Source organism: Streptomyces sp. NPDC039462, from assembly GCF_055639375.1.
This window is the reverse complement of record NZ_JBVKAO010000008.1, coordinates 341,854-396,837: the sequence shown is the minus strand read 5'-3', so window position 1 is coordinate 396,837 and position 54,984 is coordinate 341,854. Positions and strand designations below refer to the sequence as shown.

Annotated in this window: 50 protein-coding genes and 1 pseudogene (2 of these 51 cut by a window edge); 27 read left to right on the top strand and 24 right to left on the bottom strand. The window is 72.9% G+C overall.

The features are described 5' to 3' along the window. The 3 genes in view from ACZ7LU_RS34960 to ACZ7LU_RS34950 are tightly spaced (each overlapping or abutting the next) and all read left to right on the top strand, a layout consistent with a single transcriptional unit that may run on beyond the window. Positions 1–304, top strand: partial view of an efflux RND transporter periplasmic adaptor subunit gene (locus ACZ7LU_RS34960; protein ID WP_471919041.1) — the 3' portion only. 767 nt of this gene lie to the left of the window's left edge; only the last 304 of its 1,071 coding nucleotides appear in the window; its start codon lies beyond the left edge, outside the window; the stop codon is at positions 302–304. Continuing rightward, positions 301–1,044, top strand: coding sequence for an ABC transporter ATP-binding protein (locus ACZ7LU_RS34955; RefSeq protein ID WP_471919040.1), 744 nt, complete (start codon positions 301–303; stop codon positions 1,042–1,044). The genes ACZ7LU_RS34960 and ACZ7LU_RS34955 overlap by 4 nt, the downstream gene beginning before the upstream one ends. Further along, entirely contained in the window at positions 1,041–2,261 is a 1,221-nt protein-coding gene (locus ACZ7LU_RS34950; protein ID WP_471919039.1) for an ABC transporter permease, read from the top strand. Before ACZ7LU_RS34955 ends, ACZ7LU_RS34950 begins: the two co-directional genes overlap by 4 nt. Positions 2,262–2,488: 227 nt before the next feature. On the opposite strand, the gene ACZ7LU_RS34945 is transcribed toward ACZ7LU_RS34950, so the two are convergent. The 4 genes from ACZ7LU_RS34945 to ACZ7LU_RS34930 all read right to left on the bottom strand — a co-directional run bounded on the left by ACZ7LU_RS34945 (position 2,489) and on the right by ACZ7LU_RS34930 (position 7,446). Then, the gene (locus ACZ7LU_RS34945) at positions 2,489–3,910 is read right to left on the bottom strand and encodes a PAS domain-containing protein (RefSeq protein ID WP_471919038.1); all 1,422 of its coding nucleotides are present in this window, start codon (positions 3,908–3,910) and stop codon (positions 2,489–2,491) included. 406 nt (positions 3,911–4,316) lie between these two features. Further along, positions 4,317–5,942 carry a transporter gene (locus tag ACZ7LU_RS34940; RefSeq protein ID WP_471919037.1) on the bottom strand — a complete coding sequence of 542 codons (1,626 nt, stop codon included), beginning with the start codon at positions 5,940–5,942 and terminating at the stop codon, positions 4,317–4,319. Then, positions 5,939–6,715 carry an ABC transporter ATP-binding protein gene (locus ACZ7LU_RS34935; RefSeq protein ID WP_468086998.1) on the bottom strand — a complete coding sequence of 259 codons (777 nt, stop codon included), beginning with the start codon at positions 6,713–6,715 and terminating at the stop codon, positions 5,939–5,941. The genes ACZ7LU_RS34940 and ACZ7LU_RS34935 overlap by 4 nt, the downstream gene beginning before the upstream one ends. A 71-nt stretch (positions 6,716–6,786) precedes the next feature. Continuing rightward, entirely contained in the window at positions 6,787–7,446 is a 660-nt protein-coding gene (locus ACZ7LU_RS34930; protein ID WP_398303106.1) for a bifunctional DNA primase/polymerase, read from the bottom strand. Positions 7,447–7,761: 315 nt separating this feature from the next. Between ACZ7LU_RS34930 and ACZ7LU_RS34925 the strand changes: the two genes are divergently transcribed. After that, a complete protein-coding gene (locus tag ACZ7LU_RS34925) occupies positions 7,762–9,150 on the top strand; it encodes a transcriptional regulator (RefSeq protein WP_471919036.1) in 1,389 nt (462 codons plus the stop codon). Positions 9,151–10,093: 943 nt separating this feature from the next. Here the strand turns inward: ACZ7LU_RS34925 and ACZ7LU_RS34920 are convergent. Then, a complete protein-coding gene (locus ACZ7LU_RS34920) occupies positions 10,094–10,618 on the bottom strand; it encodes a hypothetical protein (protein ID WP_471919035.1) in 525 nt (174 codons plus the stop codon). A gap of 276 nt (positions 10,619–10,894) precedes the next feature. Between ACZ7LU_RS34920 and ACZ7LU_RS34915 the strand changes: the two genes are divergently transcribed. Continuing rightward, positions 10,895–11,932: a hypothetical protein gene (locus ACZ7LU_RS34915; RefSeq protein WP_471919034.1), complete on the top strand. Its 1,038-nt coding sequence runs from the start codon at positions 10,895–10,897 to the stop codon at positions 11,930–11,932. A gap of 38 nt (positions 11,933–11,970) precedes the next feature. Here the strand turns inward: ACZ7LU_RS34915 and ACZ7LU_RS34910 are convergent, their stop codons facing one another. Then, entirely contained in the window at positions 11,971–13,245 is a 1,275-nt protein-coding gene (locus ACZ7LU_RS34910; protein WP_398303112.1) for an ABC transporter substrate-binding protein, read from the bottom strand. A gap of 118 nt (positions 13,246–13,363) precedes the next feature. Here ACZ7LU_RS34910 and ACZ7LU_RS34905 point away from each other — a divergent pair, with 118 nt between their 5' ends. Together ACZ7LU_RS34905 and purU are read left to right on the top strand one after the other, a co-directional pair. Continuing rightward, a complete protein-coding gene (locus ACZ7LU_RS34905) occupies positions 13,364–13,864 on the top strand; it encodes an SCO4402 family protein (RefSeq protein WP_398303114.1) in 501 nt (166 codons plus the stop codon). 91 nt (positions 13,865–13,955) lie between these two features. Next, positions 13,956–14,837, top strand: a complete 882-nt coding sequence (gene purU, locus ACZ7LU_RS34900; protein ID WP_398303116.1) for a formyltetrahydrofolate deformylase — start codon at positions 13,956–13,958, stop codon at positions 14,835–14,837. An 18-nt stretch (positions 14,838–14,855) separates the two neighbouring features. Here the strand turns inward: purU and ACZ7LU_RS34895 are convergent, their stop codons facing one another. Further along, entirely contained in the window at positions 14,856–16,196 is a 1,341-nt protein-coding gene (locus ACZ7LU_RS34895; protein ID WP_471919033.1) for a zf-HC2 domain-containing protein, read from the bottom strand. Beyond that, positions 16,193–16,789 carry a sigma-70 family RNA polymerase sigma factor gene (locus tag ACZ7LU_RS34890; protein WP_468305069.1) on the bottom strand — a complete coding sequence of 199 codons (597 nt, stop codon included), beginning with the start codon at positions 16,787–16,789 and terminating at the stop codon, positions 16,193–16,195. The genes ACZ7LU_RS34895 and ACZ7LU_RS34890 overlap by 4 nt, the downstream gene beginning before the upstream one ends. 338 nt (positions 16,790–17,127) lie before the next feature. On the opposite strand from ACZ7LU_RS34890, the gene ACZ7LU_RS34885 reads away from it, so the two are divergent. Further along, entirely contained in the window at positions 17,128–17,487 is a 360-nt protein-coding gene (locus tag ACZ7LU_RS34885; RefSeq protein WP_471919091.1) for an STAS domain-containing protein, read from the top strand. Positions 17,488–17,506: 19 nt separating this feature from the next. Here ACZ7LU_RS34885 and ACZ7LU_RS34880 read toward each other — a convergent pair whose 3' ends face one another. Beyond that, entirely contained in the window at positions 17,507–17,938 is a 432-nt protein-coding gene (locus tag ACZ7LU_RS34880) for a hypothetical protein (RefSeq protein WP_398303124.1), read from the bottom strand. Positions 17,939–18,142: 204 nt separating this feature from the next. Here ACZ7LU_RS34880 and ACZ7LU_RS34875 point away from each other — a divergent pair, with 204 nt between their 5' ends. After that, positions 18,143–18,655: an EF-hand domain-containing protein gene (locus ACZ7LU_RS34875; protein ID WP_398303126.1), complete on the top strand. Its 513-nt coding sequence runs from the start codon at positions 18,143–18,145 to the stop codon at positions 18,653–18,655. A 43-nt stretch (positions 18,656–18,698) separates the two neighbouring features. Here the strand turns inward: ACZ7LU_RS34875 and ACZ7LU_RS34870 are convergent, their stop codons facing one another. Continuing rightward, entirely contained in the window at positions 18,699–20,276 is a 1,578-nt protein-coding gene (locus tag ACZ7LU_RS34870) for a class I adenylate-forming enzyme family protein (RefSeq protein ID WP_471919032.1), read from the bottom strand. A 160-nt stretch (positions 20,277–20,436) separates the two neighbouring features. Between ACZ7LU_RS34870 and ACZ7LU_RS34865 the strand changes: the two genes are divergently transcribed. From ACZ7LU_RS34865 to ACZ7LU_RS34855, 3 genes and pseudogenes are all read left to right on the top strand, one after another. After that, positions 20,437–21,579, top strand: coding sequence for an acyl-CoA dehydrogenase family protein (locus ACZ7LU_RS34865; protein WP_468305063.1), 1,143 nt, complete (start codon positions 20,437–20,439; stop codon positions 21,577–21,579). 8 nt (positions 21,580–21,587) lie between these two features. Next, entirely contained in the window at positions 21,588–22,445 is an 858-nt protein-coding gene (locus ACZ7LU_RS34860; protein WP_471919031.1) for an acyl-CoA dehydrogenase family protein, read from the top strand. A 477-nt stretch (positions 22,446–22,922) separates the two neighbouring features. Continuing rightward, a pseudogene (locus ACZ7LU_RS34855) lies at positions 22,923–23,348 on the top strand (ATP-binding protein); the annotation flags it as partial. A gap of 698 nt (positions 23,349–24,046) precedes the next feature. On the opposite strand, the gene ACZ7LU_RS34850 reads toward ACZ7LU_RS34855, so the two are convergent. Continuing rightward, positions 24,047–24,991, bottom strand: a complete 945-nt coding sequence (locus ACZ7LU_RS34850; RefSeq protein ID WP_471919030.1) for a cyclase family protein — start codon at positions 24,989–24,991, stop codon at positions 24,047–24,049. 83 nt (positions 24,992–25,074) lie between these two features. Here ACZ7LU_RS34850 and ACZ7LU_RS34845 point away from each other — a divergent pair, with 83 nt between their 5' ends. From ACZ7LU_RS34845 to ACZ7LU_RS34830, 4 genes are all read left to right on the top strand, one after another. Further along, on the top strand, positions 25,075–25,998 hold the full coding sequence (locus ACZ7LU_RS34845; protein WP_468555588.1) for an SDR family NAD(P)-dependent oxidoreductase: 924 nt from the start codon (positions 25,075–25,077) through the stop codon (positions 25,996–25,998). A 32-nt stretch (positions 25,999–26,030) separates the two neighbouring features. Then, positions 26,031–27,254 carry an acyl-CoA dehydrogenase family protein gene (locus ACZ7LU_RS34840; protein WP_471919029.1) on the top strand — a complete coding sequence of 408 codons (1,224 nt, stop codon included), beginning with the start codon at positions 26,031–26,033 and terminating at the stop codon, positions 27,252–27,254. A 12-nt stretch (positions 27,255–27,266) separates the two neighbouring features. Further along, entirely contained in the window at positions 27,267–28,316 is a 1,050-nt protein-coding gene (locus ACZ7LU_RS34835) for a Zn-dependent alcohol dehydrogenase (RefSeq protein WP_471919028.1), read from the top strand. Positions 28,317–28,848: 532 nt separating this feature from the next. After that, the gene (locus ACZ7LU_RS34830; RefSeq protein ID WP_471919027.1) at positions 28,849–30,084 is read left to right on the top strand and encodes an MFS transporter; all 1,236 of its coding nucleotides are present in this window, start codon (positions 28,849–28,851) and stop codon (positions 30,082–30,084) included. Here ACZ7LU_RS34830 and ACZ7LU_RS34825 read toward each other — a convergent pair. Beyond that, positions 30,016–31,005: a GlxA family transcriptional regulator gene (locus tag ACZ7LU_RS34825; RefSeq protein ID WP_398303142.1), complete on the bottom strand. Its 990-nt coding sequence runs from the start codon at positions 31,003–31,005 to the stop codon at positions 30,016–30,018. The two genes, ACZ7LU_RS34830 and ACZ7LU_RS34825, sit on opposite strands and share 69 nt — an antisense overlap. Positions 31,006–31,076: 71 nt before the next feature. On the opposite strand from ACZ7LU_RS34825, the gene ACZ7LU_RS34820 reads away from it, so the two are divergent. Beyond that, entirely contained in the window at positions 31,077–32,393 is a 1,317-nt protein-coding gene (locus tag ACZ7LU_RS34820; protein WP_468555598.1) for an MFS transporter, read from the top strand. Positions 32,394–32,408: 15 nt separating this feature from the next. Here ACZ7LU_RS34820 and ACZ7LU_RS34815 read toward each other — a convergent pair whose 3' ends face one another. Continuing rightward, positions 32,409–33,059, bottom strand: a complete 651-nt coding sequence (locus ACZ7LU_RS34815) for a flavin reductase family protein (RefSeq protein ID WP_471919026.1) — start codon at positions 33,057–33,059, stop codon at positions 32,409–32,411. Between the two features lie 83 nt (positions 33,060–33,142). Here ACZ7LU_RS34815 and ACZ7LU_RS34810 point away from each other — a divergent pair, with 83 nt between their 5' ends. Beyond that, positions 33,143–34,012, top strand: coding sequence for a hypothetical protein (locus tag ACZ7LU_RS34810; protein WP_471919025.1), 870 nt, complete (start codon positions 33,143–33,145; stop codon positions 34,010–34,012). 39 nt (positions 34,013–34,051) lie between these two features. Here the strand turns inward: ACZ7LU_RS34810 and ACZ7LU_RS34805 are convergent, their stop codons facing one another. From ACZ7LU_RS34805 to ACZ7LU_RS34795, 3 genes are all read right to left on the bottom strand, one after another. Continuing rightward, on the bottom strand, positions 34,052–34,951 hold the full coding sequence (locus ACZ7LU_RS34805) for an enoyl-CoA hydratase/isomerase family protein (protein ID WP_471919024.1): 900 nt from the start codon (positions 34,949–34,951) through the stop codon (positions 34,052–34,054). Between the two features lie 112 nt (positions 34,952–35,063). Continuing rightward, a complete protein-coding gene (locus tag ACZ7LU_RS34800; protein ID WP_471919023.1) occupies positions 35,064–37,289 on the bottom strand; it encodes an acetate--CoA ligase family protein in 2,226 nt (741 codons plus the stop codon). A gap of 627 nt (positions 37,290–37,916) precedes the next feature. Further along, a complete protein-coding gene (locus ACZ7LU_RS34795) occupies positions 37,917–39,083 on the bottom strand; it encodes a flavin-containing monooxygenase (RefSeq protein ID WP_471919022.1) in 1,167 nt (388 codons plus the stop codon). 380 nt (positions 39,084–39,463) lie between these two features. Here ACZ7LU_RS34795 and ACZ7LU_RS34790 point away from each other — a divergent pair, with 380 nt between their 5' ends. Together ACZ7LU_RS34790 and ACZ7LU_RS34785 are read left to right on the top strand one after the other, a co-directional pair. Next, complete coding sequence (locus ACZ7LU_RS34790; RefSeq protein WP_471919021.1) at positions 39,464–39,907, top strand: Zn-ribbon domain-containing OB-fold protein; 444 nt, start codon at positions 39,464–39,466, stop codon at positions 39,905–39,907. Positions 39,908–39,994: 87 nt separating this feature from the next. After that, positions 39,995–40,912: a GNAT family N-acetyltransferase gene (locus ACZ7LU_RS34785; RefSeq protein WP_471919020.1), complete on the top strand. Its 918-nt coding sequence runs from the start codon at positions 39,995–39,997 to the stop codon at positions 40,910–40,912. Between the two features lie 3 nt (positions 40,913–40,915). On the opposite strand, the gene ACZ7LU_RS34780 is transcribed toward ACZ7LU_RS34785, so the two are convergent. Together ACZ7LU_RS34780 and ACZ7LU_RS34775 are read right to left on the bottom strand one after the other, a co-directional pair. Then, on the bottom strand, positions 40,916–41,596 hold the full coding sequence (locus ACZ7LU_RS34780) for a pyridoxine/pyridoxamine 5'-phosphate oxidase (protein WP_471919019.1): 681 nt from the start codon (positions 41,594–41,596) through the stop codon (positions 40,916–40,918). 57 nt (positions 41,597–41,653) lie between these two features. Beyond that, positions 41,654–42,061: a hypothetical protein gene (locus ACZ7LU_RS34775; RefSeq protein WP_471919018.1), complete on the bottom strand. Its 408-nt coding sequence runs from the start codon at positions 42,059–42,061 to the stop codon at positions 41,654–41,656. 89 nt (positions 42,062–42,150) lie between these two features. Between ACZ7LU_RS34775 and ACZ7LU_RS34770 the strand changes: the two genes are divergently transcribed. Together ACZ7LU_RS34770 and ACZ7LU_RS34765 are read left to right on the top strand one after the other, a co-directional pair. Then, complete coding sequence (locus ACZ7LU_RS34770; RefSeq protein WP_471919017.1) at positions 42,151–42,990, top strand: helix-turn-helix domain-containing protein; 840 nt, start codon at positions 42,151–42,153, stop codon at positions 42,988–42,990. Further along, positions 42,987–43,244 (top strand): DUF397 domain-containing protein, encoded by a 258-nt coding sequence (locus tag ACZ7LU_RS34765; RefSeq protein WP_471919016.1) that lies wholly within the window; start codon positions 42,987–42,989, stop codon positions 43,242–43,244. The genes ACZ7LU_RS34770 and ACZ7LU_RS34765 overlap by 4 nt, the downstream gene beginning before the upstream one ends. On the opposite strand, the gene ACZ7LU_RS34760 is transcribed toward ACZ7LU_RS34765, so the two are convergent. Then, positions 43,218–44,405, bottom strand: coding sequence for a thiolase C-terminal domain-containing protein (locus tag ACZ7LU_RS34760; protein WP_471919015.1), 1,188 nt, complete (start codon positions 44,403–44,405; stop codon positions 43,218–43,220). The two genes, ACZ7LU_RS34765 and ACZ7LU_RS34760, sit on opposite strands and share 27 nt — an antisense overlap. 151 nt (positions 44,406–44,556) lie before the next feature. Here ACZ7LU_RS34760 and ACZ7LU_RS34755 point away from each other — a divergent pair, with 151 nt between their 5' ends. Beyond that, positions 44,557–45,774, top strand: coding sequence for an acyl-CoA dehydrogenase family protein (locus ACZ7LU_RS34755; protein ID WP_471919014.1), 1,218 nt, complete (start codon positions 44,557–44,559; stop codon positions 45,772–45,774). After that, positions 45,774–46,301 (top strand): nitroreductase/quinone reductase family protein, encoded by a 528-nt coding sequence (locus ACZ7LU_RS34750; protein ID WP_471919013.1) that lies wholly within the window; start codon positions 45,774–45,776, stop codon positions 46,299–46,301. The genes ACZ7LU_RS34755 and ACZ7LU_RS34750 overlap by 1 nt, the downstream gene beginning before the upstream one ends. Positions 46,302–46,364: 63 nt before the next feature. On the opposite strand, the gene ACZ7LU_RS34745 is transcribed toward ACZ7LU_RS34750, so the two are convergent. Further along, positions 46,365–47,012, bottom strand: coding sequence for a TetR/AcrR family transcriptional regulator (locus tag ACZ7LU_RS34745; protein WP_398303174.1), 648 nt, complete (start codon positions 47,010–47,012; stop codon positions 46,365–46,367). A gap of 179 nt (positions 47,013–47,191) precedes the next feature. On the opposite strand from ACZ7LU_RS34745, the gene ACZ7LU_RS34740 reads away from it, so the two are divergent. Together ACZ7LU_RS34740 and afsK are read left to right on the top strand one after the other, a co-directional pair. After that, positions 47,192–47,983, top strand: a complete 792-nt coding sequence (locus tag ACZ7LU_RS34740; RefSeq protein ID WP_398303176.1) for a VOC family protein — start codon at positions 47,192–47,194, stop codon at positions 47,981–47,983. Positions 47,984–48,177: 194 nt separating this feature from the next. Beyond that, on the top strand, positions 48,178–50,571 hold the full coding sequence (afsK, locus tag ACZ7LU_RS34735) for a protein serine/threonine kinase AfsK (protein WP_468305007.1): 2,394 nt from the start codon (positions 48,178–48,180) through the stop codon (positions 50,569–50,571). 13 nt (positions 50,572–50,584) lie between these two features. Here afsK and ACZ7LU_RS34730 read toward each other — a convergent pair whose 3' ends face one another. The 4 genes from ACZ7LU_RS34730 to ACZ7LU_RS34715 all read right to left on the bottom strand — a co-directional run bounded on the left by ACZ7LU_RS34730 (position 50,585) and on the right by ACZ7LU_RS34715 (position 53,876). Beyond that, entirely contained in the window at positions 50,585–51,271 is a 687-nt protein-coding gene (locus ACZ7LU_RS34730) for a hypothetical protein (RefSeq protein ID WP_471919012.1), read from the bottom strand. Between the two features lie 126 nt (positions 51,272–51,397). Beyond that, on the bottom strand, positions 51,398–52,189 hold the full coding sequence (locus ACZ7LU_RS34725) for an enoyl-CoA hydratase/isomerase family protein (protein WP_471919011.1): 792 nt from the start codon (positions 52,187–52,189) through the stop codon (positions 51,398–51,400). Further along, on the bottom strand, positions 52,186–52,635 hold the full coding sequence (locus ACZ7LU_RS34720; RefSeq protein ID WP_471919010.1) for a Zn-ribbon domain-containing OB-fold protein: 450 nt from the start codon (positions 52,633–52,635) through the stop codon (positions 52,186–52,188). Before ACZ7LU_RS34720 ends, ACZ7LU_RS34725 begins: the two co-directional genes overlap by 4 nt. A gap of 89 nt (positions 52,636–52,724) precedes the next feature. Beyond that, positions 52,725–53,876: a lipid-transfer protein gene (locus ACZ7LU_RS34715; RefSeq protein ID WP_471919009.1), complete on the bottom strand. Its 1,152-nt coding sequence runs from the start codon at positions 53,874–53,876 to the stop codon at positions 52,725–52,727. Positions 53,877–53,989: 113 nt separating this feature from the next. Here ACZ7LU_RS34715 and ACZ7LU_RS34710 point away from each other — a divergent pair, with 113 nt between their 5' ends. Next, positions 53,990–54,984 carry the 5' portion of a FadD3 family acyl-CoA ligase gene (locus tag ACZ7LU_RS34710; RefSeq protein ID WP_471919008.1) on the top strand. 634 nt of this gene lie beyond the right edge of the window, so 995 of the gene's 1,629 nt are visible here — the first part of the coding sequence; it begins with the start codon at positions 53,990–53,992; its stop codon lies beyond the right edge, outside the window.

Sequence of the window (54,984 nt, the reverse complement as noted above, 5' to 3'; positions counted from 1 at the left end):
CGACCCGTCCGACAAGACCCCCAAGATCCCCGTCACCGTCACCTTCGACGACCCGCGCAAGGTCGGCGGCTTCGACCAGTCGCCGGTCACCGTGCACCTCACCGGCGAGACCCGCGAGGACGTCCTGTCCGTCCCCGTCAACGCGCTCCTCGCGCTGCCGGGCGGCGGGTTCGGCGTCCAGGTCGTCGACGGCGGCCGCACCCGGGAGGTCGAGGTCGAGCTCGGCATGTTCGGGCAGGGCAGGGTCGAGGTGCGCGGCGGCGGGCTGCGGGAGGGCGCGAAGGTCGGGGTGCCGAAGACATGAGCACCCTCCAGGACACACCCCAGGGCGCATCCCAGGGCGCACCCGAGGACGCACCCCCTGTCGTGGCGCTGGCCGGCGTCACCAAGGAGTACCCGGGCGGGGTCGCTGCCCTCCGCGGCATCGACCTGACCGTCGCCGCCGGTGAACTCCTCGCCATCGTCGGGCCCTCCGGATCCGGCAAGTCCACCCTCCTGCACATCGTCGGCACCCTCGACCGCCCCACCGCCGGCTCCGTCGCCATCGCGGGACACGACGTCGCCGCGCTCAGCGACCGCAGCCTCTCCGCGCTGCGCGCCCGGCACATCGGCTTCGTCTTCCAGGCGTTCCACCTGGTCCCCGGCGTCAGCGCCCGCGACAACGTCGCCGAGGGCCTGCTGTACTCCGGCCTCTCGCGCGCCGAACGGCGCCGCAGGGCCGCGTACGCCCTGGAGCGCGTCGGGCTCGCCGACCGCATGGGGCACCGGCCGCACGAACTCTCCGGCGGGCAGAAACAGCGCGTCGCCATCGCCCGCGCGGTCGTCGGCGAACCCGACCTGCTCCTCGCCGACGAACCCACCGGCGCGCTCGACACCGAGTCCGGCGAGACCGTCATGGCCCTGCTCCACGACCTCAACGCGGAGGGCGCGACCATCGCCGTCATCACCCACGACACGGAGATCGCCGGACGCCTGCCCCGGCAGGTGCGGATCAGGGACGGGCGGCTCGTCGCGGACACGCGGGGCGCGGAGGTCGCGGCGTGAGGGCGGGGAAGCGTGCGAAGGGGCACGTCCTGAAGGCGGCGCGGCTCGGCCCCCGCGACGTCCTGCACGTCGGCTCCGCGGGGCTGCGCAGCCGTCCCGTGCGGGTCGTCCTCTCCGCGCTCGGCATCGCCATCGGCATCGCGACGATGGTCGCGGTGGTGGGCATCTCGTCCTCCAGCAAGGCCCAGCTCATCAGGGAACTCGACGCGCTGGGCACGAACATGCTGGTGGCGTCGCCCGGTGAGGCGATGTTCTCCGGGGAGCAGGTGACGCTGCCGCCCGACGCGGCGGGCCGGGTCGCACGGGTCGACGGAGTCCAGGACGTCGGCGCCACCGGCGACCTCGCGGAGCGGTCCGTGCGGCGCAGCGAGAAGATCCCGGAGGACGAGACGGGCGGCATCTCCGTGAAGGCCTCCACGGAGGGGCTGCTGAAGGTGCTGCGGGGGCGCATGGCACACGGCAGCTGGTTCAACGCGGCGAACAGCCGCTACCCGTCCGTGGTCCTCGGCCACGTCGCGGCCGCGCGGCTCGGCATCACCTCGCCGGGGCAGCAGGTCTGGATCGACGACCGGTACTACACCGTCATCGGCATCCTCGACGCCCTGCCGCTCGCCCCCGACATCGAACGGTCGGCGCTGACCGGCTGGTCCGCGTCGAAGAAGCTGCTCGGCTTCGACGGCCGTCCGACATCGGTGTACGAACGCTCCACGGACGCCTCCGTCGACACGGTCCGCAAGCTGCTCGCGGCCTCCATCGACCCGGCGAACCCGCGCAACGTCCAGGTGACGGACCCGTCGTCGGCGCTCCGGGCGAAGGCGGCGACGGAGGGGGCGTTCTCCACGCTGCTGCTCGGCCTGGGCGGGATCGCGCTGCTGGTGGGCGGGGTCGGCGTCGCCAACACCATGATCATCTCGGTCCTGGAGCGGCGCTACGAGATCGGCCTGCGCCGCTCCCTGGGCGCCACGCGGGGCCAGATCCGCGTCCAGTTCGTCACCGAGTCCCTGATGCTGTCGGGCCTCGGCGGCGCGGCGGGCGTGGCGCTCGGCGCGGCCGCGACGGCGGCGTACGCGGTCTCCGGCGGCCTGCCGTGGGTGGTACCTCCCTGGTCGATGGCGGGCGGCTTCGCGGCCACCCTGGCCATCGGCACGGCAGCGGGCCTGTACCCGGCGATCCGAGCGGCCCGCCTCTCCCCGACGCTGGCACTCCACGCGACGTAATGCCGCTTGCGGCGGCACGGCTATCAGGCCGCCGGGGGCTGCCCCGGGCGACCGGGAGGCGCGGCGCTCTCCGCGTACTCAGGGTGCCAAGGCCTGCGCCAGGTGACCGGGGGCGCGGCGCTCTTGGCGTGCGTGGCGTCCCCGCGATCGGACTCCCCACGGGCCGCCCCCCGGGAGGCGGGGGGCATGCCCGGCTCGCCTGCGGTGGCAGGGGTTCCCGGAGGCCCTCAGGGCGCCAAGGCCTGCGCCAAGTCCAGGGATGCGGCGACGCGGGAGGCGACGCTTTCCGCGTATGTCGCGTCGCCCCGGTCGAACTGTCCGCGCGCCGCGCCCCGCAGGAAGGTCAGCACGCCCAGGGTGCGGCCCCGGCTTCGGAGGACCACACACAGTGCGTGGACCGCCTCCTCGGGCCACTGGCGGACCGTCGCCCACTGGCGCGCCCGCTCCGGCGCGGCCGCCGCCCCCGCGCTGGCCCGCACCGAGCCGGTGCGCTCCACGCACTGGGGGGCGGGGTGCCCCTCGGGGTAGCGGACGGGGACGCCCGCCGTGGCGACCGGCAGGCAAGGGCCCGGCGGCCCCGCGGGCGTCGCCGCGACCCGCACGAGCCGCACCGGGTCCCCGCCGGCCACCAGGTCCACCAGGGCGTGGTCGGCGAACCCGGCGAGCGCGAAGTCGAGCTGGACCGTCGCCGCCTCCATGGGGTTCTCGCACTCCGCGGTGGCCCGCGCCGCCCGGTGCAGCTGCTGGGAGCGGAACCGCAGCTGCGCGGCCTCCTGCTCCGCCTGCTTGGCCTCGGTCACGTCGAGGAAGAGCCAGCCGACGCCGAGCGGCACGGGCTCCTCCGCGAGCGGCGAGGCAAGGCGCAGGAAGCCGCTGCGCCAGCAGCGCCGTTCACCTCCGCCCTCCTGGCCGGCCCCGGACTGCCCGGCTCCCGACTGACCCGCACCGGACTGCCCCGCACTGGCCCGCAGCGACACCCACATCTCGGCGGGCGCGGGCGGCGTGCCCTCGGCCAGGACATGGGTCAGCGCGCTCTCCAGCTCCTCGACGCCCGTCCCGAGCAGATCGGCGAGCGGCCGCCCGAGGACGGCGGCGGGGCCCACCCCGAAGGCGCGGGCCGCGTGTTCGTTCACCACGGCGGGCCGCAGGTCCGCGTCGACGAGCACCACACCCCACGAGGCGCTCTCGAAGAGGGCCTCGCTGAGGGCGATGGACCGCTCCAGGTCTATCTGCGCGTGGACCTCGCTGAACGCGCAGTACACCCCCGAGGGCTTGCCGTCACCGCCCCGCACGGACGCCGACTGCATCCGCACCAGCACCCGCCCGCCGTCCTTCGTCACGAGCGCGAACTCGTGCACCTGCCGCCCCGGCGCGTCCATCGCGGACAGCAGCCGCTCCTCGACCTCCCCGGCGTCCGCGGCGCGCACCGCCCACCCCGCGAAGCCGCGCCGCCCGACGGCCTCCGCCGCCGACCACCCGAGGATCCGCTCGGCCTCGCGGTTCCAGTGCGTCACCACACCGTCGGCGTCGAACGCGCACAGGGCCGCGTCCATCCCGTCGAGCAGTGCCGCGAGCAACTCGGCTCCGCCGGGCTCGGGTTCTTCAGGACCCAGTTCGTCAGTGGTTCCGCTCTGCCGCGAAGCACTCACGTGGCACCCCCTACAGGCCGCCTGCCTGTACCGCATGTCAGATCATTCAACTGGAACGTGACGCACCCCACAGGAAGTTCCCGGAAGTCGGACAGAAAATCGTGCGGGGAAATTCGGTTGTGCGGCCCGCGGGGCGGTTCCTAGGGTGGCGTGCACACGAGAAGGGAGGTGGTTCGGCAGATGTATGGAAACCGGACGCGTGAGGTGACTGCGGGCTAGCGGCCCGTCGTCGCAACTCGAATTCGGCGCCGGACCAGCGCGTGTGATGTGCGCGCAGCCGGCCCTATTCCCAAGCAGTCACCCGACCCGCGAGCCGCCGGTACGTCCGGCCGGCTTCCTCCGCCCCGGCGGCAGGAACCACGGCTCGCGGGTCGCCTGCGTTCTGGGGGCGGGCGGCCGCAGCCGTTCAGCCCTTGCTCACCGCCGTGAGGATCTCCGGCAGGCGCCGCGCGACCCGCGGGGCGGCGAGCCGCGTGCCCAGCTCCGTGACCACCGCGCCGTACGCCGCGCCGAGCGGGAGCAGCACCCAGCTCCACGACGACGCGCCCGAGGCGTGCAGCCAGATCGCGAGAGCCAGGACGGGCGCACAGAGCAGGGCCGCCGCGACCATGCCGCCGAGGATGGAGATCCACGCGAGTCCCGCCTGGCCGGGCGCGACGTTCTTGTAGCCCTCCTGCGGGATCGAGTAGGGGAAGCGGGCCGAGGACCACGCGCCCGTGGCCAGCATCGCGCCGAGCAGCGCGAAGGACAGGCCGAGGACCTCCGGCAGGGCGGGCCAGTCGCCGAGCAGCGCGGTGGTGAGGACGGTGACAAGGGTGGCGTACGGAAGGGTGATGAGGAGCAGCGCGAGGGCCCGGCCGCGCAGCTCCACGTACGCGTCGCGCGTCGAAGAGATCGTCATCGCCACCATCCAGAACGCCGACGTGTCCTGGCCGAACTGGTTGTACATGAGGATGCCGAGCATCCCCGCGGCGAAGCACGCGAAGTAGACGGACCCTGTGCCCTGCAGGGCGTTGAAGAGCGGCACGATCAGGCCGATGGCCAGGGACGTCACCCAGGCCGCCTTGGTCTTCGGGTCGCGCCACACATAGCGCAGGCTGCGCTCCATGACGGTGCCGGTGCGGCCGGGGGGAAGCAGTGCGCCGAGGGCGCCGGAGGCGCGGGAGGTGCCCTTGTCCGGTTCCGCCGCGGCGAGCGTGGAGCCGTCCGGTGTCGTCATCAGACGGGTGAGGCTGCGCTGCCAGAGGGCGAGGAGCGCCAGCAGAGCGGCCGCGGACAGGGCGAGTTGGGCCGCCGCCGTCCCGTACGCGCCCCCGCTCACCGAGTCCACCGCGCCGAGCGCCGCGGCGGGCGGGATCCAGCGCACGACGTCCGCCGCCGGGTCGAGCGTGTCGAGGCCGGACGAACCGAGCTTCTGTGCCCCAAAGTTGACGACCTGTGCGCCGACGGCGATGACGAGGCCGCTGAGGACCGCCAGGTCGCGCCCTTTGCGGCTGGTGAGGAGCCGGATGTTGGCGGCGGCGACCGCGCGGGCCAGCGCCACGCAGAGGAGGAGGGCGAGGGCGGTGGCGACGACACCGGTGAGGGCCGCCGCCGCGCCGTGGGCCAGGGCGACCGTCGCACCGGCCGCGAGGCAGAGGGTGAACAGGGGGCCGATGCCGACGAGGGACGCGACGAGGAGTGCCCGTACGAGCGGGCGGGGGCGCAGCGGCAGCATCACCAGGCGCGTCGGGTCGAGCGTCTCGTCGCCGCTGGGGAAGAAGAGCGGCATGACGGCCCAGCCGAGGGCGAGCAAGCCGACGAGCAGGACGCAGACGGTGGCGGCGTGGGCGTTGCCGCGCAGCGCGACGAGGCCGAGCAGCTGGAGCGCGGCGAAGAGGAGCGAGACGGCGACGGACGCGATGTAGGCGGCGCGGCGGCCCGCCGACTGGCGCAGGCCGTTGCGCAGGAGGGACAGCTTGAGCGATACGAGAACGGAGGTGACGGGGGTGACGGAGGTGACGGGGGTGGTGGTCGCGGGCGGTGTGGTCATCGGAGGCCGCCGCCCAGCCAGTCGAGGTCGGAGCTCGCGTCGCGGCTGTTCGCGCCGACGAGTTCGAGGAAGGCCTGTTGCAGCGAGGGGGCGTCGCCCCGCACCTCCGCGAGGGTGCCGTGGGCGCGGATGCGGCCTGCGGCCATGACCGCGACCCAGTCGCAGAGCGACTCGACGAGCTCCATGACGTGCGAGGAGAAGACGACGGTGGCGCCGGATGCGGTGTAGCGCTCCAGGACGCCGCGGATGGTCTGCGCGGAGACGGGGTCGACGCCTTCGAACGGCTCGTCGAGGAAGAGGACTTCGGGGTTGTGGAGCAGCGCCGCGGCGAGGCCGGTCTTCTTGCGCATGCCGGTCGAGTAGTCGACGACCAGTTTGTGCTGGGCGCCCGCGAGATCGAGTACGTCGAGGAGCTGGGTGGCGCGCTTGTCGACCTCGGCGCCCGGCAGGCCGCGCAGCCGTCCGGTGTACGCGAGGAGTTCGCGCCCCGAGAGCCGCTCGAAGAGGCGCAGGCCCTCGGGCAGGACACCGATGCGGGCCTTGACCTCGACGGGGTCGCGCCACACGTCGTGGCCGACGACCTCGACGGTGCCGTGGTCGGGCCTGAGGAGGCCGGTGACCATGGAGAGTGTGGTGGTCTTGCCCGCGCCGTTGGGGCCGACCAGACCGATGAACTTGCCCGCGGGGAGGGTGAGATCGATGCCGGCCACCGCGACCTGCTCGCCGAACCGCTTCCAGAGTCCCTGGATCCGTACCGCCGCCGCCTCGGTCACCGTGCCGCCCTTCGCCGCTTCCGCCGTGTCCGCACGATACGTCGGTGGCGGTCCCGGGGGCGGTCAGCCGGTCAGCGGCGCGCTTCCCTGCCGCACGCGTACGCCAGCGGGGAGATGATCTCCTCGGCGTCGGGCAGCCAGCGGTTGGCGGCGGTGGGGCGGCAGGCCCACTGGACCGCGCCGGAGGTGCCGAAGCGGGTCGGGGGCGCGGCCACATAGGTGCCCTCGCCGAGCGGGACGAGGTCGATGGCGGCGGGCGGCCAGCCCAGCTTGCGGACCAGGTCGGGGACCTTGGCGGTGGCGCCGGGCAGCACGAAGAACTGCATGCGGCGGTCGGGCGAGCGGGTCACGGGGCCGAGCGTGAGCTCCATGCGCTCCATGCGGGCGAGGGCGAGGAAGCCGGCCGTCTCGGGCACGTCGATCGCGTCGAACGTACGCCCCGTGGGGAGCAGGATCGACGCCTTGGGCTGCTTCTGCCAGAGCCGTCGGGCGACCGTCGCGCTGCCGGTGGCCTGGGTCGCCCAGTCCTCCCTGGCGGGGTGTGCGCCGGGCGCATCGCACGGGATCTCCCCGCACGAGCACTGCTCGACCCCTTCGACGGACTCGAGCCAGGTCCCCGGAAACACGTCCCAGTGACGCTCCTCCGCGTACCGCACGGCCGTGTCCAGCAAGGCTTCTCCGCGCTGCTTCGGGATCTGCGCGGCTGACGTGACTCCGATGGTCTCTTCCACGGAGTTCTCAACTCCCGGTGCCACCGCGGGTTACGGGCGCACGCGAGGGCGGGGGAGGAGCATCGATCCTGCGGCTGGGGCGCATGGGTGCATGGGTGGGGGCGCGCAGGAGGAATGGCTCCCGGGTGCGGGTAACCAGGTCACGGCAGACAGAGAACGCCTCGGAGAAGCATTTGTAGTTCTTATAGTTCTTTATGCCTTCTTTTGCTTCTTTTGTGGCGCATCTTCGCCTCGCCTCAAGGGCATTGATCATCGTGAGGCGGCCCATGGCGGCCGACCGATCCGATGGTCCACGGTGCACACAGGGGGTACGCCATGGCCGCAAGGCCGCTCGTCGCGCGACAGCCCAACGAAAGGCTGCAGGCGCTCATCCAGGAAGCCGGCTGCTCCAACGCCGGACTGGCCCGCAGGGTCAACATGTGCGGTGCGGAACACGGTCTCGACCTGCGGTACGACAAGACGTCCGTGGCCCGCTGGCTGCGCGGGCAACAGCCGCGCGGCCGGGCACCCGGCATCATCGCCGAGGCACTCGGCCGCAAGCTGGGCCGCACCGTCACCATCGACGAGATCGGCATGGCGAACGGCAAGAACCTCGCCTCCGGCGTGGGGCTGCAGTTCTCGCCGACCGTTCTCGGCGCCATCGAGCAGGTCTGCGAGCTGTGGCGCAGCGACGTGGGCCGCAGGGACTTCCTCTCCGGGTCGTCCGTGGCCGCGTCCGCGCTCGTCGAACCCAGCCGTGACTGGCTGATCTCGTCGCCCGACTCGCAGGTCGGCCGGGCCGCGGGGCCGCGCGTCGGCATGGCGGACGTGGCGGCGGTCAAGGCGATGACGGAGGCGCTGACCAAGCTGGACCACCAGTTCGGCAGCGGTCACGTGCGGCCGGTCGTCGTCCACTACCTCAACTCCGTGGTCTCCGGGCTGCTCGCGGGCTCCTACCGGGAAGCGGTCGGACGCGAACTGTTCGCCGCCGTAGCGCGGTTGACCGAACTCGCGGGGTACATGGCCGTCGACACGGGCCAGCCCGGACTCGCCCAGCGCTACTACATCCAGGCGCTCCGCCTGGCCCAGGCGGCGGGCGACCGGGGGTACGGCGGGTACGTGCTCGCGGCGTCGATGAGCCACCTCGCCGCCCAGCTCGGGAACCCGCGCGAGATCGCGCAGTTGGCGCGGGCCGCACAGGAGGGGACGCGCGGCAGGGTCACGCCCCGCGCGGAGGCGATGTTCTACGCCGCCGAGGCGCGCGGGCACGCGCTGCTCGGTGACGCGCGGGCCACGCAGGTCGTGGCGGGGCGGGCGGCCGGGGCGATGGACCGCGCGTCCGGCACGGCGGACTCCGGCGACGACCCGGTCTGGATCCGGCACTTCGACCATGCGTATCTGGCCGATGAAATGGCGCATTGTCACCGGGACTTGGGCCAGGCCGACGCGGCGGCACGCAGCGCTCAGGAGTCCCTGGACGGGCACCCGGAGAGCCGGGCGCGCCGTCGCGCGATCGGCCTCGTCCTCCTCGCCACGGCACAGGTGCAGCGGCGCGAGGTGGAACAGGCCTGCCACACGGGCCTGAAGGCCGTCGAACTCCTCGGCACCCTGCGCTCCAACCGCGGCGCGGAGTACCTGGAGGACTTCCAGGACCGCCTCGAGCCGTACCGGGACGAGCCGGTGGTACGGGAGTTCGGGGCGCGCGTCGAGGTCCAGGCGGCGTGAGACAGGGGAACGTCCCCGTGAACAGCGCCGGCCGGAAAGGTTCTGTTACACCCGACACCGGGCGGACGGCGGACGGAGGGCGGCGTTCTGAGCTGCGTGGCAGAGCGATGTGGGGACCCGGTAGCGTGACCCGACGGTTCCGTAGGTCCCCCCAGGTGTAGGAGTCCCGGTGACGCAGCAGAGCGGTCAGGGCGCTGCTTCTTCCGATCCGCAGCAGCGGCCCGCCCACGAAGGCGTGGTGCTGCCCGCGGACGGCAGCGAGCCGCTGTTCCCCACCACCGCGGGCCGCAGCGCCCCCACGGGCGGCACCCCCTGGGGCGACCCCTGGGGCCCCGAAACCTCTACCCCCGCCCAGCCCCTCCCCCCGGAGAACACCCCCACCCCCTCGTACGACGCCTCCTACGGAGGCCAACAGCCGGGCTACGGCAACCCGCATCCGGGCCCAGCCGCTCCGCAGCCCGGGTACGGCTACCCGCCGCAGCAGGGCGGGGGTGCTTCGCAGCCGGGTCAGGGTGCTTCGCAGCCCGGGTATGGCGTGCAGCAGTCGGGCGCGGGCGCGGGCGCTTCGCGGCCCGGGTATGGCTACCCGCAGTCCGGTCAGGGTGCTCCGCAGTCAGGTCAGGGTGCTTCGCAGCCGGGCCACGGGACCGCAGAGCCCGGGTACGGCTATCCGCAACAGGGCGGGGGCGCTTCGCAGCCGGGGCAGGGCACGCCGGAGGCCGGGTACGGCTATCCGCAGTCTGGTCCGGGTGCTTCGCAGCCGGGTCAGGGTGCTCAGCAGTCGGGTCAGGGTGCTCCGCAGGCCGGATACAGCGCGCAGCATGCGGGCCAGGGCGCTTCGCAGTCCGGGTACGGCGCCCCGCTGCCGGGGTATGGCGACCCGCGGTCGGGCCAGGGCACCCCTCAGTCAGGCCAGGGTGCTTCGCAGTCGGGCCAGGGCACCTCAGGGGCCGGGTACGGCTATCCGCCGTCGGGTCAGGGCGCCCCGCAGCCCGGATACGGCTACCCGCAGCCGGGTCAGGGTGCTTCGCAGTCCGGGTACGGCTCGCAGCAGGCGGGCCAGGGCACCCCAGGGCCCGGGTACGGCTATCCGCAGCCGGGCGAGGGCGCTTCGCAGTCCGGGTACGGCTCGCAGCAGGCGGGCCAGGGCGGGTCTCGTCCCGGGGCCACCCCGCAGCCCGGATACGGCTACCCGCAGCCGGGTCAGGGCACGCCGGGGCCCGGGTACGGCTACCCGCAGCCGGGTCAGGGTGCTTCGCAGCCCGGGTACGGCTACCCGCAGGCAGGGCAAGGCGCCCCGCAGCCCGGGTACGACGGTCCGCAGGGGCAGTACGGGCGGGCGGGTGGGGAGTCTCAGGGTGGGGCGTCGTACGGCGCCGCACCGGGTGCTGCCACGGGGCGGGGCGCGCACGGGGCGCAGGCGGCGCACGGTGGCCATGCCGCGCCGCAGCAGGCGCACGGTGCCCATGCCGCGTCCCCCCAGCCGGGGCAGCCGTCGCCGGGTGGGCAGGCCGGACAGCCGAGACACGGCGCGCACGCCGCGCCGTCGGAGTCGGAGTCGGGGCAGGGGGGCCAGGCGGGCCCGCCCGCGTCGCAGCGTGCGCACGGTGCGCATGCCGCACCGCAAGGGGCCCAGCCGCTGCCCCCCGTCGCCCCCGCCCCGCAGAGCATGCCGTTGCCTCCCGTCGCCGCGCCGGGAGCGCCCGCGCCCTCCGACAGTGAGGCGACGCAGTACATAGCCCCCGTGACCGACGAGGGGGCCACGCAGTACATACCCCCGGTGGGACCCGGTGCGCTGCCGCCCGAGGCTCCCGCCGCCGACGCCACGCAGTTCCTGGGGCGGACCAGCTCATCCGCGTCCGCGCCCCCGCCCGCGTCCGTTTCGGACAGTGATCCCACTCAGTTCATCGCGCCGATCCCCGCCGACGGCCCGCCGCCCGAGCCGGCCTCCGCCCCCTACGGCATCCGGCCCGGCGCCCCCGGCGACCGACAGCCGCCCGCCGAGTTCGACAGCCTCTTCCGTAGCGACAGCGATGCGGAATCCGGGGGCCCCGCCTCCACCCAGCAGATGCCCCGCGTCGAGGCGCAGGGCCCCGCACCCGTCCCCCAGCCCGCGGCCGGCGGCCACGGCGGCGGAGGCGGCCGGCGCAACCGCACCGGATCCAAGGTGCCGCTCATCGCCGCCGTCGGAGTCGGCATCGCCCTCCTCGGCGTCGGCGCGGGCGCTCTCCTCAGCTCCGGGGGCGGGGACGACGAGAAGAGCGACGACGGCAAGCCCGTCTCCGCCTCCTCCGAGCCCGACGAGCGGCCCTCGCCCACCGCCGACCCCGCCAAGGACCAGGCCGTCGCCCTGGACAAGCTGCTCGCCGACAGCAACAACAGCCGTGACACGGTCATCGCCGCCGTACGCAACGTAGGAGAGTGCCAGAACCTCAGCCAGTCGGCGAAGGACCTGCGCGGCGCGGCCCGGCAGCGCAACGGGCTCGTCACCCGCCTCGCCGCCCTGAAGGTCGACAAGCTCCCCGCCAACGACCAGCTGACCGCCTCCCTCAACAGGGCGTGGAAGGCGTCGGCGGCGGCGGACAACCACTACGCCGCGTGGGCGGACCAGGTGGCGGGCAAGAAGGGCTGCCGGAAGGGCCACGCCCGCAACACCTCGCAGACCGCTGCGGGCAACCGGCAGAGCGGCGCGGCGACGACGGCCAAGGAGCAGGCCGCCAACCACTGGAACGCGATCGCGCGGAAGTACGGCCTGACCGAGCGCACCAAGACCCAGCTCTGACGGGCGGAGGACACAAGTCGGGCGCCGCCCGTCCGTCCCTACGCCGTCTGCTCCAGTGTCTTCTCCACGTTCACGAAGCCCTCGCGGGCCGGGACGAGCCGCCCGTCCCGCACCACCTGGAACGTGACGCCAGAGTTGATCAGGCGCGGGTACTCGCTGGCGGCGAGCAGGTCCTCGAAGCGCCAGCTCAGCGGCGGTGTGAGGCCACCCGTCTCGACCCGCAGGCCGCCGTCGAGGGCGCGGCGCAGCGTGCGGGACGACACCTCGCCGCCGTCGAGCGACTCGACGGCCTGCTTCAGGACGGTGTACGCGATCCACGTCGTCTGGACGCCCGCGTCCGCCGGGTCGACCCGGTTGTCGCCGAACGCCTGCTCGCGGATGACGTCCCGCATCCGGTCCCACCTGGCGTCGCCCGCCGCCGGGTACCAGCCGGTGACGTACGCCCCCTCATAGGGGCCGTTCGCGCCGCCGGTGCGGTCGATGAGGGACTGGTCGACGCTGCCGAGCACCGAGGAGATCCGTACCGGCGGATAGTCGTCCTTGGTGCGCCGGAACGAGTCGTAGAAGGTGTCCGTACGCGCCCCGAGCGCGGCCGTCACACAGCCGTCGGAGGCGCCCGCGTCCTTCAGGGCGCGCTCGGCCTGCGGCGTGAGGTCGGTGCCGTCCTCGGGAGCGCGGATGTCGGAGACGGGCTTGTGGTGGCCGTCGGCGAGGCCCTGGTTGAGGAGCTTCGGCAGCTCGTCGCCGGCGAGGGTGTCGGGGCGGACGAGGGAGACGCGGGCGCAGCGGGCGGCGAGCTGCCGGCCGTTGCCCGCGAGGAGCGCCGGTTCGCCGCCGTTGACCGGGTACGAGAGCGGGCTGCTGAACTCGTCGTCGGTGATGCCGTAGCCGCCGATGTAGGGGATGCCTGCGACCTCGAGGGGGCCGAGGAAGGAGCGGCCGTGCTGGCTGTACGCGCCGACGACCGCCACCACGTCGTTCTCGACGGCCTCGCGCGCGCAGTTCGCGGCGCCGACCGAGTCGTTGTGGTCGTTGCAGGTGAGGACCTTCAGCTCGCGGCCGCCGAGGCCGCCGTGGGCGTTGACCCAGCGGGCGTAGGCCTGCGCCATGGCGGGGACGCCGGGCTTGTTGGTGGCCTTGGTCTTCTCGGGGGCCCACGTCATGACGGTGATGGGGTCGTCCCCGGAACCCCCCGTGGTTCCGGGGATGACCCCGCAGCCGGTTATCAGGGACGTACACGCCGCCACAGCGGCCGCCGAGAGTGCTGCGGTTCGGGAGGGGCGGGGGAGGAAGGTGCGTCGCCAGCCGGTCATGTCCCTGCACGATTCCGTGACGTGGCCAACCGTGGAGTGACGCGTTCTCAACGGACAGTGACATGAAGGTGAACGGGCGGGGTCCGGTTCGCGTGCACGGCGTGGGAACGTACGATCCATGACCGTGCAAGGTTCGGAGAAGTCTTCCCGTCGCGGCCGTCGCTCCAGCACCATGGGTGGCATGCCGACCAACGACATGCCGTGGTGGCGCTGGCGCAGCAACGTGCGCTCGGCGCTGCACATGCTCTCCGACCCCGCGTTCCAGCGGGAGTGCTGGCTCGCGGGGCGTGACGAGTACGGGGACGTGACCGACGCCGTGTACCGGCTGGTCGAGGACACGTGGCTGGACAACTGGTCCGCTGAGAAGTACGTGGGCACGATCTTCCGCGACCCGCAGGAGGCGGCCCTCGTCGACACGGCCGTGCTGCGGGTCCTGCGGATCATGCACGAGGTGGGGCCCGACGCGCTGGTCTCCGTCTATCTGGAGCACCCCGGCTGGCCCGAGGCGGTCCGTGCCGCGCGCGACGCGCACGTCCGGCTCGCGGCGGGCGACGGCGACGACCCCGACGTACCGCCGCAGACGCTCGAAGTGCTGCGGATCATGACGCGGACCGCCTGACGGCACCCTTCCGGGCACGTCCCCGGGGTGACACGGTCCGACCCGCGGGACGATTGCCGTCCGCGGTCCCCGCTGTGGGAACCTTGGCCGCATGAACGAGCAGTCCACCGCGCCCGCCGCCCCCGCTGAGCAGTACGTCCTCACCCTCTCCTGCCCCGACAAGCAGGGCATCGTGCACGCCGTGTCGAGCTATCTCTTCATGACCGGCTGCAACATCGAGGACAGCCAGCAGTTCGGCGACCACGACACCGGGCTGTTCTTCATGCGCGTGCACTTCTCGGCCGAGGCCCCGGTGACCGTCGACAAGCTGCGGGCGAGCTTCGCCGCGATCGGCGACTCCTTCCACATGGACTGGCAGATCCACCGGGCCGAGGACAAGATGCGGGTGGTCCTGCTCGTGTCGAAGTTCGGCCACTGCCTGAACGACCTGCTGTTCCGCTCCCGGATCGGCGCGCTGCCGGTGGAGATCGCCGCGGTCGTCTCCAACCACACGGACTTCTCCGAGCTCGTCGCCTCGTACGGCGTGCCCTTCCACCACATCCCGGTGACCAAGGACACGAAGCCGCAGGCCGAGGCGCGGCTCCTGGAGATCGTCCGCGAGGAGAGCGTGGAGCTGGTCGTCCTCGCCCGCTACATGCAGGTGCTCTCGGACGACCTGTGCAAGGAGCTCAGCGGCCGGATCATCAACATCCACCACTCCTTCCTGCCGAGCTTCAAGGGCGCGAAGCCCTACCACCAGGCGCACGCGCGCGGTGTGAAGCTGATCGGCGCGACCGCGCACTATGTGACGGCCGACCTCGACGAGGGGCCGATCATCGAGCAGGAGGTCGAGCGCGTCGGCCACGACGTCACCCCCGACCAGCTGGTCGCGGTCGGCCGTGACGTGGAGTGCCAGGCCCTTGCGCGTGCCGTGAAGTGGCACGCGGAGCGCAGGATCCTGCTGAACGGCCGCCGCACGGTCGTCTTCGCCTAGGTCCCCGCTGCCCGGGGCTCACATCCGGCTCAGGGAGGCCGCCGCGAACAGCACGTCGCGGATCGCCTCGCGGTCGCCGTCCTGGCCCGCGGCCGCCTCCTCCGGCGAGACGTGGCCCGCCGCGAGGCGGCAGAACTCCACGCCGTCCAGCGCCACATGGGCCACCTCGTGCTCCCGTGAACCGGTCGCCGCGGGGGAGTCGAGCGGGATGAGCCACTCGCCGCCGCCGAGCCCCTCGATCTCCAGGCGCAGACTGCGGCCCGGCGCGCCCGCCGCGACCAGCCGGCGGGGCGGCGTGGCGAGCCCGGAGCGGCGGCGCTCGGCGAGCGTGCCGGGGAGCAGCCGGGCCGCGAGGTCGATCATGCGGTGGAGGTGCCGGGGCGCGGGCGGCGCGTACGGATAGTCCACGGCGTCGGCGATGTCGCCCGCGTGGATCCAGCACTCGAAGGCGCGGTCGACCATCGAGTCGCGCAGCGGCAGCTCGACGGTCAGCCGCGGCCCGGGCCCGGCGCCGCCGCCTCCCGGGGCGGCCACTGTCCCGTACGGCACCGGGAGCCGGCCCGAGCCGCCCCCGGAGCCCGAGGAGGGACCGCCGGCCGCGAACGACACCGTGCGGATCAGCTCGTGCGTCTGGTCGCGCCAAGGGGTGCGCACCGCGCGCGTGGGCGGGAAGTGCGAGGCGCGCCAGTACGCCTCGGTGCGGTGGGAGGGGTCCTGCGGGACGCCGGCCTCAGGACCGAGCGGGTCGTCGAGGCCGAGGGCGCGCCCGACCATGCCGTCGACCGCGAGGAGATGCGCGATGACCCCGGCCACGGTGGTCTTCCTGCTGACCGGGCCGTCGCCCTCGAACCAGCGGAGCCGCACGGGGGCGTGCCACTCCGCGTCGCCGATGTCCTGGAGGAGGGCGTCGAGGCGGGCGGTCTCCGCGTCGTACGGCACGGCCCACTCGGGCACCGGGATGCGGGGCGGGCGGCGGCCGAGGCAGCTCTCCAGGACGCGGGTGCGCAGGCCCGGGTCGAGGTCGAGGCTCTCCTCGGGGTGGAGCAGGCCGACCGCGTCGCGCAGCCGCAGGGCTTCTTCCGCGCAGGGGCCGCAGCCGCCCAGGTGCTCCTCGACGGCGGTGGCCTCCTCCGCGGAGCAGGCGGCGAGCGCCCAGGCGCCGAGCAGGGACTTCAGGACGCGGTGCTCCAGGACGAGCGGCGCGGGCGCCGGCGGCGGATCGGGCAGGTCGGGCAGGGGCTGTCCGGTGTCCTCCAGGGAGGCGCGCGGCGGTGGTATGCGCGGCGCGGTGCCGTCGGGGCGGTCGGGTCCCGGGCCGTCGGGGCCGTCGAGCGGCTCGGGGCGGTCGGCGCCGGTCACAGCGCGGCTCCGGGGCCCGGCGAGGTGTCGTGGGGCAGGCCGGTGGCGGGCGCGGGGGTGTCGTTGGCCGTGGCGAGGAGCTGCAGGCCGAGGCGGAGTCTGCGGCGGGCCTCGTCCTCGGTGACGCCGAGGTCGGCCGCCGTCTGGCGGTAGTCGCGGCGCTGGAAGTAGGCGAGCTCGAGGGCGGCGCGCAGCGGGGTGGGCATGGCCGTCACGATGTAGTCCGCGCGGGCCGCGGCCGACGCGCGGCGGACCTTGCGCTCCAGGTCCTCCTTGGTGCCCTCGCCGCCGCGGGCGAGGGCGGCGGACTCGGTCTCGCGGAGCCTGCGGACGGCCTGCTGGTGGGCGAGCGTGGCGATCCAGGAGCGGAGGGGGCCCTGTCGCGGGTCGTACGCGTCGGGGTTCTCCCAGACGTGGCCGAAGACCTCTCGGGTGACGCGGTCGGCGGCGCCCACGTCGCCGAGGACGCGGTGCGCGAGGCCGTGCACGAGCGAGGCGAAGCGGTCGTACAGCTCTCCCAGCGCGGCGGCTTCCCCGTGCGCGAGCCGCTGCTGCATCCGGCGGTCCCAGCGCCGCGGCGCTTCCTTCGGCATGCGGCCCCCTCGTGCGCTTGCCCTGTGCTGCCTGCCTGACTGCTCGTACTGGCTACTCGCTACTCGAACGGTACTTCGAGTTCTGCGCTCACGCTGCTGTCCCTGTTCCTGGAACTCTCTCGAATGTAGTCGGCGCCGCTGACAGCACACTCTTGATTGCGGCAAAGCGCGCACCTCGGCGGAGGCCGGATGATATTGACGGTGGCCTGCTGGTGTTTCATGGAGGCAGCGATGGGGCAGCCGAAGCTGAACGAAACGTAAGGACTGCTTCCGGATCACTCCGCAACGGCGGGGCAGGCGAGGGCGAGCGAGAGGCGTGGCGTGTGACGCTCAAGGTGATGGTGAGCGAGCAGGCAGGCTGGGCCGTGCTGTGCGTCTCCGGCGAAATGGACCTGATGACCTCGCCGATGGTGCGCCAGCGCGTGCACGACGCCGTCGCCGACGGCCGCCGCCGCATCGTGCTCGACCTCTCCGAAGTGCTGTTCTGCGACTCCAGCGGCGTCGGGGTGCTGATCGCCACACGACGGCTGATCCGTTCCTTCCAGGGCCGGCTGCGGCTGATACTGCCCGCCCAGGGCGCCGAGGACGGCTCGCACGTCAACCGGGTCCTCGCGGCGCTCGGCGTCCGCAGGCTCTTCGAGGTCTTCCCGGACGTGCCGGCGGCCCTGGACGACGGCGCGACACCGCTCTCCGCCTAGCTCTCTCGCCCGGCTCTTCCTACACGTGCCGCTTGGCCTCGGCCACGAAGGAGTTGATGGCGTCCCGCGAGACGCGCCGCCGCTCGGCGAGTTCGTCGCGGTCGTCGGCCCTGTGCACATCGGCGACGTGGTCGAGGGTCTCCCACGCGAGCCGGACGAGCTCGTCGTTGCTGGTGAGCAACTGCACGCGGAACAGCGCCTCCTGGGCCTCCGAGCGCATCTCGTACGAGCGGAAGCGGGCCTCCTCGCTCTCGTCGTGCCGGTTCTCCGCCCTGCTGAACCAGCGGTCGACCAGTATCCGCCGGTAGTTGACCAGCGCTCCCGCGTACGCGCAGTACGCGTCGATCCGTTCCTGCCGCAGCCTCTCGCCGCGCGTGAACCGCTCCGTCCGTTCGATCGCCCTCCGCTGGAAGGAGTGGGTGAGACCCGCACCCAGCAGGGTTCCAAGCACCGCTATGACACTCGCCGCTACCGCTTCCACGCAGGACAGTGCAGCACACCCCGCCCGTGGCACACCCGTGTCCCGGAATTCCGGCGGTCTTGCCACAAGCGTCGCTTTCCCGCCTCCGGGTAGCCGTCCACCACGTACGCTCGCAGCCGGGGAGAACACCCCCGAGCAAGTATCCAACCGCGGAAGTGAGGCGGCCCGAAGATCATGGACAGTGCCGAGTACGAGCGTAGGATCGCGGCCCGGTTCGCCACCTTCGACCAGGACGGCAACGGCTACATCTCGCGTGAGGACTTCAGTACGGCGGCGGCAGCCCTGTGCACGGAGTTCGACGCGACGGCGCGCTCCGAGAAGGGGCAGGCCCTCTACATCGGAGCCGAGGCGTTCTGGCAGGGCATGGCCGGGATCGCGGACCGCGACGGCGACCAGCGGATCACCCGCGACGAGTTCGTGGGCGGCGCGGTGAAGCGGCTGCGGGACAACCCTGGCCGGTTCGCCGAGATCGCCCGGCCGTTCCTGCACGCGGCGATCGACGTCGCCGACGGGGACGCGGACGCCGCGGTGACGCCGGTGGAGGCCAAGCGCGCGCTCAAGGCGCTCGGCGTGCCCGAGGACGTCGCCGAGGGGGTCGCCGCGGCCCTGGACGTGGACCACGACGGCCGGGTCTCGGAGGAGGAGATCGTGACGGCCTTCGCCCAGTACTTCACCGTGCCCGAGTAGCACGCGCCCGAGCAGCACGCGCCGCCAGGTGTCCGAGTGGGCGTCAGGGCCGGGAGAAGCGCTCCCGGAGCTTGTACTTGAGCACCTTGCGCAGCGTCTCGTTGCGGGGAAGCGCCTCGACCACCTCCAGCTGTTCCGGCAGCTTGTAGGGGGCGAGGCCTTCCCCGCGCAGGTACGCGGTGACCGCCTCCAGCGTCAGTACGCCGGTCCCCGCCCGCTGTTCGACCACCGCGCAGACCCGTTCGCCGCGCTCCGGGTCGGGCAGCCCGACGACCGCGGCCTCGCCCACGGCCGGGTGCTGGTGCAGCAGGTCCTCGATCTCCTTGGCGGAGATGTTCTCCCCCTTGCGGATGATGATGTCCTTCGCGCGTCCGGTGAGGACGAGATGGCCCGTCTTCTTGAGGTGGCCGAGGTCCCCGGTGATCAGGAACCCGTCGGCGTCGAAGACGGCCGCGCTCTGCGCCGGGTCGACATAGCCCTGGCAGACGGCTTCGCCGCGCAGCCGCACCTCGCCGTCCGTGCCGGGCGGCAGTTCGTTGCCCGCCGCGTCCGTGATGCGGATTTCCATGCCCTCCGGAGGCAGCCCCTCGGTCGTCGCGAGGTTCTCCGCGGTGTCGTCCGGAGCGCCCATGGTGATCATCGGCACCTCGGTCATGCCGTAGCCGTGGGTGAGCCGGCAGCCCATCTCCCGTACGACGGCGTGGTAGATCTCCGGCGGCTTGGGCGCCCCGCCGCCCGCGAGGAGGCGCAGGGTCGGGATGACCTTCTCGCCGTCGGGCAGTTGGCGCTGCTCGGTGAGGAACATCGAGTAGAAGGCCGTCGACCCGCCCGCCACGGTCACGCCGTGCCGCCGGTATCCGTCGAGCGACGCGGGCAGCGCGAAGTGCTCGAACATCACCGCGGGGAAGCCGTAGAGCAGCAGCATCACGGTGTAGTCGGGGCCCGCGATGTGCGCGAAGGGGAACGCCATCGAGCCGACGTCCGACGCCTTCAGACGCAGCGCGTGGGCCAGGCACGAGCCGCCCGCGATCAGGGAACGGTCCGTGTGCAGGACGCCCTTGGGGTCGGACGTGGTGCCCGACGTCCAGTAGATCCAGCGCACCGACGTGCCGTCGGAGGGCGGCGGTGGCAGGACGGCCGGGTCGGCGTCGGGCAGCGACGCGTACGCCTCGAACACCTCGAAGTCGCGTCCCGCGCCGAGCCGGTACGCCATCTCCAGATGGTCGTGGCCGCGCCAGACCCCCGGCACGGCGAAGAACTCCGCCTTCGACTCCCGCAGCGCGAAGCCGACTTCGCGGTCCCGGTGGAAGGGGATGACCGGCGACTGGACCGCGCCGATGCGGGCGAGCGCGAAGGACAGCAGGGCCGTCTCGATCCGGGTCGGCAGCTGCCAGGCGACGACCGTGCCGGGCCGCACCCCCATCCCGTACAGCCCGGCGGCGACGCGCTCGGCGCGGTCCCGCAGCTCGCCGAAGGTGAGCGTGCGGTCGTCCGCGGGATCGGCCGCGGCCTGGATGAGGACGGGCCTCTCGGGGGTGAGGTCGGCGCGGCGCGCGATCAGCTCCCAGAGAGTGCGGGACTCACCCAGCGCGTACGCGATCTCTTCCTCCGAAGATCCCATGCGATCCCCTCCAAGCCCGCGAAGCCCGACCTGACGACTAGTCAGATCGTGCCGAGAGCGTAAGCCCCGGCGCCTTGTCGGTCCAGGGGTGCGGGGCTAGCCTGCGGTCAGACGTCATCTGACGGCACGTCAGGTGGCCTGCCGGACGCGTAGGAGCCGCATGGACCTCACGTACACCGACGAGGAGGAAGCCTTCCGGGCCGGGCTGCGCGAGTGGCTCGCCGCGGTGCTGCCGACACTCCCCGCCAAGCCCTCCCCGCAGGACTGGCCGGGCCGCCGCGCCTACGACACCGCATGGCAGCGCATGCTCCACGACGCGGGCTACGGAGAGGTCCACTGGGACGCCTCCCCGACACAGCGGCTCATCTTCCTGGAGGAGACGGAGAAGGCGGGCGCCCCCTACGTAGGCGCCAATTTCGTGGGCCTGCTGCACGCGGGCCCCACCATCGCGTCCGAGGGCACGCCCGCACAGCGCGAGCGGTGGCTGCCGCCCGTCCTGCGCGGCGACGAGGTGTGGTGCCAGGGATTCAGCGAACCCGACGCCGGGTCCGACCTCGCGTCGCTCCGCACGCGCGCGTGGCGCGACGGCGACCACTACGTAGTGAGCGGGTCCAAGATCTGGACCTCCCACGCCGAGGTGGCCGACTGGTGCGAGCTCCTGGTGCGCACCACCCCGGTCAGTGAGGCCGTGCCCAAGCACCGGGGCATCACCTGGCTCGCGATGCCGATGGACGCCCCCGGGATCACGGTGCGCCCGCTGCGGACGCTGGCGGGCTCGACCGAGTTCGCCGAGGTGTTCCTCGACGAGGTACGGGTGCCGGTGGCCAACCGCGTCGGGGACGAGAACGACGGCTGGCGCGTGACCATGGTGACCCTCTCGTACGAGCGCGGCACCGCCTTCGTCGGGGAGGTGGTGGCCTGCCGGCGCGTCCTCGGCGAGCTGGCCCGCGAGGCTCGCGGGAACGGCCGCTGGGACGATCCGGCGCTGCGGCGCAGGCTCGGCCGGCTGAGCGCCGAGTTCTCGGCGCTGTGGCGGCTCACGCAGTGGAACGTGAGCGAGGCGCAGCGCACCGGCGGGGTGCCCGGCGTGGGCGGCTCGGTCTTCAAGCTGCGCTACTCGCACGCGCGCCAGGAGCTGTACGACGCCGCCGCCGAGGTCATCGGCCCCGGCTCCCTCGACCTGCGGCACGAGTGGACCCTCGACCGGCTCTCCTCGCTCTCGTACACGATCGCCGCGGGGACCTCGCAGATCCAGCAGAACATCGTGGCCGAACGGATTCTCGGCCTCCCGAAGGGGCGGTGAAGGACCGCGTGGACTTCCAACTGACCGACGACCAGCGGGCCTTGCGGGACAGCATGCGGCAGCTCCTGCACGGCCGCTTCACCCTGCGGGACGCCACGGACCGCCTCGACCGGGCGCTCTGGCGCGAACTGGGAAAGGCCGGCTTCTTCTCGCTCGCGCTTCCCGAGGCGGAGGGCGGGGTCGGACTGGGGCTCCCGGAGGCCGTGTTGGTGTTCGAGGAGGCGGGGCGGGTGCTGCTGCCGGGGCCCGCGGTGGCGTCGTTCCTCGCGGCGGGGGACGTGCCGGGCGCCGCGACGGGGGAGACCGTCGTGACCGCGGTCGACGGCCCCCTGGTGCCGTGGCTGGCCGAGGCGGACGTGGTGCGTGGCGACGCCACCGGCGCCGTACCCCTGCGGTCCGTCGACCCGCTGACGCCGCTGCACCGGGTCCCGGACGCCGGGGGCGCCACCCGGGGAGCTGGAGGGGCCCCGGCGGTCCTCCTCTACGCGGCCGAACAGCTCGGCAGCGCCGCCCGCAGCTGCGAGACGGCCGTCCAACACGCCCGGCGCCGCGAGCAGTTCGGCAGGCCGATCGGCGCGTTCCAGGCGGTGAAACACCTCTGCGCACAAATGCTCGTACGCGCCGAGCTGGCCCGCAGCGCCGTGTACGCGGCGGCCGTGACCGGGGACGCGCTCGACGCCTCGGCCGCCAAGCTGCTCGCCGACGACGCGGCCGTGCGCAACGCGCGCGACTGCCTCCAGGTGCACGGCGGCATGGGCTTCACCTGGGAGGCCGAGGTGCACCTGCACCTCAAGCGGGCCTGGGTGCGGGCCGAGCTGGGGCGGTCGGCGCGGGACGCCGAGGAGGAGCTGGCCGCGGCGCTCTGAGGTAGGGGGGAGGTGTGTTCGGCGGTGTCGCGGAGAAATTGGTCTGCCCGATATCGGGTGATTTGCCCCGGTGTTCCATGGGGCGAACCCCGCCCGCGCGAAGACTACTCAGCGTCGATATCGGGTTGTGTCCTACGCGAGACTCGTCACGGCATGGAGTCGGTGTCCGGCTCGGGTACCTTGTGTGAGATGCGAATGGTTCTGAGGCCGAGCCATGCCGGTGTTGCCCATGGGGCGGCCCCGGACCCGGCAGTGCGCGCCGTTCGCAGGACAGGGCGGGGCTACGCCGCCGCCTGTTCGACCCCCCGCGGCGCGCGTCGCACAGTATGCAGCACGCGTACTCCTTCGCGCTGGAATATGCCCGAAGCGCTTGTTGGGGTGACTGAACGTCAATCATGCTGTCTCCCAAGGGGATCACGTTCGGTGACCCTGTGGAGTCGCGAGGCGATGTGTCCGCCGGTTCGGATGGTGTGAGCGGTGCAGGTGCTTCAAGTTCAGCTGGAGGTCGGGGCCGACCCCGCGGAAGTGGGACGGGCCAGGCGTTGGGCCCGTTCACGACTGGCGGGCTCCGGGATAGAAGCCGACGAGCCAGTGGCCGAGACCCTGATCCTGTTGATCTCGGAACTCGTGACCAACGCCGTGGTGCACACCGGGTGTCCGGCTGTACTGCGCATGCTGCTCCCCGGCTCCCCGGCCGACGCGGCCGATGCGGGCGACGGGGCGGGGACGGTCCGGGTCGAGGTGGTCGACAGGAGCGCCCGGCCCCCGGCGCAGCGGCATGCGCACGGCGACGACACCAATGGCCGCGGCCTGGAGCTCGTCGACGGCCTCGCCGACCGCTGGGGCTGGCGCCCGGAGGGCACGGGCAAGAGCATCTGGTGCGAGGTGGACCGGTGCGAGCCCGGTGTCGCGGCGGTCGCTTTCGAGGGGACGACCCATGAAGCGGCGGCGTACGACGCGACGGGCTGCGACACGGTCACCTGTAACGCCGCGGCCCACGACACAGCGGTCTACGACACGGCGGCCTACGACACGGTGGGCTGCGACGTCACGGCCCACGGCGTGGCGCCCCATGGCGTGACGGCGTGCGACGGGGCGGGCGCCGTCTACGGCGGGCAGACCTACGGCGTGTACGGGGTCTATGGCAGGACGGTCTACAACAGGGCGGCTTATGGCGACGTCGCCGTCGCCTACGAAGCGGTCTGACGTCCTGACGTGCTGACGTCCTTACGTGCCGACAGCCTCACGTCCCGACAGCCCGACGTGCCGACAGCCTGACGTCCTTACGGTCTGACTTCGAGCCCGTATGCGCCGTCGTGTGCCACGGTGCGCTGTTGACGTGCCGTGTCCGATTGATCACGCTTGTGTGCAGCGATTCGCTGCGAGGGGACGTCGAGGGTGCCCGGTGACGGAGATCCTTGACGAAGTGTGGGTCGCGCGTTCGGCGTCAGTCCCTTCGTGGCCGCGCAGGTGCACAGGACGGGACCGAGTGCCGGAACCGGACGGCGGCGTGCGCGGCGGCGCGCTCGGGGCGCAGGCCGACGCGCCGCCGTCCGGTGCGAAAGCGGTCCTGGTGGAAGCGGCGTCGGCGGGACCGGTGTTCACAGTACGGCGACCGGCGCCACCGGCGTGCCCGTCCCGCCGACGAAAGGCTCGGGCATCGCGGACAGCAGGAAGGTGTAGCGGGAAACTTGTGCACAGGCTGTGGACAAGTTTTCCAGATTCCAGTTCTGGCCCTGCAGCATCCCCATCTCGACCAGGTGGAGGGCGTGCACGGGAAGCCACAGGTTCTCGACCTCCGGCGGGAAGATCTCGAAGGTGAGGGTGTCGTTCGCGACCGCCGCCACGTCCCGCGCGTGGAACCACTCGGGCGTGCGCAGCGAGAGGCCCGGAGACGGATGGCCGTACGCGTGCTTGTCGCCCGCGAGATAGACCTGGAGCTGTCCTGTCCGTACGAGCACGATGTCGCCCGCACGGACCGTCACGCCCCCGAACTCCGCGGCCTCGTCCAGGTCTTCCGGAGTGACGGCGTGGTCGCCGGGCAGCCGGTCGAGGCCCTTGGCGCGTGCGACGTCGAGCAGGACGCCGCGCGAGACGATGTGCGGGACCTTGTCGATGCCGCTGAACCGGGCCCGTGTGTGGGCGGTGATGCTGTGCGCGGGGCGGCCGTTGTAGATCTTCCCCGAGTGCGACGCGTGGGTGAGGGCGTCCCAGTGGGTGGCCGTCTGCAGGCCCATCGTCACCGCGTCGTCGCTGGTGGCGACCGTGCCGGGGCCGAACAGCTCCTGGTTGATCTGCACCATGGTGTGCAGGGGGTTCACGCGGCCCGGGATCAGGCCCGTCTGCACGCCGTCCTCCTTGAGCGGGAGCGCGAGCGGGACGCGGTGGCCCGAGCGGATCTCGGCGGCGGCCGCGCGTACGACCTCGTCGGTGACGAGGTTGAGGGTGCCGAGCTCGTCGTCGGCGCCCCAGCGCCCCCAGTTGTTCACGCGCTTGGCGATGTCGTGGAACTCGGCGGGCAGTGGCGATGGGCCTGCGTCTGACATGAGTGCTCCCCGGGGCTTGTCTTCCGGTATCTGACGGGCCATAGAATCTAACGGTCCGTCAGAAACCGCGGGAAGGGGCCGGCGTGGGGAACTTCTTGGCAGGCAAGGTGGTGGCCGTGACCGGCGCCGGGCGCGGTATCGGCAGGGCCGTCGCGCTCGCCGCCGCGGCCGAGGGCGCGAAGGTCGTCGTCAACGACTACGGCGTCTCCATGGAAGGCGCCGAGCCGACCAGCGCGGTGGCCGACGCGGTCGTCAAGGAGATCGAGGCGGCCGGCGGGGAGGCCGTCGCCGTCGCCGACGACATCTCGACCATGGCCGGCGGGCAGCGGATCGTCGACGTCGCGCTCGCCGAGTACGGGCGCGTCGACGGAGTGGTGTGCGTCGCCGGGATCCTGCGCGAACGGATGCTGTTCAACATGTCCGAGGAGGAGTGGGACCCGGTCGTCGCGACCCACCTGAAGGGCACCTTCACCGTCTTCCGCGCCGCGTCGGCGGTCATGCGGAAGCAGGGCTCGGGCACCTTGATCGGCTTCACCAGCGGCAACCACCAGGGATCCGTCGCGCAGGCCAACTACAGCGCCGCGAAAGGCGGAATCATCTCGCTGGTGCGGAGTGCCGCGCTGGGCCTGCACAAGTACGGGGTGACGGCCAACGCGGTCGCGCCCGTCGCGCGGACGCGGATGTCCGCGAACGTACCGATGGAGCTGAAGGAGATCGGGGAGCCGGAGGACGTCGCCGCGCTGGTCGTCTATCTGCTGAGCGACCGCGCCCGCGAGGAGGAGATCACCGGGCAGGTCTACACGATCGCCGGTCCCAAGATCGCCGTATGGGCACAGCCGCGTGAGCTGCGCGCAGGCTACGCCGAGGGGGCGTGGACCCCGGAGAAGATCGCGGACTTCCTGCCGGGGACGGTGGGCACCGACCCGATGCCGATGCTGGCGCAGCTGGAGGCGATGGCGAAGGCGGCGGCGGAGGCGAAGGCCGGCCGGGAACGGCCGGACGCGTAGGCGGGCGGGGGAGGGCAGAGCGGGGCAGGGCTGTGGATTTCGGATTCGGGTCCGAGGACGAGGCGTTCCGCGCTGAGGCGCGGGCCTGGCTCGCGGAACACCTGACCGGTGAGTTCGCCGCCGCGGTGGGGCGGGGCGGCCCCGGCAGCGAGCACGAGGGCGGTGCGGCGCGGCGGGCGTGGGAGCGGGAGTTGGGGAAGGGCGGCTGGATCGGCCTCGGGTGGGGGCCGGGCCCGTACGGCAACCGGGAAGCGACGCTGACCCAGCAGGTGGTGTGGGCCGAGGAGTACGCGCGGGCCAAGGCGCCCGGACGGTACGGGCACATCGGCGAGAACCTCCTCGCGCCGACGCTCCTGGCGTACGGGAGTCAGGAGCAGCGGGACGCGTTCCTGCCCGCGATCGCCCGGGGCGAGGCGCTGTGGTGCCAGGGGTACAGCGAGCCCGGGGCCGGGTCCGACCTGGCGGGCGTGCGGACGCGGGCGGTACGGGACGGGGCGGGGTTCTTCCGGGTCACCGGGCAGAAGATCTGGACGTCGTTGGCGCAGGAGGCCGACTGGTGCTTCGTGCTGGCGCGGACGGAGGAGCGAGGTGAGGGGGCGGGGCATCGCGGGTTGTCCCTCCTGCTGGTGCCCATGGACCAGCCCGGCCGGATCGAGGTGCGGCCCATCCGGCAGCTGACGGGGACCAGCGAGTTCAACGAGGTCTTCTTCGACGGCGCGTGCGCGCGTGCCGAGCACGTGGTGGGCGGCGTGGGCAACGGGTGGCGGGTCGCGATGGGCCTGCTCGGCTTCGAACGGGGTGTCTCCACGCTCGTCCAGCAGATCGGCTTCGCGGAGGAACTGGCGGGCGTCGTACGGGAGGCCGTGGCGTCCGGGGCGGTGGGGGACCCGGTGGTCCGGGAGCGGATGGTGCGGCAGTGGGCCGAGCTGCGGGTGATGCGCTGGAACGCGCTGCGGACGCTGGGGGGTTCGGCTTCGGTGGACCCAAGGGGCGCGGGGGCACCCAGTGTGGCCAAGTTGCTGTGGGGGCGGTGGCATCAGCGGCTCGGGGAGCTGGCGATGGAGGTGCGGGGGGCTGCCGCTGCCGTGGGACCGCGGAACTGGTCGTCGGAGACACCGTACGAACTCGACCCCACCCAGCGGCTGTTCCTCTTCAGCCGGGCCGACACGATCTACGGCGGGTCGGACGAGGTGCAGCGGAACATCATCGCCGAGCGCGTGCTCGGTCTGCCGAGAGAGGCCAGAGGGCCTCGGTGAGGGGTGTGCGTGATGAGGGGTGTCGTGTTCGACGGGGTGCGGGTCGAGGTTGTCGACGACCTGGAGATACGGGCGCCGGGGCCCGGGGAGGTCTTGGTCGCGATGGCCGCGGCGGGGCTGTGCCACAGCGATCTCTCGGTGATCGACGGGACGATTCCGTTTCCGTCGCCGGTGGTGCTCGGGCATGAGGGGGCGGGGGTCGTGGAGGCGGTGGGGGAGGGGGTGGCGCATGTGGCGCCCGGGGACCATGTGGCTCTCTCCACGATCGCCAACTGTGGGACGTGCGGTGAGTGTCATCGGGGTCGGCCGACGATGTGCCGGCGGGCCATCGGGATGCCGGATCAGCCGTTTTCCCGGGGCGGGGAGCCGGTGTACCAGTTCGCGGCGAACTCCGCCTTCGCGGAGAGGACCATCGTCAAGGCGGTGCAGGCCGTGAAGATCGCGGACGACGTGCCGCTGACGTCGGCGGCGCTGATCGGGTGCGCCGTGGTGACGGGGGTGGGGGCGGCGCTCAACCGCGCCCGGGTCGGGCGGGGGGACTCCGTGGTGGTGATCGGCACGGGCGGGATCGGGCTCAATGTGCTGCAGGGGGCGCGGATCGCGGGGGCGGGCACGATCGTGGCGGTCGACGCGAATCCGGAGAAGGAGGGGGTGGCGCGGAGGTTCGGGGCGACGCACTTCCTGCCCTCCACGGAGGGCGTCCGCGATGTGCTGCCGGACGGGGCGGACCACGCGTTCGAGTGTGTGGGGCGGGTGGAACTGGTGCGGGAGGCGGTGGACCTCCTGGACCGGCACGGGCAGGCGGTGCTGCTCGGGATGCCGGGGGCGACGGCCGAGGCGTCGTTCGTGGTCGCGTCGATGTTCCTGGACAAGTCGATCCTGGGCTGCCGCTACGGGAGTTCACGCCCGCAGCGCGATTTCGCCCTCTACGCCGAGCTGTACCGCAACGGCCAACTCCTCTTGGACGAACTGGTGACGGCGACCTACCCCTTGGAGGACTTCACCAAGGCAGCGGAGGACGCGGGGGCGGGGCGGGTGGCGCGGGGGGTGCTGACGTTCTGAGGGGGTTCTGGCGGCTGCGGGTCGGGCGGGGCTTGTGTCCGCGCCTTGGGTCCGTCTGTGGGTGCGGGGCCGCGGGGGTATGTACGTACTCGCCATCACTACGCGCCACGCCTCAAGAACAAAGACGCCACAGTGCGCTCAGTGCTCCGTGCGCACATACCCCCACGTCCCCTCCCGTCTCGATCGCGGTGAACGGCCGGTGGGGGTCTTGCGCCTTCCCCTGCGGGCCGTCGCGGGGCAATTCCCATCCGCCCGTCCCCACCCCCTCCGGGCGTCGCGGGGAACACCGGCCCACCCGCCCCACTCCCGGCGCAGGGCAGCCCCCACCCCGCCCGTCCCCACCCCCCCCAGGGCGTCGCGGGGAACACCCGCCCACCCGCCCCTACCCCCGCAGGACGGCGCGGGGCAAACGGGTGGGTGGGTGGGGAACATCCGCCGCGAAGCGGCGGGCTTGGTGCCCCTACCCCGGCAGGACCTCGCGGGGCCCGTTATTCGGAGGTGACCGAGGCGCCGGGGTCGTTAGCGTCGGGGGATGGGATATCGGGAGGTTGTGTCAGGGGGAGTCGCGCGGTGGGGGATTGTGGCCGTGGGTGCGCGGATGCCTGTGGCGGCCGCGCCCCTCGCCCTCGTCTTCCTCGTACGGGAGCGCCCGGGCGGCTACGTCCTGGGCGCGGCCCTCGCCGCGGCGTACGTCGTGGGAGAGATCATCGGCGCCCCGCTGCTCGGGATGCGGATACGGGCCGAGAGAGCGCGCCCGCAGCTGGCTGTGGGACTCGGTGTGGGGGCCCTCGCCTTCATGGGGCTTGGCGCCCTGCCGGACGCGCACCCCGTCGTGCTGGGGAGCCTCGCCTTCCTCGCCGGTGCCGGCCCCGCCGCCGCGCCCGGCGGCCTGCGCGCGCTGCTGACCGGTCTCGTGCCGGAGAAGGCCGTCGCCCAGGCGCTTGCGGTCGAGTCGATGCTGACCTTCGCGATCTGGGCGGTGGCGCCGGCCGCCGTCACCGGGCTCGCGCTGGGGGTCTCGGCGGTGCTGCCGTTGCTGCTGGCCGGGCTGCTCATGGGTGCGTCCGTGGCGGGGCTGTGGATGCTGCCCGCGGGGTGGGAGTCGGACGCGGACGACCGGGGCGGCGAGTCCATGGCGCGGATCCTCGTGCGGGCCTGGCCCGTCTTCGTGACGGGGGCGGCCAGCCTGTCGATGCTCGCTCTCGCGGAGCTGGTGCTGCCCGCCCTGCTGGAGCAGCGCGGCATCGCCGTCGGGTGGGCGGGCCCGCTCCTTGCGGGGCTCGCGGTGGGGTCGGCCGCCGGGTCGTTCGTGTACGGGCTGCGGCGGTGGCCGGGGCGGCTGCGGACGCAGAGCATGGTGTTGATGTCCGGTCTCTGCGGGTGCCTGGGCCTGGTCGCCGTGGTGCCGGGCGTCGGGTGGATGTTCGGTGTGCTCGGGGTCGCCGGGGTGTTGCAGGCGGGCGCCATGCTGACCCGGAACCTGTCGCTGCGCGAGCTGCTGCCGCCCAGCGCCCTCGCCGCGGGCTATTCGGTGATGTACGCGGCCGTGGGCGCCGGTTACGCCGCGAGCGGCTCGCTGGCCGGTGGCCTGCTGAGCGCCGTCTCGCCGTCGACGGCGATTCTGGCGGGCGTGGCGCTCGGCGTCGTACTGACCGTGATCGGTGTGCTGGGGGAAGTGAAACCGCTGGAAGGCGGGGGCTCAGGCGGGGGTGACGTCGCGGAAGGTGCGGCGGTAGGCGGTGGGGGTGACTCCGAGCGCGGCCTGTAGGTGCTGCCGCATCGACTGTGCCGTGCCGAACCCCGCGTCCCGCGCCACCTGGTCGACGGAGAGGTCGGTGGATTCGAGGAGGTGGCGTGCCCGTTCCACGCGCTGCTGCGTCAGCCACTGGCCGGGGCTGATGCCGACCTCCTCGCGGAACCGCCGCGTGAAGGTGCGGACCGACATCGACTCCTGCTCCGCCATGTCGCGCAGTTGCAGCGGCTGGTCGAGGCGGCCGAGCGCCCAGGCCCGTGCCGTCCGCGTCGTCGCCACCTGCGGCTCGGGCAGGGGCCGGTGGATGTACTGCGCCTGGCCGCCGTCGCGGTGGGGCGGTACGACGGTGCGGCGGGCCACCTCGTTGGCGACGGCGGTGCCGTGGTCCCGGCGTACGACATGGAGGCAGAGGTCGATGCCCGCGGCCACGCCCGCCGACGTCAGGACGTCGCCGTCGTCGATGAACAGCACGTCCGCGTCCACCCTGACCTTGGGGAAGAGCCGCTGGAAGTGCTCGGCGGACGACCAGTGCGTGGTCGCGGGGCGGCCGTCGAGGAGCCCGGCGGCGGCCAGGATGTAGCCGCCGGTGCAGATGGAGACCAGCCGGGTGCCCGGCCTGATGTGGGCGAGGGCCGCCGTCAGCTCTTCGGTGAGGCGGCCCTCCTCGTACACCGGGCCGAGTTCGTACGACGCAGGGATCACGACGGTGTCCGCGGTGGCCAGCGCCTCCGGCCCGTGTTCGACCAGGATCGAGAAGTCGGCGTCCGTGCGGATCGGCCCCGGTGGACGCACCGAGCACGTCACGACCTCGTACAAGCGCCGCATCTCGGGCGTACGCGCCCCTTTGAAGATCCGCTGGGGGATGCCCAGTTCGAAGGGGATCACCCCGTCCAGGGCGAGGACGACGACGCGGTGCCGGTCGGGCGATGAGGGCATGGCCCGATCCTAGCGAATGCTGTCCCTCGGGCCACTCGTTCGGGACGTACCGTTTTCGGATCCTGAATGACGTGACCCAGACAACCGAGACGCCCGCGCGCAGCACCCCGCCGGGCAGCACGCCCCGGCGCCGTACCCCTCGTATCCACCGCGCGTGGTTCGTCGCCGCCGTCACCTTCGTGACGATCATCGGCGCCGCCGCGTTCCGCTCGCTGCCCGGTCTCCTCTTCGACCCGCTGAACGACGAATTCGGCTGGTCGCGCGGCACGGTCGGGCTCGCGGTCTCCCTCAACCTCGCGCTGTACGGCCTCACCGCGCCGTTCGCCGCCGCGCTCATGGACCGCTACGGCATCCGCAAGGTCGTCGCGGTCGCCCTGATCGTGATCGCGAGCGGCTCCGGCCTCACCGTGTGGATGGACTCCGCGTGGCAGCTGCTGCTCTGCTGGGGTCTGCTCGTCGGGCTCGGCTCCGGCTCGATGGCGCTCGCCTTCGCTGCCACGGTCACCAACCGGTGGTTCACCGAACGGCGCGGCCTCGTCACCGGCATCCTCACCGCCGCCTCCGCGTCGGGCCAGCTGATCTTCCTGCCGCTCCTCTCCTGGATCGTCGAGACGCACAAGTGGCGGCCCGCCACCGTGACGGTCGCCCTCGCCGCCCTGGTCGTCGTCCCCTTCGTCTGGCTGCTCCTCCGGGACCACCCGGCCGACGTCGGCCTCAAGCCGTACGGCTCGAAGGAGTTCGTGGCCAAGCCGGCGCCCGTCCCCGGCGCCGCGCGCCGCGCCGTCACCGTCCTCTTCAAGGCCGCCCGCACCGGCCCCTTCTGGCTGCTCGCGGGCACCTTCGCGATCTGCGGCGCCTCGACGAACGGACTCATCCAGACCCACTTCGTGCCCGCCGCGCACGACCACCACATGCCCGTCACGGCCGCCGCGTCGCTGCTCGCGGTCATCGGCGTCTTCGACATCATCGGGACCGTCGCGTCGGGCTGGTTCACGGACCGCTTCGACGCGCGGCGGCTGCTCGCCGTCTACTACGCGCTGCGCGGCGTCTCACTCCTCTTCCTGCCGATCCTGCTCGCGCCGACCGTCCACCCGCCGATGATCTTCTTCATCGTCTTCTACGGCCTGGACTGGGTCGCCACCGTCCCGCCGACCCTCGCCCTCTGCCGCGAGCAGTACGGCGACGACAGCGCGATCGTCTTCGGCTGGGTCCTCGCCTCGCACCAGGTGGGCGCGGCCCTGGTCGCGTTCCTCGGGGGTGTGGCGCGGGACGCCTTCGGCTCGTACGACGTGGTCTGGTACGCCTCCGGGGCGCTGTGTGCGGCGGCGGCGCTGATGGCGCTGGTGATCCGGCGGCGTGAGTCCGAGCCCGCGGCGGTGGCCGCCTGAGCGGTCCCGGGAGCGTCAGCGGGTGAAGCGGCCGAACGCGCCCCGGTGGAACAGGAGCGGGTCGGCGTCGCCCTCGGCCGCGCCGAGGGCGTCCACCCTGCCGACCACGATGAGGTGGTCGCCGCCCGTGTGCACGGCCTGGATCGTGCAGTCGACCCAGGCCGGCGCCCCGGCCAGGCGCGGCGAGCCGGAGACCGGCGCCGCGTCGTACTCCACCCCGGCGAACTTGTCGGCGCCGCTCACCGCGAAGGCGCGGCAGAGCTCGCCCTGGTCGGCGCCGAGGATGTTGACGCAGAAGACGCCCGCGCGCGCGATGCGCGGCCACGTCGTCGACGTACGCGCCACCATGAAGGAGACCAGGGGCGGGTCGAGGGAGAGCGAGGCGAAGGACTGGCAGGCGAAGCCGGCGGGGCCGCCGGGGTCCTCGCCGCCGGCTCCGGTGTCCGCCGCGGAGGAGACCGGGGCGGGGGCCGTGATCACGGTGACGCCCGTCGCGAAGTTCCCGAGCACGCGCCGGAACTCGCCGCGGTCGAGCGGCGCCCGCTCGTCGTCGCCGACCGCGCGCAGCTGAGGGCGGGGTAGCGCCTCGACGGGGGCCGTGGTGGTGCGGGCCCCGACCGACCTGAGGTATCGAACAGCGGTGGCCGCCATCCCTGCGTGTCCCATCACATCGCCCATTGAAGCTGACGGGGCGTCAGATGGGAAGGGTGTGGCCGAATCGCTGCAGGCCCACGCGTATCTTCAGCCCCATGAAGCGGGGGAGTACGCGCCGGACCTGGGGCGATGCGAACATGCGGGCCGCCGGGGCGGCGTGCGCGGCACAGCTGCCGGTGGCCGGAGCGGTGGCCTTCGTGCTGTCGCTCGACGACGACACGTACGGCGCGGCGGGCGGCCCCGCCATCGGTCTGGCGTGCGTCGTCCTCTTCGCGCCGCTGCTCCTGCCGCTCCTCGGCCTGCTGCACGCGGCTGTGCTGACGCTCCCGGCCTGCCGGCTCGGACGCCGGGCCGCCGCCACCCGGTGGGGACGCGGACGCGGCCCGGAGTGGGCCTGGTCGCTCGGTTGTCTGCTGCCGGTCGGCGCCGCGTGGGCTGCGCCCTTCGCCGCGCTCGGCGCCCCCTTCGTCGCCCTCGCGCTGTGGATCGCGGCGAGCGGAGTGGTGCCCGCACTGAACGTCGCGTACTGCCGACGGCGCGAGGAACGCCTCGGCAGGCCCCTGCGCAAGGTCTGGATCCTCTCCGGACTCGCCTCGCTCGGCCTGTGCGCCACGGTCGTCGGCGCGGCCGTCGTGGCCACGCTGACCGGATTCATCAAGGAGTACGAGCCCCCGCGGCCGACCACCGGTCAGCTGGCCGGCGTCTGGCGCGGCGAGGGAGGCGAGGCCGAGCTGCGGCTGTACGGGAGCGGCCGTGCGGAGCTGCGCGGCTGCGACGCCGACGCCGCCTGGAAGGTGGGCGTCGACACCGTCCTGCACCGGCCCGCGGTCCTGCTCGAAGGGCGCGGCGCGGAGTGCGGGGCGAGCCCCGCCTGGATCATCGGGGGCACGCAGGACGACCTCGAACTCTTCGTGACCTCGGGCGACCCGGACTCTCCCGACGTCGAGATCTTGTGGAGGGGATAGGGGGGTAGGGGGAGAGGGGCAGCCGGTTGCGGGTGGGCGTCAGCGGCCCCGGTACGACGGGGTGCGGCGCTCGACGAAGCTGCTCACGCCTTCCCTCGCGTCCGCCGTGGTCATGTTGATCTCCTGGGCCGCCGCCTCGGCAGCGAAGGCCGTCGCGCGGTCCGACTCCAGGGACGCGTTGATCAGTTGCTTGGTCAGGGCGAGGGCGCGGGTCGGTCCGGCCGCGAGCCGCTGCGCCCACTCCCGTGTCGTCTTCTCCAGCTCGTCGGCCGGTACGACGCGGTTGACGAGCCCCATTCGTTCTGCGTCGGCGGCGGACAGGGAGTCCCCGAAGAACATCAGCTCCTTGGCGCGCTGCGGTCCGATCAGCCGGGGCAGCAGATAGGCGCCGCCGCCGTCCGGCACGAGGCCGCGGCGCACGAACACCTCGATGAATCGGGCCGGTTCGGCGGCGATGACCAGGTCACAGGCGAACGCCAGGTGGGCGCCGATGCCGGCGGCGGTGCCGTTCACCGCGGCGATCACCGGCTTCTCGCAGTCGAGGACCGCGGCGACGAGCCGCTGCGCGCCCTGGCGGATGGTGCGGGCGACGTCACCGGGCACGCGCTCGCCCGAACCGGACGCTCCGGAGGCCCCGGATGCTCCGGGCGCTCCGGGCGCTCCGGGCGCTCCGGGCGCTCCGGGCGCCCCGCTCGCCCCGCGCAGGTCGGCGCCCGCGCAGAAGCCCTTGCCGGTCGCGGTGATCACGACGGCCCGCACGGCGGGGTCGCCGGAGGCCTCGCCGAGGAGGCCGATGACGCGTTCGCGCTGGTCAGGGGTGAGGGCGTTCAGGGCTTCCGGCCGGTTCAGCGTGATCCACGAGACGGCGTTGTCAGTGGTGTGCCGTATCAATGAGTCGAGGGGTTCGAGGGGTTCGACGGGTCCGGGGGAGGCTGTCATGGGGGAGTGGCTCCGTTGTGTACGGGGACGGGTGCGGGCACGGACACGGGCGTTGATGTCGGTATTGGCGCGGACGGTGTGCGGGCGGCTCCGGGCGCGGGGCGCGCATGGCCTAGCGGCAGACGGCGAGTGCGTCGAGGGCGACGGCTCCCTGCCCGCGCGGCAGCACCATCAGGGGATTGATGTCCAGCTCCGCGAGGTCGTCACCGAGTTCAAGGGCCATGCGCTGCACCCGCAGGACGACTTCCACGAGCGCGTCGACGTCGGCGGGAGCCGCCCCCCTGACGCCGTCGAGGAGCGCGCGCCCGCGCAGCTCGGACAGCATCGCCTTCGCCTGGTCCTCGCCGAAGGGCGGCACCCGCACGGCCACGTCCCGCAGCACCTCGACGAGTACGCCGCCGAGCCCGACCGTCACCGTCGGCCCGAAGAGCGCGTCGTGCGTGACGCCGACGACCATCTCGACGCCCGGCTCGACCATCTGGCAGACGAGGACGCCGTCCAGCGGGACGTCCTCGTAGCGTGCGATGTCCGTCAGCTCCCGATAGGCGTCCCGCACCTGGCTCGCCGAGGTCAGCCCGATCTTCACGAGGCCCAGCTCGGTCTTGTGCGCGAGCTGCGGCCCCGACGCCTTCATGACGACCGGATAGCCGACCAGCCCGGCCGCCCGGACGGCCGCCGCCGCGCTGGTCACCAACTGCTCCCGAGGCACCCTGATGCCGTACGCGCGCAGCAGCTGCTTCGCCGCGTGCTCGCTGAGCTGCTGGCCGGGCCGCATCAGGGCCTGCGCCTTGCGGAAGGAGGGGGACGGCGTGCGCGGCGCCTCGTCGAAGGGGGAGCGGTAGCCGGTGGTGAAGCGGTGGTGGTCCAGATGCGCGCGCACCGCCGTGATGCAGTTGGCGAAGGTGCGGAAGGTGGCGACGCGCGAGGAGCCGAGGAGCGTCCTGCGATAGGCGTCCTCGGTGCCGACGGGCGAGCCCCACACCACGCACACCAGCTTGTCCGTCTGCTCCGCCGCGTCCACCAGGTCCTGCGCGAGCTTGTCGCTCATCGGCGGGAAGGGGCCGGTGATCGGGCAGATCAGCACCCCCACCTGCGGGTCGTCGAGGATCGCGTCGATGATCTTGCGGCCGCGCCAGTCGCCGACGGGGTGCCCGCCGTTATCGATGGGGTTGGCGACGTTCAGGTACTCGGGTACCCACTGGTGCAGCTCCGCCTGCTTGGCGGCGGAGAGGGTGGGCAGGGAGAGGCCGGCCTCCGTCGCCAGGTCCGAGAAGTGCGCGCCCGTGCCGCCCGAGATCGAATAGACGGCGACCCCGTCGGCCAGCGGCGTGCGGGCCCGCGCCAACAGGGCGGCAGTGTCCTGAAGTTCGTCGAGCCCGTCGACGCGGATCACGCCGAACTGCCGCATCGCCGCGTCCACCACCGTGTCGGCGCCGGTCAGTTTGCCGGTGTGTGAGGCGGCCGTGCGGGCGCCGGTCTCGGTGCGGCCGACCTTCACGGCGACGACGGGCACGCCGCGCCGGGCCGCCCGGTCGGCGGCGAGCAGGAAGGCGCGGCCGTCCTTGAGTCCCTCGATGTAGCAGGCGATGGCGCCGACCTCGGGCCGTTCGGCGAAGTAGGAGATGAAGTCGGAGGTCTCCAGGTCGGCTTCGTTGCCGGTGGGCGCCCAGTGGGAGAGGCGGACGCCGAGCTCCTGCATCGCGAAGACGGGGCGGCCCTGGTGGCCGGACTGGGTGATGAGGGCGACGGCGGGCCCTTCGAGGTCCTCACGGAAGTGCTCGAAGGCGTTGAGGTTGGTGTTCGGGCCGAGCAGCCGGAGGCCCGAGCGCTGGACGGCGGCGGCGAGGCGGGCCTGGGCGGCGGCTCCCTCCTCGCCGGTCTCGGCGAACCCGGAGGCGAAGGCGACGGCGAACCGCACCTTCTCCTCGGCGAGCCGCTCGATGACGGGCAGCGGGTCGCCGACCAGCAGGACGGCGAGGTCGACCTGTTCCGGCAGGTCCGCGACAGAGGGGAAGCAGGGGATGCCGAAAACCGACTGACGCGTGGGGTGCACGGGGTGCAGGCGCGCGCCGACCCGCTCGGCCCAGGCGATGAGCTGGCGGGTGATGCCGGTGTTGGGCCGGCCCTCGGCGTCCGAGGCGCCGATGACGGCGACGGAGTTCGGGCGGAAGAAGCGGTCCAGGTCGGGTACGCCGGAGTACAGCGGGCGTCCGCTGACGTCCAGGTCGTCCGCCGTGACGGCCCGGCCGTGGACGGCGCCGGGAGGGAGTTCGCCGCAGGCCACGACGTGTGCGCGGCGGGGGTCGGTGGTGAAGGTGCCGTGAGTCGATCCAAGCATCGGTCCGCCCGCTCCTGTGTGACAGCACGTATCTGACGCATAGTCAGGTTACGCAACTGACGCTTCGTCAGGAACGGTGCTGCACGTAAAGCCTCCGGCGGGGCGGGGTGGGTGGGGCGCGGTCGTCCGCCTCGTCTACGGAAGCGCAGGATCCGTGTGGTGCCAAGGTCGTGAATCGGCCGCGGGTTGGTTGTGGCTGGACGCGCAGTTCCTCGCGCCCCTGGGAGGCGCCCTGCGGGCGGCCTTTGCCCGGTTGTGAGTCGGGCGCGGGTTGGTTGTGGCTGGGCGCGCAGTTCCCCGCGCCCCTGAAAGGCGCCCTGCGGGCGGCCTTTCCCCGGTCGTGGGTCGGCTGCCGGTTGGTTGTGGCTTGTCGCGCAGTTCCCCGCGCCCCTGGGAGGCGCCCTGCGGGCGGCCTCCCCCGATAGCCCCCCCGACAGCCCCCCCGCGCCTGAAAGGCGCATCCTGCGGGTGGCCTTTCCCGGGGCGCCCGGCCCACCGGCGCTGCCGGAACTACCGGGCCTACCCGTACTGCCCGAGCTACCGAAACGACCGGAGCTGCCGGAGCTACCGAAACGACCGGAGGTGCCGGAGCTACCCAAGCGACCGGAGCTGCCGGAACGGCCGGGGCTACCGGGGTAGGCGGGCTACTGCCTTGGCGATTTTTTCGGCGTCTCGGGAGAGTTCGCGGAGCGTGCCGCTGATGGGGTTGGTGAAGCCGGTGAAGTACAGGGCGGGGGCGTGGGGCGGGGTGTGGCGGCCGTGGGTGGTTGGGCGGCCCCTGGGGTCGAGGATGTCGAGGTGGCCGACAAGGCCTTCGAGGGCGCGGCGGTAGCCGGTGGCTGCGATGACGGTGTCGGGGGCGATCCTCGTCCCGTCGGCGAGGACGGCCTTGCCGTCCTCGAAGGACTCCAGGGCGGCGACCGGCTCCACCCGCCCCTTGCGTACGGCGTCGATCAGGCCGACGTCCTGCACCGGGACCGAGCCCTGCTTCGCCCGCGAGTACAGGCCGGTGTCGGGGCGTGGCAGTCCTCGCGAGGTGAGGTCGGGGACGGCGAGCCTGGTGATCGGCCGCGCGAGGCGGTCGACCAGGGCGACGGGGAGCCTGCGGCACAGGATGGCGGCGCGTTGGGCGGGCCAGCCCGCCGTGGTGCGGCGCACGATGTGCGGGGCGGTGCGCACCGCGAGGCGGACCCGGGCGGCGCCGCCCTCCACGAGGTCGACGGCTATCTCGGCGCCGGTGTTGCCGACGCCGACGACCAGGACGTCCTGGCCGGCGTAGGGGAGGGCGTTGCGGTAGCGGGCGGCGTGCAGGAGTTCGCCGGTGTAGGTGTCTCGGCCGGGCCAGTCCGGAAGGTGGGGGGTGTGGTTGTAGCCGGTGGCGACCACCACCGCGCTGCCGGTGAGTTCGCGGCCGCCCGTGGCGTGCAGCAGCCATCCCGTGCCGTCGGCGGTGCGTTCCAGGCGGGTCACCTCGACCCCGGTGACGATGTCGAGCCGGTGGTGTTCGGCGTACTTCTCCAGGTAGCGGACGACGTCGTCGCGCGCCACCCAGCGGCCGAACGAACGGGGCATGGGCAGTCCGGGCAGGCCGGACAGACGGCGCGTCGTGTGCAGGCGGAGCCGGTCGTAGTGGCCGCGCCAAGAGGCACCGACGTGGTCGGACTTCTCCAGGACGACCGCGCGGACACCGCGTCCGCGCAGGGCTGCCGCGACGGCGAGCCCGCCGGGTCCGCCGCCGATGACGTACACGGGACGATCCTGCATGAGCGTAAGCGGAGGGATCGAGTCGGCCATGACTGGAGAGTAACCGCGTGATTACTTGATGGGTGACGGTCAAGTCCGAAACCGGTTGCGAATAGATCACGAGGGGATGCGGGATGCGCGTCTCTTGCGCTCCCGCCACCCCGCACGCTGAACTGACGTAGCGTCAGAAGCGCCCCGGGCGCGCGGCACGCCCCACCGGCCGTTCGCCGCGGTCGAGACGGGAGGGGACGTGGGGGTATGTGCGCACGGAGCACTGAGCGCACTGTGGCGTCTTTGTTCTTGAGGCGGGGCGCGTAGTGATGGCGAGTACGTACATACCCCCGCGGCCCCGCACCCACAGACGGACCCAAGGCGCGGACGCCGGCCCCGCCCGACCCGCAGCCGACCCTCTCTCCTGATCGGAGTCCCACGTGAGTACGGACCAGCGTGCTGCCGAACCCCGCTTCGACCTCCCCGAGACCGATGCCTTCACCCGGACCTACTGGGACGCGGCCGCCGCAGGCCGGTTGCTGATACGCCGCTGCGGGGCGTGCGGCTCGGCGCATCACTATCCGCGTGAGTTCTGTCCGCGCTGCTGGAGCGAGGACGTCACCTGGGAGCAGGCGAGCGGGCGGGGCACGCTCTACACCTGGTCCGTCGTGCACCGGAACGACCTGCCGCCGTTCGGCAGCCGCGTCCCGTACGTCGCCGCCGTCGTCGACCTCGCGGAGGGGCCCCGCATGATGACGGAGATCGTCGAGTGCGAGAAGAAGGGGGCGGCGCTGCGGGTCGGTATGGCGGTGGAGGTGACCTTCCGGGAGGCGGCGGAGGGGGTGGCGGTGCCGGTGTTCCGGCCGACGCGCGCCGAAGGGTGAGCCGCACCCCGCATCCCAGGAGCAGAGGCCGAACGCGGAGGTGAAAAACGGGAGGCAGTCGGCCCGGCCCCCGAGGGAACATGGGCCATGTCTCCAGAAACCCCGGCCGATTCCACGCCCTCTGTGACCCCGTCCCCCACCCCCGGCTGGCAATTGACCACCGACCTCGACGGGTTCCTGACCCGGAGCGGGGCGTATCTGCGGTCCGAACCGGCCCTGCACACCGTCCTGCTCACCGTCACCGACACGCTCCGCGTGCGAGGGCTCCAGGCGTACGGGGAGGGGGCGCCCCTCTTCGGTACGTACACCGACGCCTCCGGTGCCGCCCTCGGCGCCTTCGTGCGGACCCCACCGCATCGCGTGTCCGTCAGCCCGATCGCCCCGCTCGGCCGCGAGGTCGTCGACGCGCTCGCCCGGCAGCTCGCCGACGTCAGCCCGGACCTGCCCGGAGTCGGCGCCGACCACGCCACCGCCGAAGCCTTCGCGCGCGCCTGGGAGAAGCACACCGGCGCCAAGGCGACCCTCGACACCCGGCAGCGCCTCTACCGGCTCGGTGAGCTCACGCCGCCCGAGCCCGCCCCGGCCGGCCGCGCCCGCGTCGCCGGGGAGGCGGACTGGGAGCTGCTTGTGCGCTGGTGCAGGGAGTTCGGCGAGGCCGTCGGGGAGTCGACCTCGATGAACGCCGGTGACTGGGCTGACACCCGTATCGCGTACGGCGGCGTCACCCTCTGGGAGGCCCCCGACGGCACCCCCCTCGCGATGGCCGGTGCCACCCGCCGCGTCGCGGGCCAGGTCCGCGTCGCCCCGGTCTACACCCCCGCCGACCTGCGCGGCCGGGGCTACGGAGGCGCCGCCACCGTCGCGGTCACCCGCGCCGCCCTCGACGCGGGCGCGGCGGAGGTCCTGCTCTTCACGGACCTGGCCAACCCGACGAGCAACGGCCTCTACCAGCGCATCGGGTACCGGCCGGTGGGCGACTTCGCGCAGTACGACTTCGCCCGCTGACCGTCACGGCCAGAGGAGTTCCCGGGCCCAGCCGCCGTCGCCCTGCGCCTGCCGCCGGTAGCGCAGCCGTACGTGGCGGCGCCTCGCGTCCCCCTGGAAGTACTCCACTTCCAGCGGGTCCAGGACGTACAGCGTCCAGGTCGGAGCGTCCGCGTCGGGCTCCGCCTGCGCGCGCTCCCAGGCGGCCTGGGAGGACCGCGCCAACTCCTCCGAGGAGGGCAGGACTTCGCTCTGCCGGCCCACCAGCGCCGCCGCAAGCGCACCGGTCGACCGGGCGTGCAGGTCGGCGAGGCTCTCGGCGTGCGGGGCCGTGGTGACCCGGCCCCTGACGCGGATCTGCCGCCCCTGCGCCGCCCAGTAGAAGTGCAGGGCGGCCTCGGGCCTGGCAGCGAGCTGGCGGCCCTTCGTGCTGGTCGCGTGCGAGGCGAAGTGCCAGCCGAGCTCGTCGGCGTCGTGCAGCATCACGGTCCGCACGTCGGGACCGCCGTCCTCCGCCACTGTCGCGAGCTGCATCGTGTGCGGCTCGGGCTGCCCGGCGTCCACCGCCTCCGCGAACCATGCGTGAAAGAGGGGCAGCGGTGCGGCGGGGGCGCGCGCCGGGTCGAAGGCGGGGAGTTCTACGTCCCAGACCTTCTGGGCCCGGAGCAGCGTACGGAAGGTCTCCTGCGGAACGGGTGATGTCATGCGTCGATTGTGACCTCCTGCCACTCCCGCCCCGCCACTATCGCCCCGCCGCTCCCGTCACTCCGGCCCTCCGACGAGCTGGGCCAACAGGACGCCGTGCAGCAGCTCCCCGTCCACGAACACCCCCTCCCGGGGCGCCCCGCACCGCCAGCTCAGCGGATAGGTGTTGCCGTGCGCGGCGGGGACGCCGACGTACTGGTCCCGCGCGGCGGGCCCGAGACACGTGGCGCCCGGCGGCCAGTCGAAGTCCTTGCTCGTCCCCGGCGCGAGCAGGAAGTAGTTCCAGCGGCCCCCGGACACCTCGCGGATGACGGGCCCGGGGTCGCCCTCCGTGAGCATGGCGAGGTGGTGCAGGACGGCCTCGCCGCGTACGCCCCTGACCCGGATCGCGTCAAAGTGCACGCCGGTGAGGCGAAGTTGGTGGCCGTGGGCGGGTACCCAATCAGGGGTGAGTTCGCTCGTCATGACTACGAGGGTCGGGGTGACTGCGTAGCGTTACCAGAGGCGCAGGGGACACATCGGCAGGGCGTGGAGAGGGCGGTGGCGTTGTGGTGATGAGCGAGAAGACGACGACCGAGCGGGCGGAGACGGCCGTCCCGTCCCCGGCGCGACGCCTCGTGGGTGGCCTGCTGAGGAACTTCCGCGAGCGGTCGGGGCTGTCCCGCAAAGATGTGGCCGGGCGTCTGCTCGTCTCGGAGTCCCTGGCGGGGGCGTACGAGAGGGCCGAGCGCATCCCCACGTCCAACTACCTCGAAGACGCGGACACGGTGCTGGACGCGCGGGGCGCGCTGAAGTCCTGCATTCCGCTGATGGAGGAGGAGAAGTACCCGCCCACGTTCGTGGGGTGGGTGCGGCAGGAGAAGACGGCGGCGAGTATCAGCGCGTACGAGCCCATGTTGTTCCCGGGCATGCTGCAGACCGAGGACTACATCCGGGCACTGTACGAGGAGCGAGTGCCGCAGCTGACCGAGGCCGAGATCGAGAAGAACGTGACAGCACGATTGGAGCGCCAGACGTTGCTGAGCCGCACCCCGCCACCGATGATCGGGTACGTCATCGAGGAATCGGTCCTCAAGCGTCCCATCGGAGGCCGCGAGGTGTTGCGGAAGCAGCTACTGCGTGTGTTGGACGGCGTACGCAGTCTCCATCACCTAAAACTGCAGGTGATGCCTACGGAGACGCGCGAGCACGCAGGGGTGTCGGGGCAGATCAAGCTGCTCAGCACACCGGAAGGCCGCAACTTCGCCTACGACGACGGACAGTTCAGCGGTAGGTTGATCTCAAAGCCGCAGGAGGTCAACCAGCTCATCGACCGCTTCGGCGCACTGCGAGCCCAGGCGCTCACGCCCCGGGCATCCGCGGAACTGATCGAGAGGATGGCGGAGCAGCTATGAACGCCGAGCTGGCGTGGTTCAAGAGCAGCTACAGCAACAACGAGGGCGGCGATTGCATTGAAGTCGCCTACACCTGGCGTAAGTCAAGCTACAGCGACAACGAGGGCGGCGAGTGCGTAGAGGTAGCCACCTGCCCCCACGCCGTCCACATCCGCGACTCCAAGACCGCCCACGAGGGCGGGCCCACCTTCACGGTCACGCCCACCGCGTGGACCGCGTTCCTCAGGTCAGCGCCCGAGTACCACCGTCCCTGACGAGCAGAACCACCCGCCCGTCCCGGACGCCACCGCCAGCTCGGGCAGGCTGCCGTCGGGGCGGCGGACCTGCCCGTCGCCCGCCTGCCCCCGGAGCTGGCGTACCGCCTCCACCAGCAGGAACAAGCCCCGCATCCCCGGGTGCTGGGCGGAGAGCCCGCCGCCGTCCGTGTTCGTCGGCAGCGTGCCATCCCGCAGTAGGCGTCCCTTCTCCACGAAGGAACCCCCCTCGCCCTTCGCGCAGAAGCCGAGGTCTTCCAACGTCACCAAGGTCATGTACGTGAAAGCGTCATAGATCTCGGCCACGTCGATCTCGTCCGGCGTGACCCCGGCCCGCTCGAAGGCGAGGCGGCCGCTGACCGCCGCCGGGGAGATAGTGAAGTCGTCCCACTCGGACATCGTCGTGTGGGAGACGTGCTCGCCCGCGCCGAGTACCCACACCGGGGCGGTCGCGCAGTCCCGTACGTACTCCTCGGCCACGAGCAGCACCGCCGCGCCGCCGTCGGAGCGGATGCAGCAGTGCAGCTTGGTGAAGGGGTCGGCGATCATCGGGCCGTCCAGCACCTCGTCGACCGTGATCGGGTCGCGGAACATCGCGTCCGGGTTGGTCGCGGCGTTGGCCCGGGCCTGGACGGCGACCGAGGCGAGCTGTTCCAGCGTCGTGCCGTACTCGTGCATGTGGCGGCGCGCGGCCATCGCGTACTTCGCGATCAGGGTGTGCCCGTACGGGACCTCGAACTGGAGCGGGCCCCGGGCGCCGAACGACAGGTTGGACGTACGCCGCTTGGCCTTGATGTCGGCGCGGGCCGTCGAGCCGTAGACGAGGAGCACGGCGTTGGCGTGGCCCGCCGCTATCGCGTCCGTGGCGTGCGCGGCCATGACCTCCCAGGTGGCGCCGCCGACGGACGTCGAGTCCACCCAACGGGGCTTCAGGCCCAGATACTCGGCGACCTCCACCGGGGCCAGCGTGCCGAGGCCGGCCGACGCGATGCCGTCGACGACATCGCGGCCGAGCCCGGAGTCGGCGAGCGCGCGGCGGGCGGCCTGGGCGTGCAGGGCGTAGGGCGTCGCCTCGTCGACCCGGCCGCAGTCCGAGAGGGCGACACCGACGACGGCGACCTTGCGGCCGGATGCGGAGCCTGAACGGATGGCAGCAGACATGAATCTGACGGTACATCAGATAAGCCGACCCGGGAGAGGGGTGCAGCGTCGTCCACCCCCTGTGCATATCGACGCCCCCGCCCTAACATGACGGCCCGTCAGTTCTAGGGCCGGGCCGCCGTTGCCCGGCGCCGGGGGGAGGAGCCTGCCGATGGACGCCGCCTTCAGCGCGGAACAGAGCGAGATCCGCCGCACCCTGCGCGAGGTCATCACCAAGCGGTGCGGTCCCGACGAGGTCAAGGCGGCGGTGCGCACCCCGGACGGCCACGACAGCGCCCTGTGGACCGCCCTCGCCGAACAGCTCGGGCTGCCCGGCCTCGCGCTTCCCGAGGCGTACGGAGGGGTCGGCTGCACCTCCGCCGAGCTCGCCCTCGGCTGCGAGGAGCTGGGGCGCGCCCTCGCGCCCACGCCGCTGTTCGCCACCGCCGTCCTCGCCGCCCCGCTGATCCTCGCGCTCGGCACCGACGAGCAGCGCGCCGCGCTCCTGCCCCGCATAGCGGCCGGAGAGCTGACCGCCGCCCTCGCCGTCCCCGGCTCGGGGCTCGCCACGGCGCTCGGGCTCGTCGGCGACAACCGGGGCGACTGGGCGGGCGGCGGGCGTGCGGGCGGTGTGCAGGCGCGGCTCGCCGACGGGGTGTGGCGGCTGTACGGGCAGGCCGAGCAGGTCATCGACGGGCACAGCGCGGGGCTGCTCGTGGTCGCCGCGCACGCGGGGGGCTTCGCGCGGTCCCGTACGCTCCTCTTCCTCGTGCGCGATGGGGCGTCCGGCATGGTGCGGACTCGGCAGACCGCGCTGGACGAGACCCGCACCCAGGCCCGCGTGGAACTACGCGATGTGGAGGGCGAGTTGCTGGGGGTCGACGAGGCCGATGTGCCGGCCGCGCTCGGTGCGGTCGGGGACGTCGCCGCCACCGTCGTCGCCGCCGAGGCCGTCGGAGCCGCGGAACGAGCCCTGGAACGTACCGTCGACTACGTACAGCAGCGTGAGCAGTTCGGCCGCGCGATCGGGTCCTTCCAGGCGGTCAAGCACCGCCTCGCGGACGTGTACGTGCAGGTGCAGGCGGCGCGGTCGGCCGCCTATTACGCAGCGTGGGCGGCGGGCGCGGAGGCCGCCGGGTTCGGCGGGCAGGGCGCCGAACGGGCCGGCGGGCTCGCGCTCGCGCAGGCGCTCGACGCGCTGCGGACCGCCGCGTCCGAAGCGGTGCAGCTGCACGGCGGCATCGGCTTCACCTGGGAACACGAGGCGCACCTGTACTTCAAGCGGGCATCCAGTGACGAACTGCTCTTCGGTCCGGTCCACCGGCTGCGGGCCCGCGCGGCGGACCGCGCCGGACTGTTCGAGCCCGCCGAAGTCCAGGAGGCCGTCTGATGCCGGCCGGGCTGCGGCTGGTGCAGAAGGTGTCGGCCACCCGGGCCTTCGCGAAGGTCGCGCCGCACTTCGTGCCCGCTATGGACCGGGCCGTGCACCGGCTGACCAGGGGAAAGGTGCTGCTCAGCGCGCGCATGCTGCCCGGGCTCATCCTGACCGCGCGGGGCGCGAAGACCGGTCTCCCGAGGCGGACGCCCCTGGCCTGCATGCCGGAGGAGGGCGGGGAGGGTGGCGAGAGCTGGGTGCTGGTCGGGTCCAACTTCGGGCGCCCGGGGCATCCCGCGTGGACAGCCAATCTGCTGGCCGACCCCGATGCCGAGGTGAACTGGCGGGGCGCCGACGTGCCCGTGCGGGCGCGGCTGCTCACGGGGGAGGAGCGGGCGGCGGCTTGGGAGGCGGCGCTCAAGTTCTGGCCGCCGTATGCCGCGTACCAGGCCCGGGTGGAGCGGGAGATACGGCTGTTCCGCCTGGTGCCGGTCCCGGCGCCTGGTGCCCGTCCCGACCACAACGGCGGACCACCGAGGTGATCCGCCGTCGGGCTGACAGGACCGGGAGAGAGCTCGGGCACAGGGAGCCCGGAGCTCTTCGGGCTACTTCGTCGGCTTTTTGCCGGTGACGCCCAGATGTACCAACATCGCCAGGTTCGGCTTCAGTTCGGTCTGCTTGACGCCCCACGTCTGGAAGCCCCGCTGGTGGGAGGCGACCGCCGCGAGCATCGCGACCAGGGAGCCCGCCATGGCCGCCGGGCTGACGTCCTTGTCGACCTTGCCCTTGGCCTGCAGCTCCTTGACGGTGTCCGTAAGGGAGTTGTTGACCGAGTTGAGGATCTTCATCCTGATTTTGTAGAAGCGCTTGTCGCCCTCGGCGGCGCCCAGGTCGACGACCCGCAGGATCGCGTCGTTCTTGCGCCAGAAGTCGAGGAAGCCCTCGACAAGGTCCTGGGAGGTCTGCCAGCCGGCCTTGCCGACCCAGGAGCGCCCGTCGAGCAGCTGGGTCAACTCGGCGCCCTCGGCGGCCATTTGCTCCGCGATCTCCAGGACGGCGCCCTCGACATCGGGGAAGTACTGGTAGAAGGTCGCTGGTGAAGTCCCCGCCTTCCGGGCGACGTCGATGACTTTGACGTCCCGGTAGGGCGAGGAGCTGAGCATCTCGCTGAGGCAGTCGAGCAGCTTCTGACGCGTCGCCTGACCGCGCCGGCCGGCCACGCGGCCGTCGACGGTACGTACTTGTCCTGTCATGCCGTCAGCTTACCGAGGGGTGATCGGAGCGCGATTCGGCCGAGTGCAAATGGGGTTGGGGCGCGGAAGCACGGCGCGGGGCGCACCTCGGCGCCCGCCCGGAGGAATCCCGTGGAAATTGGCCATACGTTCGAATCTTTGCGCTGCGGAGGCCCGGGCGGGCGGTTAGTTTGACTGGTATGGACTACGAGGGCGTGCCCTGCTGGGTCGACGCGATGCTCCCCGACGTCGAGGGCGGCAAGCGGTTCTACGGTGAGCTCTTCGGGTGGACTTTCGGCCAGGGAGGCGGGCCGGAGCACGGGCGCCATGCCGAGGCGTACAGCGACGGCCTGCCCGTCGCCGCGCTCGCCCCCAAGGCCGACGGCCGCATGCCCACCGTATGGACGGTGTACATGGCCACCCCCGACGCGGCCGCCCTGGCCGAACGCGTCAGGGACGCGGGCGGCTCCGTGATCACGGAGCCCCGGCCGGCCGGGGCCGCAGGGACCATGGCGCTCGTCGCCGACCCCGAGGGCGCCGTCTTCGGCCTCTGGCAGCCCGGCACGCACCACGGCTTCGGCAAGCGGCAGCAGCCCGGGTCGTACTGCTGGGCCGAGGTGTACTCGCGGAACAAGGACCTGGTCGACCCGTTCTACGAGCGCGTCTTCGGATACGGCGGCTTCGACCTCGACCTCGACGGCGAGGACTTCCGCACCTGGTCGCCCGCGGGCGCCGAACCCGGCCCCGACACGGCGATCGGCGGCCGCAGCCTGATCCCGGCCGCCGCCGGCCCGGGCGCACGGCTGCGGATCCCCGACGAGATGCCCGCCCACTTCCTCGTGTACTTCAACGTCGACGACGCCGACGCGACGGCCGCCGCGGTGACCCGGCTCGGCGGGCGCGTGCAGGCGCCGCCCCACGACACCCCGTACGGGCGGATCGCGGTCTTCACGGACAACCAAGGGGCCACCTTCGCGGTCCTCCAGGACTGAGAGACCGTTCGAAACCGCCCGCCGGACCAGGCAACACGGCATTTTGTCCGGAGACACCCCGATCGCGCCCCGGGTTCGCCACCGCCGCCCCGGACAGGAAGAATCAGGGTGCGTGCCGCCGTAGCGGCTCGGTGGTGAGACGCTGCACGGGGCTGTCTTCTTCGGCGGCCGCGTACGGGGAGGTGGCAGGGCAAGTGGTGGATCAGCTGACGCAGCACGATCCGAGGCGGATCGGCCCGTTCGAGGTCCTCGGCAGGCTGGGCGCCGGTGGCATGGGCCTGGTCTATCTCGCGCGCTCCGCGTCGGGGCGGCGCGTGGCGATCAAGACGGTGCGGACCGAGCTCGCCGAGGACCAGCTGTTCCGTGTCCGCTTCACGCGCGAGGTCGAGGCGGCCCGCGCCGTGTCCGGTTTCTATACGGCGGCCGTGGTGGACGCCGATCCGCGGGCCGCCGTGCCCTGGCTCGCCACCGCGTACGTCCCCGCGCCCTCCCTCGAAGAAATAGTGAACGAACACGGGCCGCTGCCCACCCAGGCGGTGCGCTGGCTGGCGGCGGGCGTGGCCGAGGCCCTGGAGTCCATCCACGGCGCCGGGCTCGTCCACCGTGACCTCAAGCCGTCGAACGTCCTCGTCGTCGAGGACGGCCCGCGCGTCATCGACTTCGGCATCGCGTCCGGCGTCTCCAACACGCGGCTCACCATGACCAACGTCGCCGTGGGCACCCCCGCCTACATGTCGCCCGAGCAGGCCAAGGACTCCCGCAGCGTGACCGGCGCGAGCGACGTCTTCTCGCTCGGCTCGACCCTCGTCTTCGCCGCCACCGGGCACGCCCCGTTCCACGGCGCCAACCCCGTCGAGACCGTCTTCATGCTGCTCAGGGAGGGCCCGGACCTCGAAGGGCTGCCGAGCGACCTGCGGCCCCTCATCGAGTCGTGCATGCAGATGGAGGCCGCCCTCCGGCCGTCCCCCGCCGATCTCCAGGCGCAGCTCGCCCCGCACCTCTTCGCCTCCGAGAGCGCAGACAACGACGACAGCGGCACGGCGTCCGCGTGGCTGCCGGAGCGCGCCGTCGCGCTCATCGAGGCCCGCCGCGGCGGCCGCCCGCCCGCCCGGGTCCCCGCCTCCGCCGGGCGCAGCGCGGGACGGGCCGCCGCCCCCGCCGTGTCCGCCGCCCCCGCCGCGCCCGTGACGGCACCGCCGCCCCCGCAGCAGCCGCCGCCCGCGCCGCCGGCCCGGTCGCCCTTCGGCGGCAGCCCCGACTCCGGGCCCGTGCGGCTCGCCGGGGCGAAGGTGCCGATCGGCCCGGGACCGCGGGTGGCCGGCGCCCGCCCGGCCGTCGCGCCCGGCGCCGCCGCGCTCGCCGCCTCCTGGTCACGGTCCGCGGGCCACCGGGCCCCGGGCAACGGCGCGGAACCGGCGCCCGCCGTCCCGGCGCCCGCCCCGGCCCCGGACGCGGCCTCGTCGTGGCGGCCGTGGCGCTTCCGGATGTCCAACGACGTCTGGGGCACCCCCGCCGTCGCCGGGAACCTCGTCTACGTGACGTCCTTCGAGGTCCACGCGCTGGACGTCGCCACGGGCCGCCGCAGCTTCAAGACGCGGGACGTCGCCTGGTCCATGGCGGTCGCCGACGGCCGTATCCACGCCTCCGACGGGCCCACGCTCTACGCCCTCGACGGCGCCGACGGCTCCGACCTGTGGCGGCTGCCGACCGACGCCTGGGTGTACTCCCTCCAGGCCGACCGCGGCACGGTCGTCACCGGCACGCGCGGCGGCGGCGTCCAGGCGTGGGAGGCGGCCAACGGCGAGAAGCTCTGGGAGATCACCGGCGCGCAGACCGACTTCGAGACGCCCGAGGCCGGTCCCCTCGTCCTCGACGGCACCGTGTACGTCTGGAAGGACGCCAGGCTGCGGGCGCTGGAGGCGCGGACCGGTGAGGAACGCTGGTCGTACCCCGTCGGCGACGCGGCCTCCTGCGGCGGCGTGCCGGTGCGGCTCGCCCAGGGGCAGGACGGGTACGTGTACGTGGCCGCGGGCACCCGCGTCCTCGCGATCGACGTCGCGAGCGGCCACGTCCGCTGGCACTTCGAGGCGCCCGCCGCCTTCCTCTGCCCGCCCGCCTTCGCGCCCGGGCCCGCCGTCACGGGCGGCGGCGTGTACCTCGCCGACTACCTCGGGACGGTGTACGCCCTCGACGCGACCGACGGCCGCGACCGCTGGCGCATCGCCACGGAGTCCCGCTCCTCGATCGAGCCCGTCCTCGTCGCGGACGGCCACGTGCACGTGGGCAGCGGCAAGGGGCTCTACACCCTGGACGCCGTCACGGGCACGCCGAAGTGGCGCTTCCAGGCGGGCGGCGAGGTCGTGGGCGCACCCGTCGTCGCCGACCGCCGCATCCACTTCGGCTCCACGGACCACTTGCTCTACACCCTGAAGGCGGACGACGGCCGCCTCCGCTGGAAGCTGGCCACGGGTGGCGAGATCACGGGCGCGCCCGTGGTGCGGGACGGCGTGGTCTACGCGTGCAGCAAGGACCGGTGCGTGTACGCGCTGGACGCGGAGCGGGGGACGGGGACGTCGCCGAGGGCTTAGCGGTCTTGGCCGTCTAGCCGTCTTGGCCGCGGGGGCGGTCGGGTGGGTCCGGCCGGTTCTGCGGGGCTTGCGGGGCCTGCCACGGTGCCGGGGGCGTGTCCGTCGGGTACGTCGGGATCGGCTCCGTCGGGTACGGGTCCGGCGGGGGGTACGGGTCCGCCGGATAGTTGGGGTCGCCGTAAAGGTCCCCGTAGGTGGAGGGCTCCGGGGGTGCCGGTGCCGGTGCCGGAGCGGCCGGGACCGTGTCCTGGTCCGTCGCTCTGCGGCGCCCGCGCCCGCGTCTGCGGCGCCGCCCCGCCATGAGTGCCGCCGCGAGCAGCAGCACCAGACCGCCCGCGAGGCTCAGCAGGACGCCCAGGCCGAGGCCCGAGCCGTCGCCCGCGACCGCCAGACTGCCCTCCGCCTGGCCCTGCCGGACCATCCACAGCACCGTGAAGCCGAGCACCAGCACGCCCGCGAGCGCCACGAGGAGCCGCGACCTCAGCACGAGACCGATCAGCGTCACGAGCGCCGCGAAGGCGAACGGCAGGAAGAGGGAGCCGAAGAGCTCCGCCTTGGCGTCGGTGACCCCGCCGGAGAACAGCTCACCAATGCGGAAGTCACGTCCGGGACGGCCGTCGTACCAGGCTCGGAAGGGGCTCCATACGGCGGCCGTCGCTCCGGCGAGAGCGAGGATCGACCCGAGGACGTTGCGGACCATGAACGGGCCTCCTCCTGGCGTGCGACTCGCTGTGCGCATCCGTACGCGTCTCTCAAGATCGACGCTACGCCGAGTGCGTGAACCCCGCCACGGGAAGGGACGCGTAGATCGCGAGGCCCCTCCTCGCTACCGCATACGGAAGTCGCCGCCCCGCCGCGGCCGCTCCGCGAACAGCTTCGCCTGGCGGTCCGGCGGCAGGTTCCCGAGGGCGATCAGATGGGGTGCGTGCGCCAGCGCCTGCGCGCGGGCCGCCTCCTTCGCCGACCAGACGGCCCGCACGGTGCCCTGCACCGCCTCCGTGGGGTACGAGGCGATGGTCTCAGCGGCGCGGATTGCGGCGCCTATGGAGCCGCCGGGCGGCGTCAGCTCGGAGACGAGGCCGGTCTCGTACGCCCGCCGCGCGGAGACCCGCTCGGCCGTGCCCATCAGCGCCATCCTCGCCACCTCGCCGAACGCCATGCGCTGCGCCAGGTGGATCGTCTCGTACGCGCTGACCATGCCGTACGTGGTGTGCGGGTCGAAGAACGTGGCGTGCTCGTCGGCCACGACGAACTCCGCCTCGCCGATGAGGTAGAAGGCGCCGCCGCCCGCCATGCCGTTGACCGCGGCGATCACCGGTTTCCACAGGTCGTTCGCCTTCGGGCCGATCGCGATCAGCGGATCGTCGATCGTGTACGGGGAGCTGGGCTGCGGCACGTCGGCGTCCCGGTCGATGCCGGTGCAGAAGGCCTTCTCTCCCGCGCCCGTCACGACGACCGCACGGACCGTGTCGTCGTACCGGAACCGCCGCCACGTCGCGGCCAGTTCGTCCGCCGTCCGTACGTCGATGGCGTTGTGGCGCTCGGGGCGGTCCAGGGTCAGGACCGCCACGCCGGTGCCCTCGTCGACCGCCGTGCGCAGGGCGGCGGGGGACGTCACGGGCGCTCCAGGAGCCAGCGCGGGACGACGGTCCCGCCCACGTCCGCGAAGACGACCTGCACCTTCGCGCCGATGCGCAGCCGCTCCGGGGGTACGGAGTTCAGCTCGCCGTCGGGCGTAGCGACGAGGTTGCCGACGAGACGGATGCGGGGGGCGTCGGCCAGCTCGACGATGATCGCGTTGTAGGGGGCCTGCGCGGCGTAGGCGGGGAGGAGGGGTGGGTGGGGGAAGACGTACGACCAGATGCGGGCGCGGCCGCTCATGCGGCGCCAGTCGCTCTCGAAGGACTGGCAGTGGGGGCAGCAGGGTCTGGGCGGGAACCTTGGCTCGCCGCAGGCGGTGCAGGACTGTATGCGGAGTTCGCCTCGGGCGGCGTAGGCCCAGAAGGGGGCGCCGTCGTCGTCCATGGTGGGTGTCAGGAGGGGGTCGGGGGTTGCGTCTGCCATGTGCTGTCCTTTGCCGGGTGCGGGTTTGGTTTTGGTTGCTCGCGCAGTTCCCCGCGCCCCTGGAAGGCCCCTGCGGGGCCCCAGGGCGCTTATGCGGACCGCAGCAGCAGTGCTGAGGTGGGGACCCCTTCGCCTGCTGTCACCAGGCACGTCGTCGCGTTCGGGACCTGGGCCGTGGAGGTGCCGCGCAGTTGCTTCACGCCCTCGTTGATGAGGTTGAAGCCGTGGACGTACGCCTCGCTGAGGCCGCCGCCGCCCGTGTTGATGGGGAGCCGGCCGCCGCTCTCCAGCGCGCCGCCCTCCGTGAAGGCGCCGCCCTCGCCGCGGCCGCAGAAGCCGTAGCCCTCCAGGGAGAGCGGGATGAGCGGGGTGAACGCGTCGTAGATCTGCGCCACGTCGACGTCCTGCGGTCCGAAGTCGGCCTGTTTCCACAGGTGTCGGGCCGCCGTCCAGGCCGGGCCCGAGAGAGGGTCGTCGTTCCAGTAGTTGACCATGCCGTGGTGCTGGGCGGGCAGGCCCTGGGCGACGGAGTGGACGTACACGGGCCTCTGGCGGCAGTCGCGCGCCCGCTCGGCGGAGACGATGACGCAGGCCAGAGCGCCGTCCGTCTCCAGGCAGTTGTCGAAGAGGCAGAGCGGTTCGCTGATCCAGCGCGAAGTCATATACATGTCGCGGGTCAGCGGGCGCTCGTACATCATCGCGGCGGGGTTCTGGTTGGCGCGGTTGCGGCAGGCGAGGGCGACGTTGAAGAGGTGGTCGCGGGTCGCGCCGTACTCGTGCATGTAGCGGCGCGCGAGCATCGCTATCTCGTCGGCGGGGCGGAGGAGGCCGAAGGGGCGCGTCCACTGGGCGGGGGTGGGGAGTTGGACGGTCGTGTTCTTCCAGGGGCGCGGGCCGCTGCCGCGCTTGCGGGAGCGCCAGGCGATGCCGACGCTCGCCTGGCCGGTGGCGATGGCCGAGGCGAGGTGGCCGACCGTGGCGCAGGAACCGCCGCCGCCGTAGCCGACCTTGCTGAAGAAGGTCACGTCACCGGCGCCGATGGCCTTGGCGACCTCGACCTCGTCGGTCTCCTCCATCGTGTACGAGGCGAAGGCGTCGACCTCGGACGGGGCGATACCGGCGTCGTCGAGCGCGTCGACGATCGCCCGGCACGCCAACTCCTTCTCGCTCTGCGCGAGTTGCTTGGCGAACGGGGTCTGGCCGATCCCGACGATCGCAGTAGCGTCCTTGAGTGAAGCCATGGGCAACGGCACCTCCGCCTGTCGCGAGCGTGTCAAGGCTGCTGACAGCGCGTCAGGCTACAGCTAATCTGACGGTTAGTCAGCTACTGGGTTCTCTGCGGGAGGGGCTTGCGATGCGCGGCGACCTGGAGTGGGGCAGCATCCCGGGGCTTGTCCGGGCGGCCGCCGGACGGTACGGCTCGCGGGAGGCGGTCGTCGAGGGCCGCACCCGCGTCTCGTACGCGGAACTGGGCGAGCGCGTGGAGCACGCGGCGGCCGCCTGCATGGCCAACGGCGTCGAGCCGGGCGACCGCGTCGCCGTCTGGGCGCCCAACACCCTCGACTGGATCGTCTCCGCGCTCGGCGCGGTCTCCGCCGGCGCGGTCCTCGTCCCCCTCAACACCCGCTTCAAGGGCACCGAGGCCGCGGACGTCCTGGCGCGCAGCCGCGCGCGACTCCTCTTCGTCACGGGCACGTTCCTCGGCACGTCGTACGTCGCCTCGCTGCGCCGCGCCGCGGCCGAGGGGCCCGGGTCCGGCCCGCTGCCGGGCCTGCCGCACCTGGAGGACGTGGTCGTGCTCGCGGACGACGCCCCGGAGGACTTCCGCACCTGGAAGGACTTCCTGGCGGGCGGCGACCGGGTGCCCGGCGAGACGGTCCGCGCCCGGGCGGCGTCCGTCGACGGCTCGGCGCCCTCGGACATCATCTTCACCTCGGGCACGACGGGCCGCCCCAAGGGCGCCGTCATCACCCACGCCCAGACCCTGCGCTGCTACGACGTGTGGAGCGACCTCGCCGGGCTGCGCGAGGGCGACCGCTATCTGATCGTGAACCCGTTCTTCCACACCTTCGGCTACAAGGCCGGGATCATCGCCTGCCTGATGCGGGGCGCGACGATGATCCCCCAGCCGGTCTTCAACGTGGACACGGTCCTCGCCAACGTCGCCGCCGAACGCATCTCGGTCCTGCCGGGCCCGCCCACCCTGCACCAGTCGCTCCTCGACCACCCCTCGCGCGACCAGCACGACCTGTCCGCGCTGCGGCTCGTCGTGACGGGCGCCGCGGTGGTGCCGCTGCGGCTGGTGGAGCGGCTGCGCACGGAGCTCCGCATCGCCACCGTCCTCACCGC

Excerpts from the sequence above, each read along its gene's own strand:
- ACZ7LU_RS34955 (WP_471919040.1), top strand. The coding sequence starts at position 301 with ATGAGCACCCTCCAGGACACACCCCAGGGCGCATCCCAGGGCGCACCC.
- ACZ7LU_RS34765 (WP_471919016.1), top strand. The coding sequence starts at position 42,987 with ATGAACGCCGAGCTGGCGTGGTTCAAGAGCAGCTACAGCAACAACGAG.
- ACZ7LU_RS34795 (WP_471919022.1), bottom strand. The coding sequence starts at position 39,083 with ATGGCCGACTCGATCCCTCCGCTTACGCTCATGCAGGATCGTCCCGTG.
- ACZ7LU_RS34750 (WP_471919013.1), top strand. The coding sequence starts at position 45,774 with ATGCCGGCCGGGCTGCGGCTGGTGCAGAAGGTGTCGGCCACCCGGGCC.
- ACZ7LU_RS34715 (WP_471919009.1), bottom strand. The coding sequence starts at position 53,876 with ATGGCTTCACTCAAGGACGCTACTGCGATCGTCGGGATCGGCCAGACC.
- ACZ7LU_RS34785 (WP_471919020.1), top strand. The coding sequence starts at position 39,995 with ATGTCTCCAGAAACCCCGGCCGATTCCACGCCCTCTGTGACCCCGTCC.
- ACZ7LU_RS34740 (WP_398303176.1), top strand. The coding sequence starts at position 47,192 with ATGGACTACGAGGGCGTGCCCTGCTGGGTCGACGCGATGCTCCCCGAC.
- ACZ7LU_RS34720 (WP_471919010.1), bottom strand. The coding sequence starts at position 52,635 with ATGGCAGACGCAACCCCCGACCCCCTCCTGACACCCACCATGGACGAC.
- ACZ7LU_RS34755 (WP_471919014.1), top strand. The coding sequence starts at position 44,557 with ATGGACGCCGCCTTCAGCGCGGAACAGAGCGAGATCCGCCGCACCCTG.
- ACZ7LU_RS34940 (WP_471919037.1), bottom strand. The coding sequence starts at position 5,942 with ATGACCACACCGCCCGCGACCACCACCCCCGTCACCTCCGTCACCCCC.
- ACZ7LU_RS34745 (WP_398303174.1), bottom strand. The coding sequence starts at position 47,012 with ATGACAGGACAAGTACGTACCGTCGACGGCCGCGTGGCCGGCCGGCGC.
- ACZ7LU_RS34805 (WP_471919024.1), bottom strand. The coding sequence starts at position 34,951 with ATGACAGCCTCCCCCGGACCCGTCGAACCCCTCGAACCCCTCGACTCA.
- ACZ7LU_RS34835 (WP_471919028.1), top strand. The coding sequence starts at position 27,267 with ATGAGGGGTGTCGTGTTCGACGGGGTGCGGGTCGAGGTTGTCGACGAC.
- ACZ7LU_RS34800 (WP_471919023.1), bottom strand. The coding sequence starts at position 37,289 with ATGCTTGGATCGACTCACGGCACCTTCACCACCGACCCCCGCCGCGCA.
- ACZ7LU_RS34775 (WP_471919018.1), bottom strand. The coding sequence starts at position 42,061 with ATGACGAGCGAACTCACCCCTGATTGGGTACCCGCCCACGGCCACCAA.
- ACZ7LU_RS34905 (WP_398303114.1), top strand. The coding sequence starts at position 13,364 with ATGACCGTGCAAGGTTCGGAGAAGTCTTCCCGTCGCGGCCGTCGCTCC.
- ACZ7LU_RS34865 (WP_468305063.1), top strand. The coding sequence starts at position 20,437 with ATGGACCTCACGTACACCGACGAGGAGGAAGCCTTCCGGGCCGGGCTG.
- ACZ7LU_RS34850 (WP_471919030.1), bottom strand. The coding sequence starts at position 24,991 with ATGTCAGACGCAGGCCCATCGCCACTGCCCGCCGAGTTCCACGACATC.
- ACZ7LU_RS34925 (WP_471919036.1), top strand. The coding sequence starts at position 7,762 with ATGGCCGCAAGGCCGCTCGTCGCGCGACAGCCCAACGAAAGGCTGCAG.
- ACZ7LU_RS34770 (WP_471919017.1), top strand. The coding sequence starts at position 42,151 with ATGAGCGAGAAGACGACGACCGAGCGGGCGGAGACGGCCGTCCCGTCC.
- ACZ7LU_RS34760 (WP_471919015.1), bottom strand. The coding sequence starts at position 44,405 with ATGTCTGCTGCCATCCGTTCAGGCTCCGCATCCGGCCGCAAGGTCGCC.
- ACZ7LU_RS34870 (WP_471919032.1), bottom strand. The coding sequence starts at position 20,276 with ATGGGATCTTCGGAGGAAGAGATCGCGTACGCGCTGGGTGAGTCCCGC.
- ACZ7LU_RS34830 (WP_471919027.1), top strand. The coding sequence starts at position 28,849 with ATGGGATATCGGGAGGTTGTGTCAGGGGGAGTCGCGCGGTGGGGGATT.
- ACZ7LU_RS34910 (WP_398303112.1), bottom strand. The coding sequence starts at position 13,245 with ATGACCGGCTGGCGACGCACCTTCCTCCCCCGCCCCTCCCGAACCGCA.
- ACZ7LU_RS34810 (WP_471919025.1), top strand. The coding sequence starts at position 33,143 with ATGAAGCGGGGGAGTACGCGCCGGACCTGGGGCGATGCGAACATGCGG.
- ACZ7LU_RS34920 (WP_471919035.1), bottom strand. The coding sequence starts at position 10,618 with ATGGGCACCGTGCGCCTGCTGCGGCGCGGCATGGCCACCGTGCGCCGC.
- ACZ7LU_RS34780 (WP_471919019.1), bottom strand. The coding sequence starts at position 41,596 with ATGACATCACCCGTTCCGCAGGAGACCTTCCGTACGCTGCTCCGGGCC.
- ACZ7LU_RS34815 (WP_471919026.1), bottom strand. The coding sequence starts at position 33,059 with ATGGGACACGCAGGGATGGCGGCCACCGCTGTTCGATACCTCAGGTCG.
- ACZ7LU_RS34730 (WP_471919012.1), bottom strand. The coding sequence starts at position 51,271 with ATGGTCCGCAACGTCCTCGGGTCGATCCTCGCTCTCGCCGGAGCGACG.
- purU (WP_398303116.1), top strand. The coding sequence starts at position 13,956 with ATGAACGAGCAGTCCACCGCGCCCGCCGCCCCCGCTGAGCAGTACGTC.
- ACZ7LU_RS34890 (WP_468305069.1), bottom strand. The coding sequence starts at position 16,789 with ATGCCGAAGGAAGCGCCGCGGCGCTGGGACCGCCGGATGCAGCAGCGG.
- ACZ7LU_RS34825 (WP_398303142.1), bottom strand. The coding sequence starts at position 31,005 with ATGCCCTCATCGCCCGACCGGCACCGCGTCGTCGTCCTCGCCCTGGAC.
- ACZ7LU_RS34875 (WP_398303126.1), top strand. The coding sequence starts at position 18,143 with ATGGACAGTGCCGAGTACGAGCGTAGGATCGCGGCCCGGTTCGCCACC.
- ACZ7LU_RS34885 (WP_471919091.1), top strand. The coding sequence starts at position 17,128 with ATGGTGAGCGAGCAGGCAGGCTGGGCCGTGCTGTGCGTCTCCGGCGAA.